The following is a 55,998-nucleotide window of genomic DNA, read 5'->3' as shown; positions in this document are numbered from 1 at the left end:
ATTCACCATCAAACTGAGCCGACATCAAGTCCGATGAAAAATCGAGGCTAGGATCCAGATGGTTTCCGCACGAACCTAGCGCACCGCCGTCAGCCTGCTTTTATCGGTGCCGACGACGCCAGGAGCGCGGCGCGGTGACGGCGCCGAAACAGTATTTCAGCAGGGTCCTTCTCGCACTTTTCCCGCTGGAATGCAGTTTCGGGACCGCTCAGGTCGGTCTGGCGGCTCGCCGCCGTGGGTCGAGCACGTCGACGCCGTCCTGCTGCCACGCCTCGCGCATGGCGTCGGCGCCCTTGAGCCGCACCCAGGCCGCCTCGGTCGCGGTGATCGGCGTCGCCGACAACACCGTCACCGGCGGCAGCGGCGGCGTCAACGCGACGTCGTCGATGTCGCTGGTGTGCAGCAGGAACGCGGTGAACGGGGCGCCCTCCCACAGCGGTGACTCGAGATCGATGAGCGCGCCGGGCTCGAGCACCAGCCCTTCGACGGCCGGGGCGGCCGCGACGATCGCGATGGAGCGCACCAGCCCGCGCGGTGTGGCTCCGCGCAGCGCGACGCAGATCTCGGCTCGCGGACCGTGCAGCGCGTCGGTGACCATCTCGGTGGGGTCGAACATCGGATGGCGCGAACAGCCAAGAGAGACATAGTGCACGACGTCCTCGAACCCCGGGCGGCTGTCCGGTCCGAAGCGCAGCACGTCGATCTTCTCGGTGCCCAGAAACGTGACGCCGGCCGCGTCGGGTGCCGCGGTGATGCCGGCCCTGGCGAAATGCTCGCGGACGTGTCCGCGCACCCGCTCCAGGACGTCGATCACTCGGCCGGCGGCTCTGCGGCGGGTGCGGGGGGCGGCGACGGTGCCGCAGGCGCAGCGCCGGCGTCCTCGTCGGGCAGGGTGAGATTCCTGCCCGACTCCGGATCGAAGATCACCAACTTCGACGTGTCGACCGCCAACTGGATCGTGTCGCCCTGTCTGGCGGCGGACTCGGTGGAAACCCGTGCGACGAACTCGTTTTCACCCGTGCCGGACTCGGCGGCCAACTCCGCGAGCAGCGCGGACTGCGCTCCGGCGCCCTCGGTCTTGAAGTGCAGGTACTTGTCGGCGCCCAGCGACTCGACCAAGTCGACCTTCACGTCGAACGTCAGCGCGCTGATCCGCGCGTACACGTCGAGCACCGCGGCGTCCTCGAGATGTTCGGGCCGGATGCCGACGATGACGTTGGTGGGGGCGTGTCGCCGGGCCAGCAGATCGTGAACCTCCGGGGTCAGCGTCACTTCGCCGAACGGCAGCCGCACGCCGACGTCGGTGATGGTGGCCGGCATGAAGTTCATCGCCGGGGAACCGATGAAGCCCGCGACGAACAGGTTGACGGGATACTTGTAGAGCTCATCGGGGGTGCCGACCTGCTGGGCCACGCCGGCCAGCATCACCACCACCCGGTCGCCCAACGTCATGGCCTCGGTCTGGTCGTGGGTGACATAGACAGTCGTGGTGCCCAACCGGTCCTGAAGACGCGCGATCTCCGACCGCATCTGCACGCGCAGTTTGGCGTCCAGGTTCGACAGCGGCTCGTCCATCAGAAAAGCCTTGGGGTTGCGCACGATTGCCCGACCCATGGCCACCCGCTGCCGCTGCCCGCCGGACAGCTGCGCGGGTTTGCGGTCCAGCAGTTCGGTCAGGTCGAGGATCTTCGCGGCTTCGTCGACCTTGCGCGCGATCTCGTCCTTCTTCATCTTCGCCAGGGTCAGCGGGAAGGCGATGTTCTGCCGCACGGTCATGTGCGGGTAGAGCGCATAGGACTGGAACACCATTGCGATGTCGCGGTCCTTGGGCGCCTTCTCGTTGACCCGCTCACCGTCGATGCGCAACTCCCCGGAGGTGATGTCCTCCAGACCGGCGATCATGTTCAGCGTCGTGGACTTTCCGCAACCGGAGGGCCCCACCAGGATGATGAACTCACCGTCGGCGATGGTCAGCGACAGGTCTTTAACGGCCGTTGCGCCGTTGGGGTAACTCTTGGTCACCCGGTCCAACACGATTTCGGCCATCGATCTACCCCTTCACCGCACCGGACGTCAGGCCGGCGACGATCCGTCGTTGGAAGATGAGAACAAAGATAATGATCGGGATGGTGATGACCATCGCCCCCGCCGCGATCGACCCCGTCGGCTCCTCGAATTGCGAACTGCCGGTGAAGTTGGCGATCGCGACCGGCGCGGTGATCGCGCGCTCTGTCGCGGTGAGCGACAACGCGAGCAGCAGGTCGTTCCACGCGAAGATGAACACCAGGATCGCCGCGGTGACAATGCCGGGTGCGGCCAACGGCGCGATGACCTTGCGGAACGCCTGCCACGGCGTGGCCCCGTCCATCTTGGCTGCCTTCTCCAGATCCCATGGGATCTCCCGGAAGAACGCCGACAGCGTGTAGATCGCCAGCGGCAGCGCGAACGTGATGTACGGGATGATCAGGCCCGGCCAGGTGTCGAACAGCCCGGTGTTCCGCCAGATGTTGAAAAGTGGTGTCACCAGCGAGATCTGGGGAAACATCGCGATCAACAGCGCCACGCCGATGAGAAGACGCTTGCCGGGGAAGTCCAGCCGGGCCACCGCGTAGGCCGCCATGCCGCCGATGGTGACCGCGATCAACGTGGTGATCAGGCCGATGCCGATCGAGTTGACCAGCGCCGAGGTGAACACGTTGCCCTGGAAGATGCCCTTGTAGTTGTCGAAGGTGATCCCGTCGGGAATCAGCTTGCCGTCCTTGACGGTTGACGTGGGTTTCAACGACAGGCTCAGGATCCACAGCACCGGAAGCAGCGCGTAGACGATCACCAGGAGATTGACGACAGTCCAGCCCGTCACACGCCGGGCATCCACCCGCTCAGCCATCTCAGCGTCGCTCCTCGTCGGATCCGGGTGCGGAGGCACCGAAGATCTTGATGTAGATGAACGCGATGACCGCCACCGACAGGAAGATCAGCACCGAGATGGCCGACCCCAGGCCGAGGTTGAAGGCCTTGAACAGGTTGTCGTAGCCCAGGATCGAGACAGACCCGGTGTCGTTGGCGCCGCCGGTCAGAATGTAGATGTTGTCGAAGATGCGGAATGCGTCGAGGGTGCGGAACAGCAGCGCCACCAGGATCGCCGGTTTGATCAGCGGGATGATCACCTTGACCAGTCGCTTCCATGCACCTGCGCCGTCGACCTGGGCGGCGTTGAGGAGGTCCTGCGGCACCAGCGCCAGACCGGCCAACAGCAGCAGCGCCATGAACGGTGTCGTCTTCCACACCTCGGCCAGCACGACGATGGCCAGGGACGGAATCTGTTGCGTCAGCGGCGCGCTGCCCTCGGGCAGCAGGTTGGCCAGATAACCGGTGCCCGGCGTCCATGCGTAGTACCAGCTGTACGACGCGGCGACGGTGACGATGCCGTAGGGCACCAGGATCGCGGTGCGCACCACGCCCTTTCCGAAGATCGTCCGGTGCATCACCAGCGCGAGCGCCATGCCGAGGACGAACTCGATCGCCACGGACACCACCGTGATCGCCAACGTGACCGCGAACGCCGTCCACCAGTAGCGGTCGGTCAGCACGGTGACGTAGTTCTCCAGCCCCACGAACGCCGTGTCGTCGGGGGTGGCGAGGTTGTAGCGCAACAGGCTCAGCCACACCGAGTAGCCGATCGGGTAGGCGGTGACCGCCAGCATGAGCAACACCGCCGGCGAGATGAGCCAGAACGCCAGGCGCCGCTCGGATTTGCGGTCGTCGGTGCCTGCGCGCGCGGTGGGGCGCTTCGCCGTCGGAGCCGCCGGAGCCGCCGGAGCCGTCGCGGTCATGGAATCAGCCCCTTACCGTCGATGGCCTTCTGCACCTGCTCGGTCAGTTCGTCGGCGGTGCGCTCGGGGTCGATCGCGGAGATCGGCGCCAGCGTCACCGAGATCCGCGTCGACACCGACTGATAGACCGGCGTCGTTGGCCGCACCGCGGCGTTGGTGAGCTGGTCGCGGATGATCTCGTACTGCGGGTACTTGGCCTGGAACGTCGGATCGTCGTACAGCGAGGCGCGCACCGCGGGCAGACCGCCCTCCACCGAGGTGTAGCGCTGGTTCTCGATGTTGCGCAGGCAGCGGATCGCCTCGAACGCCTCCTTGCGGTGCTGGGTCGTCTTGGCCACCGCCAGGTTCAGCCCGCCGAGCGTCACCTTGGCCGGCTGGCCGGGGAACACACCGGGATAGTGCGCGAAGCCGAACACGTCCTTGCTGGCCTCGTAAGCGGCCTCGAACTGCTCGTCGGTCGGCGAGAACGTGCCGACGTCGCTGATGCTGCCTTGAAGGTCGGGCCGCTCGTTGAGCGGCAGGAAGTTCACGCCGCCCTTGACGGCGTTCTCCAACAGCGACGGCAGGACGTAGGGCCAGTTCACCTCCAGCGCGGCTTTGCCCTGCTCCAAAGCCAGCCGTGCGGTCGTCTCATCGGTCTGGGTGATCGACGGATCGGCGCCGGGCGCGGTGGCAACGTCTTTCATGATCTGCAGCGCCTTGACGGTGGCGGCGCGATGCTCGGGGGTGTCGGTCAGCGTGACGGTCTTGCCGTCCTCGGAAAGCACCTGTCCGCCGGCGCTTTCCAGCAACGTGTTGAACCACACCACCAAACCCTCGTACTGCTTGCCCTGCACGGCGATCCAGCTCGGCTTGCCTGCGGCGTGCAGCCGCGTCGCCTCCGCGACCATACCGTCCCAGGTGGTCGGCGGCTCGTCCATCAAATCCGCGCGGTACCAGAGCAACTGGGTGTTCGTGGTGATCGGCGCCGCGTAGAGCTGGTCCTGCCATTTGGCCGTCTCCAGCGGTCCGGGCAGTGTGTTGGAGGTGGCGTCGGCCTCGGCCAGGCCCGACGGATCATCGGAAAGCGGTAGCGCCCAACCGGCCTCGGCGAACTCGGCCGTCCACACCACGTCCAGCGCCATCACGTCGAGCGTCTTGTCGTTGCCGGTCAACCGCCGGGCCAGTTGCAGCCGCTGATCGTCGGCGCCCTTGGGCAAGCTGACCTGTCGCACCGTGAACCGGCCGTCGAACTGTTCGTTGCAGCGGTTGGCGACCGCCGTGAAGGTCTGCGCTTCGTTAGCCGGGGTGTAGTAGTTGATGACGATTCCGCCGCTGTCCGAACCGCACGCCGCCACGGTTGACGCCGTCGTCACCGCCGCCAACACCGCAGCGCTCAGCCGCCGTGCGCGCACCACCCGCCTCCAGTCCGCGTTGATGTCGCCGCCGGAGCGGCGCCGCTCTCCAGTGTCGCCGCCGGGGCGGCTCCGGCGGGAATCTCCCGCGCGCAAACCGTATGGCGAGTTACGCGTGATTTGCAACACCAGGGACGCGCGCGTCGCAGACCGTTACGCAATCGCGAACGTGCGCAAACTCGCGGAATCAGACGGCGTGTCGTCCGCAAACGCGCACGCTCGCGAGTAGGGGGGAACTAGATGGTCAAGCGCGCCAGCAGATCCCGCCCGCGTTCGGCGTTCTGCGGGTCACACAACACGTCGTAGCGTCCCGCCACCAGCTGCATCGTGGAGCTGAAATCTCTTGTGCCGCGTGCCATCGCATACGGGATCGCCGACGTGATCAGCCCGAAGAACACACCCGCGATCAGGCCGGTGGCCAGTGCGCTCCACGGGTTCGGGCTGAAGAAGCCCAGAATCAACCCGATGAACAAACCCAGCCACGCACCGGTCAGGACTCCGCCGCCGAGCACCTTCGGCCATGTCAGCCGGCCGGTGACCCGTTCGACCTGCATGAGGTCGACACCGACGATCGTCACCTGCTGTACCGGAAACTCTTGATCCGACAGATAGTCGACGGCCCGCTGGGCTTCGGCGTAGGTGGGATACGACCCGATCGGCCATCCCTTCGGCGGCGTCGGCAGGGACGGAGGAGCACCGCGTCTCACACTCGGCGTTCCCGGCGCCGCGCCAGGGTTCGGTCCAGGTTGAAACGGGCTGGTCATCGGTACTCAATCTCCTTAATCAACCGCCTGATCAGGTGATTCTCCCACCAAGATCAACGCATGAGCGGCCGCGATCGTGCCCAGCACTTGCGCTAGGTTGAACAGCATGACAAATCCCGGCGAGGACTCAGGAGAAACGACACCATCCGAGCCGACACCGGTCGAGCAGGCACAGGACCAGTCGACCGAATCGCCGTCGGAAGCGCAAGAGCAGGCCACCGATCAACCCGGTTACACGCCGCCGCCGGCTTTCGGCGCGCCGGGCGAGCCCTATCAGGCACCGGGCTACCCCGCCGGCTATCCGCCACCGGGCGGCTATCCTCCGCCGCCGCCGTACCCCGCTCCATCAGGGTTGGGCGCGCCGGGTTATCCCCCGCCGCCACCGCCGCCGCCGTACGGCGCCCCTCCGCAGGGGTACGGGCCCCCACCGCCCGGATACGGCCCACCGCCACCCGGATACGGGCCTGCGGGCTATCCGGCGCCCGGATACGGCGGTGCGTACGGCGCCCCGGGCCAGAAGGTCAACTCGATGGCGATCGGTTCGCTGGTGGCCTCGGTCATCGGAGTGGTGCCGTTCTTGTGCGGCATCGGGTCGATCATCGGCATCGTGCTCGGCATCATCGCGCTCAACCAGATCAAGACCTCCGGTGAGGGCGGGCGCGGGTTGGCCATCGCCGGCATCGCGATCGGCGCCGTGACCTTCCTCATCAGCGTCGTCACGGGCATCGCGTTCCTGAGCACTTGACCGTCCCGGGTCAGGACGGCGGCTGAAACGGCGGTTCCTTGCGGACCATGCCCGCCGCGCGGCCCTTGCCCGCGATCACCAGCGCCATCTTCCTGCTGGCCTCGTCGATCATCTCGTCGCCGAGCATCGCCGCGCCCCTGGCGCCGCCGGCGCGCGAGGTGTGCCACTCGTAGGCCTCGAGGATCAGCTCGGCGTGGTCGTAATCCTTTTGCCGGGGGCTGAAAATCTCGTTGCCCGCGGCGATCTGGTCGGGGTGCAGCACCCACTTGCCGTCGTAACCCAGCGCGGCCGAGCGACCCGCCACCCGGCGGAACCCGTCGACGTCGCGGATCTTCAGGAACGGTCCGTCGATGGCGAGGATGCCGTGGGTACGCGCGGCGATCAGGATCCGCATCAACACGTGGTGATGCGCGTCGCCGACGTCGTAGCCCTCGGGCTGTTCGCCGACCTCGAGCGTGCGCATGTTCAGGCTGGCCGCCATGTCGGCCGGCCCCAGCACCAGCGCCTGCACCCGCGGCGCGGCGGCGATCGCATCAATGTTCGTCAGGCCCTGCGCGTTCTCGATCTGGGCCTCGATCCCGATGCCGCCCACCGGCAGACCGTGTGTCGTCTCGAGCTGGGTCAGCAACAGGTCCATGGCCTGGATGTGCGAGACGTCGGTCACCTTGGGCAGCACGACGATGTCGAGCGACGCGTCGGGTGCCGACCCGACGGCCGACACCACCTCGATGACGTCCGCGTGGGTCCACGGCGTGGTCCAGTCGTTGACCCGCACCCCGCGCAGTTGGCCCGACCAGCCGGGCTCGGCCAACGCGGCGGCGACGGCGGTGCGGGCCTCGGCCTTGGCATCGGGTGCGACGGCGTCCTCCAGGTCGAGGAACACCTCGTCGGCGGGAAGCGACTTCGCCTTCTCGATCATCTTGGCGCTGCTGCCGGGAACGGAGAGCACCGTTCTGCGGGGTCGATACCGGTTTTCCACAACCACACTCTCTACCCTTTGACGTATGGCGGCGGTGAACAGGGTCTATGCGGCCCGACTCGCGGGGATGGTGGTACTGGGCCCCGACGGTGAGTCCATCGGCCGCGTCCGCGATGTGGTGGTCAGCATCAGCATCGTGCGTCAACAACCGCGGGTGCTTGGGCTTGTCCTCGAATTGCTCACCCGCCGAAGGATTTTCGTTCCGATTCTGCGCGTGACGTCGATCGAGCCGGGCGCGGTGACGTTGGCGACCGGCAGTGTCTCGCTGCGCCGGTTCGCTCAGCGCCCGGGCGAGGTGCTGGTGCTGGGCCAGATCATCGAAACCCGGGTCCGTGTCGACGATCCCGAGTTGGAACACCTGGCCGGAATCGACCTGATCGTCGTCGATTTGGGCATCGAACAGACCCGCACCCGGGACTGGGTGGTCACGAAGGTGGCCGTGCGCCAACACCGTCGGCTGGGCCGCCGCAGCAACGTGTATGTCGTCGACTGGCGGCGGGTGCACGGGCTGACGCCGTCGGGGCTGGCGATGCCCGACCAGGGCGTCGCGCAGCTGCTCGCACAGTTCGAGGGGCAACGCGCGGTCGAGGTCGCCGAGGCGATCCGCGAACTGCCCGTCAAGCGGCGCTATGAGCTGATCAACGCCCTCGACGACGAACGGCTGGCAGACGTGCTGCAGGAACTGCCCGAGGACGACCAGACCGACATGGTCAAGCGGTTGCCCGCCGAGCGGTCGGCCCGCGTGCTCGAGGCGATGGACCCCGACGACGCCGCCGACCTGTTGGGCGCGATGAACCCGTCGGAGGCCGAACACTATCTGCGCCGGATGGACCCGGAGGACTCCGAGGACGTGCGCCGGCTGCTGTCGCATTCGCCCAACACCGCGGGCGGGTTGATGACCTCCGAACCGGTCGTGCTCGCGCCCGACACCACGGTGGCCGAGGCGCTGGCGCGGGTCCGTGACCCGGATCTGACCCCGGCGTTGGCCTCGCTGGTGTTCGTGGTGCGCCCGCCGACGGCCACTCCGACCGGCCACTATCTCGGCTGTGTGCATCTGCAGCGGCTGCTCCGCGAGCCGCCGGCCGACCTGGTCAGCGGCATCGTCGACACCGATCTGCCCAACCTGGCGCCCGAGGACTCGCTGTCGGCGGTGACGCGGTATTTCGCGGCCTACAACCTGGTCTGCGGGGCGGTCGTGGACGACGAGAACCATCTGCTGGGCGCGGTCTCGGTCGACGACCTGCTCGACCACCTGCTGCCCGAAGACTGGCGCGAGACCGAAGAACCCGAGCTCTTCGGCGCCGAGGGGGCGCCATGACCGAGCCGTCGCCCAGGGGCCGGCTGGACACGCCGCTGACGTCGCGGCGCCGGTTCGGGCTCAACTACGACCCGGAGGCGGTCGGCCGGGTCAGCGAGGGGATCGCCCGGTTTCTGGGCACCGGCCGATATCTGGCCTGGCAGACGATCCTCGTCGTCGTCTGGATCACGCTGAATCTGTTTGCTGTCAGCCTGCGTTGGGACCCCTATCCGTTCATCCTGCTCAACCTGGCGTTCTCGACGCAGGCCGCCTACGCGGCGCCGTTGATCCTGTTGGCACAGAACCGGCAGGAGAACCGCGACCGGGTGGCGCTCGACGAGGACCGTCGCCGGGCGGCACAGACCAAGGCCGACACCGAATACCTGGCTCGTGAGCTGGCCGCTCTGCGGCTGGCGGTCGGCGAGGTCGCGACCCGCGACTATCTGCGCCGGGAACTCGACGAGCTGCGCGACATGCTGGCCCAATTACAGCAACCGGGGGCCGTCACCGACGACGACACCGGCCGCGCCGAGGGTGTGGAGCGGCGCGCCCGGAGATAACGCTTGCATCGTCTAACGCGATTGCTGTAACAACACCGTTATCGACTAGGTATGGTGACCTGGTTCACAAGCGATCGCAGACAAGGACGGTTGAGTGCACATAAGGGGAGTCGCCGCCCTCAAGGCTGTGCGGCGCCAAGCGGGGCGCGTGCTGAAAAAGCCGAATCCGCGTGTGCATGAAGTGCTGTCCCCGCCCCGGGTCCGGGCGGGCATGGCCGTGGCCATCATCACCCCCGTCATCTTGGCGGGCAGCGTCGGTGCGTCCGCACAGTCCACCCGGACGCAGGTGCGCGACGCGGCGGTGACGCCGTTGGCCGCCGTCGAACCCTCGCCGGGGAACCGCGCCGGCGCCTCCGTCGTCGCCGTCACCAAGTCGCCGTCACCCTTCCACATCGCCTCCACCTCGACGTCCTCGCCCCCGCCCGCTGCCGTGGTGAACTCGCCTGGCGCACTGGGTATTCCAGGGATGGCGTTGTCGGCGTACCGCAACGCCGAGCGGATCATGGCCGCGGCCCAACCGAACTGCGGTGTCAGCTGGAACCTGCTGGCGGGCATCGGCCGTATCGAGTCGATGCACGCCAACGGCGGCGCCACCGACGCCAGCGGCACCGCGGTCCGACCGATCTACGGCCCCACGCTGGACGGCACACTGCCCGGAAACGAGATCATCGTGCAGAGCCGCACCGCCGATCGCGTCACCTATGCCCGCGCGATGGGGCCGATGCAGTTCCTGCCGGGCACCTGGGCGCGTTACGCCTCCGACGGCGACGGCGACGGCAAGGCCGAGGTGCAGAACCTGTTCGACTCGACGCTGGCTGCGGCCCGTTACCTGTGCAGCGGCGGGATGAACCTGCGCAACCAGTCCGACGTGATGGCCGCGATCCTGCGCTACAACAACTCGGTGGCCTACGCCCGCAACGTGATGGGCTGGGCCGCCGCCTACGCCACCGGCGTGGTCCCGATGGACCTGCCGCCGATCACCGGTTCGGTTCCCTCGCTCGGCGTCGGCGACATGCACCTGGAGAACTACGAAGGGTTGGGCCCCGGGTTGCCCATCAACGCGCTGGCGCTGCCCGAAGGGGATCCGATGGCGCTGATGTCGCTGCTGCAGCGTGACAGCGTCGCCAACCAGATTGCCAGCGTGCCGGGCTTCGCCCCAGGTCAACAGCTCGGACCGCTGCCCGGACCGATGCCGCAGCTGCCGCCGAAACCGGAAGCGCCGGTGCCGCCGCCGTGGACGCCGCCGTGGATGCAGCAGCCGGAGCCGCAGCCGCAGTGCGCGGTGTTCTGCATCGAGGACACCGTTCCGCCGCCACCGTTGCAGCCCGCGCTCGGCGGGCCGCCCCAGGCGCAGCCGATGCTGCCGCCGGGACCGCCCCTGCTGGCCCCACCGGCACCGCCGGGGCCGCTGGCACCGCCCGCCCCGATGGGCCCGATGCCGCCCGCGCCCGGGCCCGCTCCAGGTCCGGCACCAGGTCCCGCACCAGGTCCGGTCGCCGCGCCCGCTGCCCCCGGGCCACTGCCGGGACCGGTGGCTTAATCACGCTTTTCGAGTCGGCCTAGACTCGGGGGCGTGTCCGGATCTGACCTTGAAACTGCGGTCCGTACCGCGCTGACCAAGGTGATCGACCCCGAGCTGCGGCGGCCGATCACCGAGCTCGGCATGGTGAAGAACGTCACCGCCGAACCCGACGGCGGCGTCCACGTGGAGGTGTACCTGACCACCGCCGCGTGTCCGAAGAAGACCGAGATCTCCGATCAGGTCAGCCGCGCCGTCGCCGATGTCCCCGGCACCGGTGCGGTCAAGGTCAGCCTCGACGTGATGAGCGACGAGCAACGTACCGAACTGCGCAAGCAACTGCGCGGCGACGCGCGCGAGCCGGTCATCCCGTTCGCGCAGCCGGGCTCGCTGACCCGGGTCTACGCCGTCGCCTCCGGTAAGGGCGGGGTCGGCAAGTCGAGTGTCACGGTGAACATCGCGGCCGCGATGGCCGCGCGCGGCCTCTCGGTCGGCGTGCTCGACGCCGACATCTACGGCCACTCCGTGCCGCGGATGATGGGCACCACCGACCGCCCGACCCAGGTCGAGTCGATGATCCTGCCGCCGGTCGCCCACGACGTCCGGGTGATCTCGATCGCGATGTTCACCAAGGGCAACACCCCGGTAGTGTGGCGCGGACCGATGCTGCACCGCGCGCTGCAGCAGTTCCTGGCCGACGTCTACTGGGGCGATCTGGACGTGCTGCTGCTCGACCTGCCGCCGGGCACCGGGGACGTGGCCATCTCGGTGGCCCAGCTGATCCCGGGCGCGGAGATCCTCGTGGTCACCACCCCGCAGGCGGCGGCGGCCGAGGTCGCCGAGCGCGCCGGCGCGATCGCGCTGCAGACCCGCCAGCGCATCGTCGGCGTGGTGGAGAACATGGCCGGGCTGCAGCTGCCCGACGGCACCACGATGCAGATCTTCGGTGAGGGCGGCGGCGCGCAGGTCGCCGAGCGGCTGTCGCGTGCCGTCGGCGCCGACGTGCCGTTGCTCGGCCAGGTGCCGCTGGATCCCGCCCTGGTGACGGCGGGCGACTCGGGGGTGCCGCTGGTGCTCTCGGCGCCGGACTCGGCGGCCGGCAAGGAGTTGCGCCGCATCGCCGACGCGCTGGCGAGCCGCAAGCGCGGCCTGGCCGGCATGTCCCTCGGTCTGGATCCGGCGGGCCGGCAATAACGGTCGCGTGTCCGATGCCGAACATCGCCACAGGGCGCATTTCACGGCGTTACAGTGCTGTCCGTGGGTAAAGACCGGTTAGCCAACGGCCGCGGCCGGTGGTTGGCGCTGGTCGCCTCGATCGTCTTGTCCGCGGGCCTGATCTACGCCCAGACCGCCGAGGGCCCCGTCCACACCCCCGCCGCGAACCCCGCGCCGAACGCCCCTGTGGCCAAACCCCCCGGCGAGCCCCCGATCTACACCCCCACCGAGGCCGAGCTGATGGCCGCGAGCGCGCCGGTGGCCAGCGCGGCGGTCCCCTTCGAGTTACCGCCCGGTGTCGCGCCCGAGAACGGCTTGCAGGTCAACACCATTCGAGTGGCCCGCGCCCTGTCCGTGCTGTTCCCGGAGGTCAGCACCATCGGCGGCTTCCGCCAGGATCCCCTGAAGTGGCATCCCAACGGCCTGGCCCTCGACGTGATGATTCCCAACCACGGCAGCGAGAAGGGCGTCGAGCTCGGCAACCAGATCGCCGGCTTCGCGTTGGCCAACGCCAAACGGTGGGGCGTCATCCACGTCATCTGGCGCCAGGGGTTCTATCCGGGTGTCGGCGCGCCGAGCTGGACCGCCGACTACGGCAACGAAACCGCCAACCACTTCGACCACGTCCACATCGCCACCAACGGCGGCGGATACCCGACCGGGGACGAGAAGTACTTCATCTGAGCCTCGACCCGCGCCTCAGGTGGCGTCGGTGTCGAACGGCGTCGTCGCGGGCGGTTGCGGCGGGGCGGCCGACGATGGCGGCACCTGCGGGGTCGGCGCCGGTGAGCTCACCGGCTTGTCCACCGAGGGCCGGTCGAATCGGCCCGTGAAGATCGAGTCGTCGCCGTCGAGCAGGTGTTTGGTGAGGGCGGCGCGCGGCGACATGCCGCGCAGTTTGTTCAGCTCCCCCAACGGCTCTCGCAGATCGTCGAACTCCGGGCCGAGGTCTTCGCGCAGCTGGTTGGTGGCACCGCTGATGTAGTCGCGGGCCTGCCGCAGCGCGCCCGCCGTCCAGCGGATCGCCCCGGGCAGCCGTTCGGGTCCGAGAATCACCAACCCGGCGATGACCAGGATGAGCATCTCGCCCCAGCCGACGTTGGCGAACATGTCAGACGGTGTTGTCGGGGATCGGCGTGATCGTCAGCGTGACGGGGCGCCCGTCGCGCAGCACCTCGATCGGGGCCGGCTGGTCGACCTTGAGCTGGCGGACCGCGACGACGAATTCGTCGGCGTCGGCGACCTTCCGGTCCCCCACCTTGACGACGACGTCGTTCTCCAGGATGCCGGCTCTCTCCGCGGGGCTGCCTGCCTTGACGTTGGCCACCTGCGCCCCGGACGCCAACTCGTTGCTCACCGAGCGGGCCGTCAGGCCCAGCGTCGGATGCGCGATCTTGCCGTCGCGGATCAACGTCTCGACAACGGATTTCACCTCGTTGACCGGGATCGCGAAGCCGAGGCCGCTGGCGCTCTCCGACAGCGACTTGCCCGCGGTGTTGATACCGATGACGTTGCCGTCCATGTCGATCAGCGGCCCACCGGAGTTGCCGTGGTTGATCGGCGCGTCGGTCTGCAGCCCGTCGATGACGGTGTCGGTGTCCGAACCGTCGCCCGACAGCGGCACCGGCCGGTTCAGCGCGCTGATGATGCCCGCGGTCACCGTGCTGCGTAGCCCCAGCGGAGCGCCGGCGGCGATCACCTCGTCACCGACCTTGAGGTTGTCGGAGTCGCCCATCTTGGCCACGGTGAGGTTGTCGACGTTGTCGACCTTCAACACGGCCAGGTCGGTCTTGGGATCGCGCCCGACGAGGTTGGCGGGCACTTCCTTGCCGTCGTTGAACACCACGGTCATCTTGTACTTGCTCGGGTTGTTGGCGGCCTCCGAGATGACGTGGTTGTTGGTGACGATGTAGCCGCGGGGGTCGACGACGACGCCGGAGCCCTGCGAACCCTCCTGGTCACTCTTGGCCTCGATCGTGACGACCGAATCAGCCACCGCCGCAGCCACTTTGGCGAACCGGCCCTCGGGTAGCTGGTCGGTGTCGCTGACGTCCAACGTCACTTTCGACGTGGTGAACGCCTCGACCACCTCGGCCGTCGTCCGGCCCACCCAACCGCCGGCGAACCCGATGACTATGGCGGCGATGCCCAGCACCGCCAGCGCGACGTAGGAGACCCGGCCGCCGAACAGCACGTCTCGTACGCCGAGCTTGCCCATGCTGACGTTGGCGTGCGCGTGCGGAGCCTCCCGAAGCGCCGGGGTGCCCAGGGCCACCGGGGCTGACGGATCGCGCCACGGATCGGCGCCCGGGTCGGCGCCCTGCCCGTCGCGTTCGGCCTCCAGTGCGCCGGCGTCGGCGGGATGACGCTGCAGCGACTCGGCGGCTGGATGCGGCTTGGCGAACGCCTCGGCCAACACGGGGTCGGGGGTGTGGTCCCTCGGGGTGAACTCCGCGTTGTCCCGGAACCGGTCCAGGCCCACGAACGATCCACTGACCCCATCGGGGCGGCCGAACACGCGTCGCGCCGCCGGATCCACCGGGGGACGCGAAACCGGACGCGGTTCGAGGCGCTCGCGGCCGGACTGGTCCAGGTTGGTCACGCGTCAATCATCCTCTGTGGAAGCTGTGGAAGCGCCCGCGATCGCCCACGCGAGCTGCTGCTTCTGTCCGCACTACCCTACCGGCGCTTACGCCAGGATCGCGTCACGCCCTCAGCAAACTGCGTCGACTCAGCCTCCGCGGATGGCTGGCACGGAGCTTGCCGCGGGATCTCCGATAACAGGCCCAACAGTTCCGCCGGCATGTCGACGGGGCGCGACTCCCGCAACGCCGCCCGCGCCTGACGCTGGGCGTCCACCTCTGCCGCGCACTGCGGACACAGCGACATGTGGCTGGCCGCACGCAGGTGCGCGGTCATCCGCAGCTCACCGTCGACGAACGCGGCGATGGCCTCGGTGGAGAGGTGCTCGGTGGAGCTGAACTGCCGCGGGCCGACCGGTGCGTCGCTCTGCGAGGCGAACTGAGAAGGCAGCCAGGAAAACGCCCGACGGAACACATGTCCCCGGTCGACCATCACCGAGCTCCTTTCGTTTCGCATTTTCGGTGCTTACTGCCGGTGCTTACCCTCGAATGTAGCGCGGCGCATGCGCCGAGGGCCCGCGAGTCAGGCTGTTGTTGCCGTCTCGTTGCTGTGCTTGGCCAGATATTCGCGCAGCGCCTGGCGTCCGCGGTGGATGCGGCTGCGCACGGTGCCCAGCTTGACGTCGAGCGTGGCGCCGATCTCCTCGTAGGACAGACCCTCGATGTCGCACAGCACGACCGCGGCGCGAAATTCCGGGGCCAGCGAGTCGAGCGCGGCCTGCAGGTCGGGGCCCAACCGCGAGTCGTGGTAGATCTGCTCGGGGTTCGGGCTGTCGGCGGGCACCCGCTCGTAGTCCTCCGGCAATGCTTCCATCCGGATGCGGGCCCGCCTGCGCACCATGTCGAGGAACAGGTTCGTCGTGATGCGGTGCAGCCAGCCCTCGAACGTGCCGGGCTGGTAGTTCTGCAGCGAGCGGAAGACGCGGATGAAGGTCTCCTGGGTCAGGTCCTCGGCGTCGTGCTGATTGCCGGAAAGCCGGTAGGCCAGGCGGTACACCCGATCGGCGTGCTGACGCACCAGCTCGTCCCACGACGGCATCGTCGACTTGTCACCGGTGGCGTCGAACACCGCGGTGCCAGTCAGCTCGTCGGCGGGCTCGACCCACGACCCGTCCGTGTATTGCGGCAGGTGGGCCATGGAAACCGGAGCGTTGAGAGCACGTGAGTTGATCGTCAAATCCTCCTGGTCACAGCCGTCATTGCGTATCGACGGCTCGATGTCCGCGAAAACGCGAAAGTCGGGGTGCTTATTCCCGTAGTGCCAGCGTGTGCCGTCGTCCATGGGCAATACGGTCTCCGACCCTGGTGTGGTTCGCATATGAGCAAACTGAACGTTTCCTGAGAATGCTTTCTACCCGTTTTTCACCTGCGAAAACCGCGCCGCTCCGGCCCGATTCCGCCCTGGCGGTCCGGGCGTGTCGGGCTGTCGGGCCGCGCGGGTTGGCTCTACGCTGCGGGCATGGCAAGCACCGACGACAGCAGCGGTCAGCAAAGCCGCGCTGAGTCGATCGTCGCGCACGCCGAGCAGTCGATCTCCGAGGACGCGATAGTGGCGGCGGCCCGGGAGCGCGCCGACGACATCGGGGCGGACGCGGTCACCCCGGCGGTCGGGGCGCTGCTGTGCGTGTTCGCGAAGCTGACCGCGGCCAAGGCCGTGGTCGAGGTGGGCACCGGAGCGGGGATCAGCGGGCTGTGGTTGTTGTCGGGCATGCGTGAGGACGGCGTGCTCACCACGATCGACGTCGAACCCGAGCACCAGCGCATCGCCAAGCAGGCGTTCACCGAGGCGGGCATCGGGCCCGGCCGGACGCGGCTGATCAGCGGCAGGGCGCAGGAAGTGCTCACCAGGCTGGCCGACGAGTCCTACGACTTGGTGTTCATCGACGCCGACCCGATCGATCAGCCGCAGTTCGTCGTCGAGGGCGTGCGGCTGCTGCGGCCCGGCGGCGCGATCGTGGTGCACCACGCCGCCTTGGACGGCCGCGCCGGGGATCCCCGCGCCAACGACGCCGAGGTGACTGCCGTGCGCGAGGCCGCGCGGTTGATCGCCGAGGACGAGCGACTCACACCGGTGCTGATTCCGCTTGGCGACGGCCTGCTCGCCGCCGCCCGCGACTGATTCCCTTTCCCTTTCCCGCGCGAGCAGACGCGAACACCCCCTCTTTCCGCGAATTTTGGGGGTGTACACGTCTGCTCGCGGCGGAGGCTTGACCATCAGCTGAACGCGCGTTTAGCATACTGAACATGCGTTCAGCGCCTGACGATCGCACGGCCAGCGCGCGGATCCGCGATGCCGCTATCGCCCAGTGGGGTGAGCACGGGTTCAACGTGGGCCTGCGGGCGGTCGCCGAGGCGGCCGGCGTCTCGGCCGCGCTGGTGATCCACCACTTCGGCTCCAAGGAGGGCCTTCGAAAAGCCTGCGACGACTACATCGCCGAAGAGGTACGCAGCGGAAAGCTGGAGTCGATGCGGGCCAACGATCCGGCGACGTGGTTCGCCCAGATGGCCGAGATCGAGTCCTACGCCCCGCTGATGGCGTACCTCGTGCGCAGTATGCAGTCCGGCAGTGAGCTGGCAAAGACGCTGTGGCGCAAGATGATCGCCGACGCCGAGGAGTACATGGACGAGGGCGTGCGCAACGGCGTCCTCAAACCCAGCCGCGACCCCGCAGCGCGAGCCAGGTACGTGGCGCTCAGCGGCGCCGGCAGCTTCCTGATGTTCCTGCAATTGCACGACACCCCAACCGATTTACGCGCCGTGCTGCGTGACTACAGCGAGGAGATGATGCTGCCGGCCCTCGAGGTGTTCACCGAGGGCCTGATGGTCGACTCCACCATGTACGACGCGTTCCGCGGCCAGGACCAAACCCAGGGAGAGGCACATGACTACGACGTCGCGACGAGCTGACATCCCCGCCGTCGAAATACATGGGCTGAAGAAGCGCTTCGGAAACACCAAGGCGCTCGACGGCCTGGACATGGTCGTCGAACCCGGAAGCATCGCGGGATTTCTCGGGCCGAACGGCTCAGGCAAGTCGACCACCATCCGCGTCCTGCTCGGCTTGCTGCGCGCGGACGGGGGCAGCGTGCGGCTGCTCGGCGGGGACCCGTGGCACGACGCGGTGGCGCTGCACCGGCGGATCGCCTACGTGCCCGGCGATGTGACGTTGTGGCCCAACCTGACCGGCGGACAGGCCATCGACTTCTTGGCAAGCCTTCGCGACGAGTTCGACATGAAACGCCGCGACGAGTTGATCGAACGCTTCGAACTGGACCCCGACAAGAAGGCCCGGACCTATTCCAAGGGCAACCGGCAGAAGGTCGCGCTGGTCGCAGCGTTCAGCACCAACGCCGAGCTCTACATCCTCGACGAGCCCACCTCTGGGCTGGACCCGTTGATGGACAGGGCGTTTCAGCAATGCATGCGCGAAGCAGCCGACAACGGCGCATCGGTGCTGCTGTCGAGTCACATCTTGGCCGAGGTGGAGCGACTGTGCGATTCGGTGACGATCATCCGCGCCGGACGCACCGTGCGATCCGGGCGACTCGCCGAGTTGCGGCACCTGATGCGCACCACGGTGAAGGTCCGCACCCGCTCACCTGTCGACGGGCTGCGCTCGGCTCACTTCGTGCACGACTTCACCGTCGACGACGGCATGAGCAAGTTCTCGGTCGACCGCGACGACCTGGACCGCGCGATGGGCCAGCTGACCACGCTGGGCATCGACGAACTCTCGGTCTCGCCTGCGTCACTCGAGGACATGTTCCTGCGGGAATATCAAGGGGCACAACCATGACGGCCACCACGACTCCGGTCGCCGCCCGCCATGCCCGCCGTTCGGATTCGTCGCTGACCGGCATCGGGCGGCTCACCGCATTGGCGCTTCGCCGCGACCGTATCCGGCTGCCGGTGTGGATCGCGGCGCTGACGCTGACCATGTGGTACACCCCCGCCGCGTTCGAACTGGCATATCCGGAGGAGGCCGATCGCATCGCGCGGGCCAATCTCATCAAGACCCCGGCGGGCATCATGTTCAGCGGTCCGATGTTCGGCCACAATGAAACCGACATCGGCGCGATGTTCGCCAACGAGGTGATGCTCAGCGTCATCATCGCCGCCTCGATCCTGGCCATCCTCACCGTCGTGCGCCACACCCGCGCCGAAGAGGAGAGCGGGGCGGCCGAACTGGTGCTGGCGGCGCCGGTCGGGCGGTACGCCCGCATCGGCGCCGCGATCCTGCTCGTCGCCGGGCTCAACGCGGTGCTTGCGGTGACGATGACCGCTGCGACGGCCGCGACCGGGCTGGACCTGATCGATTCCGCGGCCGTCAGTTTCGGGATCGCAGGCGTCGCAATGGTGTTCGGCGGCGTCGCGGCGGTGACGGCGCAGTTGTGGCGCACGGCGCGGATCGCGACCGGCGCGGCGATGGCGGTGCTGGCCGCCGCGGTGGTGATCCGCGGGGTCGGCGACGTGATCGAACATTCGGGCAGCGCACTGAGTTGGTGCTCGCCGATCGCCTGGGCACAACAGATGCGGGCATTCGTCGATCTGCGGTGGTGGCCGCTGGCGATGCTCGTCGCGCTGGCCGGTGTGCTGTTGGTGGCGGCCGCCGCGCTGCAGCGGTCCCGCGAGTACGACGTGGGCAGGCTGCCGTCCGGCGGCGAGAATCCCGACGCCCCACCGATCCGCGGCGTGCTCGGGCTGACCCTGGTGCAGCAGCGCGGCCAGATCATCGGCTGGTCGGTCGGACTGTTCCTCGCCGGCCTGTCATTCGGGTCGCTGACCCAGTCGCTGCTGGACATGGCCGAGGAGAACGAGCTGGTCGCGCGCATGCTCTCCGCGCAGGGATACGACGGCATCTACACCTCGATGACCCAGTTTCTGGCCGCGGCGGTCACCGCGTTCGTCGCGCTCGCCGTGTTGCGGCTCAATGCCGACGAACAATCCGGGATCACCGAGGCGGTGCTGGCCGGGTCGGTCTCGCGGTGGTACTGGCTGCTTTCGGCGGTCGCGGCATCGCTGGTCGGTGCATTCGTGCTGCTGCTCAGCGCCGGCCTGGGTAACGGGCTGGGCACCGGCATCGCGCTCGGCGAGCCCGAAACCGTCGCCCGCCTGACGGTCGCCGCCTTGGCGCACCTTCCGGCGATGGCGGCGATCGCGGGCATCGCAGCGATCGCGTTCGCGTTGCGGCAGACCTGGATCGCCTGGCTGGCAGTCACATTCGTGATTGTGTCGCTGTATTTCGGTGCGTTGCTGCGGCTTCCGCGGTGGCTACTCGGCCTGTCGCCCGTCGGCCAGACCACGGTGCCGATGGACATGCCGGTGACGGCGATGGTGGTGATGGTCGTCGTCGCCGCGGCGTTGACAGTTCTCAGCGGCCTCGCGTATCGCCGGCGCGACGCGATCTGACGAAAAAACGGAGCAAGCCATGAAGATCGCGCTTCAGACCCTGGCATCCATGATCTTCGGATTCGTGTTCTTCGGCTTGGCGTTGTTCTGGCCCGCCGGCACGTTCGACTACTGGCAGGCTTGGGTTTTCATCGCCGTGTTCCTCGTGGGAACGATGGGTCCGAGCATCTACCTGATGGTGAAGATGCCGGAGGCGTTGCGGCGGCGCATGCGCGCGGGCCCGATTGCCGAAACCCGGATGGTGCAGAAAGTCATCATCGCCGGCACCATACTTTCCGTCGTCGCCGTTCTGGTGATCAGCGCGTTCGACCATCGATTCGGATGGTCGACGGTCCCGACGCCGGTGGTCGTCGTCGGCAACGTGCTCGTGTGGACGGGGCTCACCGTCGCCCAGCTCGTGATCATCCAGAACAACTACGCCGGGGCCACCATCACCGTGGAGGACGACCAGAGGCTGGTCTCGACCGGGCTGTACGGCCTTGTGCGGCATCCCATGTACTTGGGGACGCTGATCATGATGGTCGGCACGCCGCTCGCCCTCGACTCGTACTGGGGACTCCTGCCGATCGTGCCGTCCCTGCTGATCCTCGCGGCCCGGATCGACGACGAGGAGAAGATGCTGAAACAGCAACTGGCCGGCTACGACCAGTACATGACCAAGGTGCGCTACCGGCTCGTGCCGTACGTCTGGTGAGTCCGCGCCGACCACCACACCGTCAGCAGCACGGCCACCGCCGCGAACCGCGCCACCGTCGCGACGACCATCGCGGCATTCACCTGCGTCAGCGCGAGATAGACCAGGATGAGGACACCGCTCGTCCCGTGCAGCACCACCAGCGTCGCGATGACGAGCCCCAACGCGGTTCGGTCGGTCAGACGCACCGCCCCGAACGACAGCACCACAACAGCGAATTCGGCTGCGGCGACAAGGTAGACGAGAAGATAGTCACCTCGCTCCACCGTGATGCCCACGAGCGCCGGGATAGCGGTCGGGAACACCGCAAGCACCACGCCTCCGGCCAGCGTGATCATGCCGTGCACGACAAGAATCACCCGAAGCGCCGTCATCTACCAACCTCCCGTCATGTCGGTGCGCCCTAATCCGTCATAGATATGACGGCCGGAAGGAGCGCAGTATGACGTGGGAGGCGCGGTGAGCACGGACGCAGTCGAACAGCACCGGGCGCACCTGCATGCGGTCGCCTACCGGATGCTGGGTTCGGTCAGCGAGGCCGACGACGCCGTGCAGGACGCGTGGTTGCGCTTGCACCGCACCGACGTCAGCGACGTGCGTAACCTGCGCGGCTGGTTGACCACCGTCGTCGCCAGGATCTGTCTGGACATGCTGCGCGCCCGCGGCACGCGTGCCGAAGACCCACTCGGCGACGGCGATGACATCCCCGCCGAGGTGACCGACCCGGAACAGGAAGCGCTGCTTGCCGATTCGATCGGGGTGGCGCTGCTGGTCATCCTGCAGACCCTCTCCCCAGCCGAGCGGCTGGCGTTCGTGCTGCACGACATGTTCGAGTTGCCCTACGCCGACATCGGGCCGATCGTGGGACGCTCCGAGAATGCCGCGGCCCAGCTGGCTGCGCGGGCCCGCCGCCGTGTGCGCGGCAGGACAGCGCAGACGACGGATTTCGTGCGTCAACGACAGCTCGTCGACGCGTTTCTGGCGGCGGCGCGCAACGGCGACTTCGAGGCACTGCTCACGGTGTTGAACGACGATGTGGTGCTGCGGGTCGATGCGGCCGCCGCCGGCAGGCCCGTCACGATCAGCGGCGCCGAAGCCGTCGCGACCAATGCGCACCGGTTCTCCGCCAACGCCCGATTCGCCGAGCCCGCGTTGGTCGACGGGCTGCCCGCCATCGTCGTCGCGCCCGGCGGTCGGTTGACGATGGTGTTGCGCTTCACGGTCAGCGGCGACGCGATCACCGAGATCACCATCGATGCCGACCCGAAGCGCCTCCATCGGTTCGAACTGGCCGTATTGGACTGACCGACGCGCATAATGCCGATGTGGAAGTGCTGACCGGCTTGGGGTTGGCCACCGCCGCGGGACTCAACGCCTACATCCCGTTGCTGGCCCTCGGCTTGTTGTCGCGTTTCACCGATCTGGTCACGCTGCCGCACGGCTGGGCCTGGCTGGAGAACGGCTGGGTGATGGCGATCGTCGCGGTGTTGTTGGTCGTCGAGATCATCGCCGACAAGGTGCCCGCGCTCGACACCGTCAACGACGCCGTTCAGACCTTCGTGCGGCCGACCTCGGGCGGCATCGTGTTCGGGTCGGGCACCGCGGCGCAGACGTCCGCGGTCACCGATCCCGGCGCGTTCGCCCAGTCCGGGCAGTGGATCCCGGTGTTGATCGGTGTCGTTGTGGCGCTGGGGGTTTCGCTGACCAAGTCGACGGTGCGCCCTGCCGCCAACGTCGCCACCGCCGGGGTGGCCGCCCCCGTGCTGAGCACCGTCGAGGACGCCACCAGCCTCGGCCTGGTGTTCCTGGCGATCCTGGTGCCGATCCTGGTGTTGGTGGCCGTGATCGCCTTGGTGTGGGCGATGTGGCGGCTACGACGCCGACGCCGAGCGCCGAGATAGCAGCCACGGCAGCCAACCCGGGTGATTCGCGACCCGGAATGCTATTTCGCGGGTACGGGGCTCAGATCCAGACGCCCTTGCCCACCGCGACCACACCGCCGGCGCTGATCGCGAAGCGCTCACGGTCCTTCTCGAGATCCACACCCACCATCTCGCCGGGGCCGACCACGACGTTCTTGTCGAGGATCGCGTGACGCACCACCGCGCCGCGGCCGACCCGCGTTCCGGGCATGATCACGCTGCCCTCCACGATGGCTCCGTCGTCGACGACGACATTGGACGACAGCACCGAATTGCGCACGGAGGCCGCCGAAATGATGCTGCCCGCACCGACCACCGACTCCTGCGCCGAGCCGCCGTTGACGAACTTCGCCGGTGCCAGCATCTCCATCTCGCCGCGGATCGGCCAGCGCTTGTTGTACAGGTTGAACACCGGGTGTACCGAGACTAGATCCATGTGCGCGTCGTAGAACGCATCGAGGGTGCCGACGTCACGCCAGTAGCCGTGGTCTCGTTCGGTGGCCCCGGGCACCTCGTTGTTGTTGAAGTCGTACACGGCGGCCATGCCGTCGGCGACCAGTCGCGGAATGATGTCGCCGCCCATGTCGTGGTCGGAGTGGTCGTCCTCGGCGTCGGCGCGGATGGCATCGATGAGCACCTTGGTGGTGAAGATGTAGTTGCCCATCGACACGAACGCCTCGTCGGGATTGTCCGGTACCGAGGGCGGATCCGCGGGCTTCTCCACGAAGGCGCGGATGCGGCCCGACTCGTCGGCGTCGATGACCCCGAACGCGGTGGCCTCGGCGCGGGGCACCCGAATGCCCGCGACCGTTGCGCCCGCGCCGCTCTCGATGTGGAACCGGACCATCTGCTCGGGGTCCATCCGGTAGACGTGGTCGGCGCCGAACACGACGATGTAGTCGGGGTCCTCGTCGTAGATGAGGTTCATCGACTGGTAGATGGCGTCCGCGGAACCGGTGTACCACCGCGGCCCCAGCCGCTGCTGGGCGGGCACCGGGGTGATGTACTCGCCGGCCAACCCGGACAGCCGCCAGTTCTGCGAGATGTGGCGGTCAAGCGAATGCGACTTGTACTGGGTGAGCACACAGATCCGCAGATACCGGGCGTTGACGAGGTTGGACAGCACGAAGTCGATCAGCCGGTACGCGCCGCCGAAGGGAACCGCCGGTTTGGCGCGATCAGCGGTCAACGGATACAACCGCTTGCCTTCGCCGCCGGCCAGGACAATGCCCAGCACGTGTGGCAATTCCCTCATCTTTCAAACCTATCGGCCGGTTCTGTTCGCTGCCAGCCATTGACACCATCGTTTCGCCGGCTGGTCCTCATCGGGGGCTGCGGTGACCGACCGTCCTCACTATCGTCGGTGGCATGCGGGTGGCGATGATGACCCGGGAGTACCCACCCGAGGTTTACGGCGGGGCTGGGGTGCACGTCACCGAACTCGTCGCGAAGCTGCGACAGCTGTGCCAGGTCGACGTGCACTGCATGGGCGCGCCCCGCTCGGATGCCGTCGTCGCGAAACCCGATCCGGCCCTGGTCGGCGCCAACCCCGCGCTGGCGATGCTGTCGGCCGATCTCAACATGGCCAACGCTGCCGGGCAGGCCACCGTCGTGCATTCGCACACCTGGTACACCGGGCTGGCGGGCCACCTTGCCGCGCTGTTCTACGGCGTCCCGCACGTGCTGACCGCGCACTCCCTGGAGCCGATGCGCCCGTGGAAGGCCGAGCAGCTCGGCGGCGGCTACCGGGTGTCGTCGTGGGTGGAGAAGACGGCGATAGAGGCCGCCGACGCGGTCATCGCGGTGAGCTCGGGAATGCGCGACGACGTGCTGCGCACCTATCCCGCGCTGGACCCCAACCGGGTGCACGTGGTGCGCAACGGCATCGACACCGACGTCTGGTATCCGTCGCCGCCCGAACCGGGTGACTCGGTGCTGGCCGAGTTGGGCGTGGATCTGTCACGCCCGATCGTGGCGTTCGTCGGGCGCATCACCCGGCAGAAGGGCGTCGCGCATCTTGTCGCCGCGGCCCACCGGTTCGCACCCGACGTCCAACTGGTGCTGTGCGCCGGCGCGCCCGACACCCCGGAGATCGCCGCCGAGGTGACCGAGGCGGTGCAGCAGCTGGCCGCCGCCCGCAGCGGGGTGTTCTGGGTCCGGGAGATGCTGCCGATCGGCAAGATCCGCGAAATACTTTCCGCCGCGACGGTTTTCGTGTGCCCGTCGGTGTATGAACCGCTGGGCATCGTCAACCTCGAAGCGATGGCATGTGCGACGGCGGTGGTGGCCTCCGACGTCGGGGGAATCCCGGAGGTGGTGGCCGACCGCCAGACCGGCCTGCTGGTGCGCTACGCCCGCGACGACCCGGCCGGGTTCGAGCAGCGGCTGGCGCAGGCGGTCAACGAGTTGGTGGCCGACCCCGACAGGGCGCGCCGTTACGGACAGGCGGGCAGACAGCGCTGCATCCAGGAATTCGCCTGGGCCCATATCGCCGAGCAGACCCTGGAGATCTATCGCAAGGTGTGCTCGTAGGCCGCGAGAACTAGCTGGTGACCTTCTTGAGCTCGTCGCCGAGCGCCGCGGCTTCTTCGGGAGTCAGTTCGACGACGAGTCGCCCACCGCCCTCCAGTGGTACTCGCATCACGATGCCGCGCCCCTCCTTGGTCGCTTCCAGAGGACCGTCGCCGGTCCGGGGCTTCATCGCCGCCATCGAGTGCTCCCTCCACAATGAGCCGCCCGCCGGGGCAACCAGCGGGCTCGGTCGGGCCGAGAGTGCCCACCCGTTTGGCAGCTCCCGGCACTGAACTGCTACTGAACGCCTCTATTCTTCCCTATCGCGGCCGGTTGGTGTGCAAAGACCCCGCTAAAGCCCGTGGCGAGGGCGCTGGAGAGGTCGCCGGAACCCAGCAGTCGGCGGTGTGATCGTCGACCATCCCGGTGGCCTGCATCAAGGCGTATGCGGTCGTCGGACCCACAAAGCGGAAGCCGCGGCGCTTCAGTTCCTTGGCCATCGCGGTCGATTCCGGGGTCACCGCCGGGACGTGCGAGATGTCGACCGGGCGGGCCCGCTCGGCGCGGTCGGCGGGCGCGAAAGACCACAAGAGCTCGGCGAGATCCACCCCGGAGTCGTCGAGTGCGGCGACCGCGCGCGCGTTGGCGATGGTGGCCTCGATCTTCGCGCGGTTGCGCACGATGCCGGTGTCGGACATCAACCTGTCGACGTCGCGGTCGGTGTAGCGGGCGACGCGCTCGGCGTCGAACCCGTGGAAGGCGCGCCGGAAGTTGTCCCGTTTACGCAGGATGACCAGCCACGACAGCCCGCTCTGGAACGCCTCGAGGCTGATGCGTTCGAACAGCGCCGCCGAGTCGCGCAGCGGCCGGCCCCACTCGGTGTCGTGGTAGTCGCGGTACAGCAGGTAGTCGGCGGGCGCCAGGCGGGACCGGTCGATCCAGGCGCAGCGGACCCGGCCGTCGTCGTCCACCGCGGCGGTCACGCGTCGTCCTGCGGTGACGGCGCGGCGTGCACGCCTTCGGCCGCCCCGACGTCGTCACCCTCGTCGTCGACCCCATAAGCCGCACGCACGGCCGCCAGCTGGGCGCGCAGCAGATCCAGCTCCTGACCCAGCCGGTCCAGTACCCAGTCGACCTCGCTGGTCTTGTAGCCGCGCAGGGTCTGGGTGAACTTGACCGCATCGACATCGGCACCGGTGACTCCGGAGGCGGGCAACGCGGTGGCCGTCGTGTCGCGCGGCAGCGGCGGCAGCGGCTCACCGCGCCCGAACAGGACGCTGCCCAGCGCGAACAGCACGATCGCGATGAGGACCAGCACGACCAGATAGACCAAAACGAGCGTCACGGTGTCGATACTGCCTCAACACCCCGACATTCAGCCGTGCGGGCGCAGCGTGGTCATCGGCGGCCTGTCGTCCAATGACACCACCGACGTGCGCGAGGTGTAGTCGTCGCCGTCGGCGAAGAACTGGGTCAGCCCCACCCCGGAGTCCAGAACCCCGCACCGGGACAGCAGCGTGGCGATGACCTGTCGGCTCATCGAGGCCAGCTCGGTGAGCGGGCGGTTGCGGTGGCTGCGCACCCCGAGGTTGACCTGGGCGATGGCGTCCAGCCCGAGGCGGTCGTAGGTGTCGATGAGCAGGCCGATCTCCACGCCGTAACCGGGCGCGAACGGCACCGACATCAGCAGCTCACGGGTGGCCGCGTACTCACCGCCCAGCGGCTGGCACAGGCAGCTGAGCTCCGGGCGCAACGCCGCCAGCAGCGGGCGGGCGACCAGCTCGGTGACGCGGCCGCCGCCGTTGGCGTCCTCGCTGCCGCTGACCTTCAGCGGCCGCCGGTAGAAGCCCTTCACCAGATGCACGCCGTCGGTGGTGAGCAGCGGGCCGAGCAGCCTGGGCACGAACATCGGGTCGGGATCGATCAGGTCGGAGTCGACGAACACCACGATGTCGCCGGTGGTGGCGGCCAGCGAGCGCCACAGCACCTCACCCTTGCCGGGCTGCGGCTCGATCTCGGGCAGCGCGGCTTCGCGGGTGATCACCCGGGCGCCCGCGGCCACGGCGCGGATCTCGGTGTCGTCGGTCGAACCGGAGTCCAGCACGATCAGTTCGTCGACCAGGCCGCCGAGCAGCGGCGCGATGGTCTCGATGACGGCGCCGACGGTCTCCTGTTCGTTGAGCGCAGGCAGCACCACAGACACCGTGCGGGTGCCCTTCGCGGCCTCGAGGTCGGCGATCGTCCACGACGGCCGGTTCCAGCTTCGTTCGGCCAGCCACCGCGCGGTGACGTCAGTGCCTGCCGTGTCCGGTGTCAGTTGCGAAAGCACTGTCATTGTTCGCCTCCTCGCGCTCGTCCTCGGGTCATGCCAGTCCCCTCACCGCGCGCGCCGGTCGACGCGCGCCCTGAATCGACGCGACCATCTCCAGCACGCGCCGTGTGGGCCCCACCTCATGCACCCGGAACATCGCTGCGCCTTCCGCGGCGGCAAGTGCCGTCGCAGCAAGCGTGCCCTCCAGGCGCTCGGTCAAACCCACACCCAGAGTCTCCCCGACGAAATCCTTGTTGCTCAGCGCCATCAGTACTGGCCATCCAGTGTTTACAAGGTCTTTTACGTGGCGCAACAAACTAAGCCCGTGGTAAGTGTTCTTGCCGAAATCGTGGGTCGGGTCGATCAACACGGCGTCCCGTGCCACGCCGAGTTTCACCGCGTGTTCGGCGGCGGCCGTCACCTCGGCGATGACGTCGTCGACGACGCCGCGCTCGGTCGTGCCGTAGTTGACCCGGAAGGGCCGGGTCCGCGGCGCCGCGCCGCCGGTGTGCGAGCAGACCAGCCCCGCCCCGAACTCGGCGGCCACCTCGGGCAGCGCGGGATCGTGCCCGGCCCAGGTGTCGTTGATCAGATCGGCGCCGGCCGCGCAGGCCTGCTTGGCCACCGTCGCGCGCCAGGTGTCGACGCTGATCAGCTGGTCGGGGTAGATGCCGCGCACCCACTCGATGAACGGCACGACCCGCGCGATCTCCTCGTCGACGTCGACGGGATCGCCCGGACCGGCCTTGACGCCGCCCACGTCGACGACGTCCGCGCCGTCCTCGATCGCCGCATGCACGGCCGCCTTGGCCTTCTCGTCGGCGAAGGTGGCGCCGCGGTCGTAGAACGAGTCCGGTGTGCGGTTGACGATCGCCATGATCAGCGCTCGATCGCCCGCCACCGGACGGCCCAGGAAAGTCGACTGCACGCTTCCAGGCTACGGTCGTGCGGTTTCGGCGCGTTTCGTCACGCCCACCGTGACGGGTTACGCCGAAACCACGGCTAGTGCTTGGGTCGCTTGCCGGCCTTCACGTGGTCGGGGTAGTCGTCGTAGAACTCCACGTAGCCCTCGTCGCGGCCGGCCAGCACGTAGATGGCGTCCTCGACGTCCGCCCCGTAGCCTTCCTTGCGCAGGTCGACCTTCTGGGTTTTGAACGTCGAGGTGTAGGCGAGTTCTTCGACCACCCGCACGAACAACGGCACCGCGTAGCTCGGCAGCTTGTCGTAGGCCGCTTTTGCCAGCGACATACCGTCGAACTCCTCGCCGTTCTTGAGCTGGATCGCGGCCATGCCCGCGCGCCCCCCGGTGCCGCGCACCTCGACGCCGAACACGGTGGCCTCCTCGACCTGCGGATCGGTGGAGATCGCCGCCTCCACCTCGGTGGTGGCCACGTTCTCGCCCTTCCACCGGAACGTGTCGCCGAGCCGGTCGATGAACGCAGCGTGGCCCAAACCCTGCGAACGCATCAGGTCGCCGGTGTTGAACCAGACATCGCCGTCCCGAAAAGCGTTGCGCACCAACTTCTTTTCGCTGGCCTTCGGATCGGTGTAGCCGTCAAACGGCTGGAAGCTGCTCACCTTCGACAGCAACAGGCCCGGCTCCCCCTTGCGCACCCTGCGCACCCGGCCGTCGGCGCCGCGCACGGGATCGCCGGTGTCGGGGTGGTATTCGACGAACGCCACCGGCGAGGGGCAGATCCCGGTGGTCTTGTCGATGTTGAACACGTTGACGAACGCGGTGTTGCCCTCGCTGGCCGCGTAGAACTCGCAGATCCGCTCGATGCCGAACCGCTCGGTGAACTGATCCCAGATCGCCGGGCGCAGCCCGTTGCCGCAGATCACCCGGACCTTGTGCTGGCGGTCGGCGGGCTTGGGCGGCTGGTTGAGCAGGTAGGTGCAGATCTCGCCGATGTAGACGAACGCGGTGGCGTCGTAGCGGATCACCTCGTCCCAGAACCTCGACGCGGAGAACGAGCGGCCCAGCGCCAGCGTCGCGCCCGAGTTGAGCACCGAGGACAACGCCACGGTCAACGCGTTGTTGTGGTACAGCGGCAGGCAGCAGTACAGGGTGTCGCGGCTCTTGAGCCGCATGCCCAGCGCACCGAACCCGGCCAGCGCCCGCAGCCAGCGGTAGTGCGTCATCACGCTGGCCTTGGGCATGCCGGTGGTGCCCGAGGTGAAGATGTAGAACGCCTTGTCCTTGGCGAGCACGGCCGCGGTGGCCGGCGGGTTGGTCGTCGGCGCGGTGGCGGCGAGTCGCTGGAGTTCGTCGTCGGTCATCAGCCCGTCGGTGTCCGCGCCGCTCTCGGTGATCGGGTCGACGAAGTCGGTGTCGGCGATGACGGCCTTGGCGCCCAGCACTCCGAAGCTGTGCTTGAGCACGTCGCCGCGCTGGTTGTAGTTCACCATCCCGGCGATGGCGCCGCACCTCACGACGGCCAGCATCAGCAGCACCGTCTCCGGCGAGTTGCGCAACATGATTGCGACGACGTCGCCGTGCCCGACCCCACGCGCGGCCAGCACCGCGGCGTAACGGTTGGCGGTCTCGTTGGCCTGGCGGTAGGTGATCTGCTCGTCGCCGAACCTGATGAACACCTTGTCGCCGTACTTTTCCGCGCGTTCCTGGAACACCTTGCCGATGGACGTCTTGGCCGACGGCCGGGCCCCGAACCCGGTGATCACGCCGCGAAGGATGATCGGCGCGTCCATCAGCAGGCCCGGCAACCCTCTGGCGATGTCGAGCAGCCCGACGCTGGTGCGGATTCCCGACGTGTCCTCACTCATTGCTCGGCTCCCCTCAGATGCCTCATGGCGCATCACCCTAGCTACCGACGCCAACTTTCACCCGCGGGGTGCGCAGACCTCCAACGCCACCTCGATGTCGTCGACGAGCACCAGGCGATCCATGGCCTGCTGGGGGACGTAACCCTTGTCGACCAGGCTGTACAGCCACGTGATCAAGCCGTCGTAGTGCCCGCCGGGATCCAGCATCACCACGGGTTTTTCATGCATACCCAAATACCCCGCTGTCCAGGCTTCGAAGAACTCCTCGAGGGTGCCGATGCCGCCGGGCAGCGCGAGAAACGCGTCGGCGCGAGCCTCCATGACCTGCTTTCGCTGTCGCATGGTGTCGGTGACGATGAGCTCGTCGGCGTCCACGTCGGCCATCTCGCGGTGCACCAGCGCCTTGGGGATGACGCCCACGGTGCACCCGCCCCGCGCCCTGGCCCCGTTGGCCAGCGCGCCCATCGCCGACACGTTTCCGCCGCCGGACACCAGGGTCCAGCCGCGCATGGCGATCGCCTCGCCGACGCGCGCGGCCAGGTCGAGCAGTTCTGGGTGCGTCGGCCCGGACGCGCAGTAGACACACACCGCCCATTCGCGGAAGGGTTCTGCGGACACGCAGACAAGCTGACCATATGATCCGGCCGTGCCAGTTGAGTGGGTCACCGCGCCGCCCGAACCGATACTGGACGCCATCTCCACCGGCGTTTCCGAACGCTCGGGGGCGGTGTTGATCGGCCCTGCGGGGGTGGGCAAGACGACGCTGGCCCGCGCCGCCGTCGACCGGTTCGGCTCGCGGTTCGGCCGGGTCGACTGGGTCACCGCGACGACGCCGATGGCCGCGGTGCCGTTCGCCGCGGTCAGCCACCTGGTCGACATACCCAGTGCCGGCAAGACCGCCGAGGTGCTGCGCACGGCCCGCGAGACCCTGGGCGACGGGCGGCTGCTGGTGGTCGACGACGCGCATCTGCTCGACCGGCTGTCCGCGGCGCTGGTCTACCAGCTTGCGGTCAGCGGTACGGCCACGCTGATCGTGACACTCGCGCCGAACGGTGTTGTCGCCGAGCAGATCTCGACGCTGTGGGAGGACGGGCTGCTTGAGCGTGTGGACATGCAGCCGCCCGGGCACGACGACAGCCGGCTGGCCGCCGTGATCGACGACTTCGTCGGCTCGCTTCCGGAATCGGGGCGCCGGGCCCTGCAGCTGTTGGCTGTCGACGATCCGCTGCCGCTGGCCTCGGTCGTCGACCTGCTCGGCCGGGACGCTGTGTCGGAGGCGCAATCGTGCGGCGCGGTCGTGGTTTCCGGACCGCTGGTGCGGCCGGCTCATCCGCTGTTCGTCGACGCGGTGCGCGACGCTTTGGGCGGGCCCGAGCTGCGCAGGTTGCGCACCGAGGTGGTCGGCCGGCTGGCCGCCGCGGCCGACGCCCATGTGGTCGACCGGCTGCGGCGCGCGGTGCTGGCGCTGGACAGCGACAGCCCACAGCCGCCTGCCGACATCGCCGACGCAGCCGAAGAGGCGCTGCGCCTCGGCGATCTGATGCTGGCCGAACGGCTCGGCCGCGTCGCGCTGCAGCGTGCGCCCGATCTGCGCACGCGCCTGACGCTGGGTTACGCGCTGGCCTGGCAGGGCAGGGGCCGCGACGCCGACGCGGTGCTCGGCGAGGTGGATCCGTCGACGTTGTCGGAGACCGACCTGATGGCGTGGGCGTTGCCGCGCGCGGCCAACCAGTTCTGGATGCTGTCCGAGCCCGAGCGGGCCACCGCGTTCTTGCAGGCGACGCGGAACCGGGTGACCTCGCCGACGGCAAGGACCACGCTGGATGCGCTGTCGGCGACGTTCGCGATGAACGCGGGCAGTCCCACCCGTGCCAAGCAGATCGCCGACGACGTGCTGTCCTCCCCCGCCGCCGACGACACCGCGGTCGGCTGGGCGGCGGCCGCCGCGGCGTTGAGTGCGGCGCGGATGGGACGTTTCGGCGAGGTCGACGCGCTGGCCGAACGCGCCATCGCCGCCGGGCATCCCGGGCTGCTGCGGTTCACCAGCGGCTTCGGGCAGATCACTGCGCTGGTGATGAGCGGAGCGCTCGATGAGGCGCAGGCGCTGGGTCAACAGCTCGCCGACTTCGCGCAGCTGCAGCAGCCGGGCCGCGCGATCGGCGAGGTGTTGGTCGCCGACGTGCTGATCACCAAGGGTGACCTTGAGGAAGCCGTGCGGCTGCTGCGACCGGCGGCCGCCGCGCTGGCACCGACCGGATACTCGTGGGGGCCGCTGGCGTGGATGCTGCTCGCCCAGGCGCTCGGCCAGCTGGGCGCGACGGTCGAGGCGGGAAAAGCGTTGGCGCGCGCGGAATCCCGGCACGGGTTGAAGTCCATGCTGTTCGCTCCCGAACTCGCGCTGGCGCGAGCGTGGACGATGTCGGCGCGCCACGACCAGCACGGCGCGGTGGCCGCCGCCCGCGATGCGGTGCGCAGCGCCGAGCGTGGCGGACAAGCGGCGGTGGCGCTGCGGGCGCTGCTCGACGCGGTGCGACTCGGCGACATCCGCGCGGTCGACGGGGTCGTTCGTGTCAGTGCCGAATGCGATTGCACGGCAGGCCAGTTGGTGCTGGCGCACGCGCGCGCCCTGGCGGGCCGTGACGCGGCGGCGCTGGCCGAGGTGGCGCAGCGTTACGCCGCGATCGGCATGACCCGCGCGGCGGCGGACGCAGCGGCGCAGAGCGGCGCCCAGCGCTGAATTGGTGTCGGGGACCGCGCTGCGGCGGCCCTAGACTTGCTAGGCGACGGAGGTATTCGATGAGCGACAACCTGTACATACACCCCGACGGTGTGCGGTCCCGTGCCCAGCTTCACGATCGGGTCGCCGCCGGGTTGTCGCAGTTGACGAGCGCCGGGGCGGCTGAGGCCGCCGATGTGCAGAGCACCCACGGCGCGATCGCCTCCGCGCTGAGCACCGCGCTGTCCGGCGTGCTCGACGCCCGGCACCACACCCTGCAGGCGACCGCGGCCGCGGGCAGTTCCATCGCCGAACTGCTCCGGCAGTCCGTGCAGAGGTACGAGCAGGGCGACCAGGCGAGCGCCGAACGCCTGACCGACTGAAGTTCCCGTGCTGGCGGTTACAACCGGCGCGCGGTGTCGTCGTCGCCGGGATCGGTAGTGCTCGGCGGTGCCACCGGAGCCGCGCCCGTGCCCGCTCGGCTCTGGTCGGACGCGGCTTCGTCGTCGGCGCGCTGCAGCGGTTGGCGTTCCCGCACCGACGCGTCGGCGGCACCCGTCGCCCCGGCGGCGCCCGTCGCCCCGCCGGCGCCCGCGCCGCCCGTCGTCTGCCCGCCTGACTCCCGGCCCGCCTGCGTAGCCTGCTGCATCAGCGAGCCGAACATGCCGGTCTGCCCGCCGAGCGCCTGGGCGGGCGCACCCGCCGACTGTCCCATCTGGCCGGTCTGCCGGCCGAGCTGGCCGAGCATCCCGACGACCTGACCCACCGACTGGGAACCGGCGTCATCGGAGTTCGTGTACGCCACCTGCGCCGCACCGACCTTGCCGGAGAACGTGTTCTCCTTGGCCGACAGCGCCGCCACGTTGGCGGCCAGCGAGGCGCTCAGCGTGGGCAGCACCGCTGAGATTGTCGAGCTCATCGCGTCCTGTCCCGCGGGAACCGTTGGTAGATGCGGCAATTCGACCGCGGCCGCGGTCCAGCTGATGCCTTCGGGCTTTCTCAGCGGACTAGACATCGCGTATCCCCCTGCCCTCACCAGTCGTCGTCGACGTCGTCGTCGCCGAGGTCGTGTTCGAGCGGCGCCGGCACCGCCAGCCCCGCCGTGCTGCCTCCGCTTGTTCCGCGCTGTCCCATCATCGGCGCCATGCCGCCCATGCCGCCCATGCCGCCCGCACCGGCGGCCATCGGGGCCATGCCGCCGATACCGCCCGCGACCGTGGGCCCGGCCGCCGCTCCTTCCGCCGGCGCCGCGCTCACCGGCTTGCTGCCGACCAGCTTCGCCATCTGCGGGGTCTGCAGCGGCACGCCGCCCGCGCCGGGCAATCCCGCTGCCCGCACCATCCCGGAGCCTCCGCCCGCGCCGGAGCCCCCCGCCAGCGGGTGGTTGGAGAACGACGAGAACGGCAGCCCCGCCGCGCCCAGTGCGTCGGCCTTGCCGCCCTGGCCGAACAACGACGTCAGTTGCTGCAACGGCTGCGCGAGCTGCTGGCCCATCTGCTGCGGCACCGCCATCAGCGCCTGACCGATCTGCATGGGCAGCTGGGCCGCCATCGAGCCCATCTGGCCGGCCATCTGCATCGCCTGCTCCGAACCTTGGCCGGCCTGCTCGGCGGCCTCTTCCCCGCTGTCCTGTGCTTCCTTGGCGCCGGGTACCGGCGGGGCGCCGGCGAACGGGATGCTCGGCGGCACCCCGAGCGTGTTGGCCAGCTCGGTGGTGTTCGTCGTCACGTTGGCGATGTTCTGCGACAGGCCCAGCTTGGTCCGGCTCTGCACCAACTGCTGGGCGTTGCCGAACGGCATCGCCGCGATCGCCTCGCACTCGTGCTGCACCTCTTGGGCGATCGTGTTGGCCAGCAACTTGGTCTTGATGACGGTGGCCTCCATCGCGCGGAGTTTGGCCGCGATCGCGGCGGCCTGCACGGCGTTGGCCTCGTGACCGACGATGATCGTGCTGGCCTCCCCCGCCGCGGCCATCGACCCGGCGCCCTCCCAGGCGTCGGACAGCTGCATCAGCTGGCGCTGCTGTCGGGGCACCACGGTGCCGGTCAGCTTTGCCGCCAGCGCTTCGAAGGCTGCGGCGGCCGACGCCAGCACCTCTTCGTCGACGTTCGGCCAGCTCGGGCCCGTCACCGTCTGCGAGCCGTAGGGGCTGACGTCGGGCATGATCCCCATGACGCTCAAACCTACCGCGCCCGCGGTTGCTGCCGCTTCGCTTGATTCCGCGCCGATCAGCACCGATTACACCGGTTGTAACCAGCCATCGGATAGCCGCAACCAGCGCTGTACGCCGATCTCGGCGAGAAATCGGTCGTCGTGGCTGACGACGACGAACGCGCCGCGGTAGGCGTTCAGCGCCGACGACAGTTGCCCGACGCTGACCAGATCGAGGTTGTTGGTGGGCTCGTCGAGCAGCAGCAGGTGCGGTGCGGGTTCGCTGTAGAGAACGCAGGCCAGCGTCGCGCGCAGGCGCTCGCCACCCGACAGCGCCCCAATCGGCAGGTGGATCCGGTCGCCGCGGAACAGGAACTGCGCCAGCACGTGCCTGCGCCGGGTCTGCGAGAGGCCCGGCGCACAGGTGGCGAGGCTGTCGCCGACCGAGCGGTGCGAATTGAGCAGGTCCAGCCGCTGGGACAGGTAGGCCACCCGGCCGTCGGCGCGCCGAACGGTGCCGGCGTCGGGGGCCGTGGTGCCGTCGATGATCCGCAGCAGGGTGGATTTGCCTGCGCCGTTGGACCCGGTGAGCGCGATCCGTTCGGGCCCGCGGATGCTCAGGTCGACCCCGGTGAACAGGGTGCGCCCACCGCGACGCGCGGTCACACCGTCGAGCGTCAGCAAGTCACGGCCGGCGGGCACGTCCGTCTGCGGCAGGTCGAGCACGAGGGCGTCGTCGTTGCGCAGCCTGCGCTCGGCGTCGTCGAGCCGTGCCTTGGCGTCGCCGACCCGGGCGGCGTGCACGTCGTCAGCCTTGCCCGCCGACTCCTGCGCCCGCCGCTTCATCGCGCCGGCGACGATTCTGGGCAGACCGGCATTGCTGACGTTGCGCGACGCGGTCGAGGCCTTGCGCGCGGCGCGCTCCCGGGCCAGCTGCATGTCGCGCTTCTCGCGCTTCAGCTGTTGTTCGGCGCTGCGCACGACGTTCTCGGCGACCCGCTGCGCCTCCTGCACGGCGTCGGTGTACATCGTGAAATTGCCGCCGTACAAAAGGATTTCACCGCGATGCAGCTCGGCGATGCGGTCCATCCGGTCCAGCAGCGTGCGGTCGTGGCTGACCAGCAGCAGGCATCCGGTGAAGTCGTCGAGGGCGTCGTAGAGTCGGCGGCGCGCGTCGACGTCGAGGTTGTTGGTGGGCTCGTCGAGCAGCAGCACGTCGGGGCGCTTGAGCAGCTGAGCGGCCAGCCCGAGGGAGACCACCTCGCCGCCGGACAACGAACCGAGCGCACGGTCCGGCTCGATGTGGTCCAGCCCCAGCCGGTCGAGTTGGGCCCGGGTGCGCTCCTCCACGTCCCAGTCGTCGCCGATCGCGGCGAACACCTCGTCGCCGGCGTCGCCGTCGGCCAGGGCGTTCAGCGCTGCGATGACCGGCGCGACGCCGAGCACGTCGGCCACGGTGCGCTCGGCGACGAACGGCAGCGTCTGCGGCAGGTAGCCGATGGTCCCGTCGACAGTGACCGATCCGGTGGTGGGCCCGTACTCGCCGGTGATGAGCTTGAGCAGCGTGCTCTTGCCCGCACCGTTGGGCGCGACGAGGCCCGTGCGGCCGGGGCCGACGGTCACCGAAAGGTGATGGAACAGCGGCGTGTCGTCGTCCGGCCAGGCGAACGACACGTCGGAGAAGACGATGGAAGACATGGGGGTGAGCTCTCATGACAGAACGACTGGGGACACCGGGGTCGTCGTCTCACCGCATGCCTTCAGCGTAGGGATGCGGTCAAGCGGTTAAATACCGCCGCAGCGTGTCGGTGGCGGCCGTGATGGCCGCGGTCTCCACCCGCTCGTCGGCGCGGTGCGCCAGGTTCGGGTCGCCGGGGCCGTAGTTGACCGCCGGGATGCCCAGCGCGGCGAACCGCGCGACGTCGGTCCACCCGTACTTGGCCCGCACCTGCCCGCCGGCGGCGGCCACCAGTGCCGCAGCGGCCGGTTTGGTCAGGCCGGGTAGCGCGCCCGGGGCGGAGTCGGTCAGCTCGATGTACACGTCGAGGCCGTCGAGCACCTCGTGCACGTGGCGCAGGGCCTGCCCGGGGGTGCGGTCGGGCGCGAAGCGGAAGTTGATCGTCACCGACGCGGCGTCGGGGATGACGTTGCCCGCGATGCCGCCGTCGATGCCGACCGCCGAGAGCCCTTCGCGGTAGACGCACCCGTCGATGTCGACGCTGCGGGGACGGTAGTCCCGCAGCCGCGCCAGCACGTCGCCGAGTTTGTGAATCGCGTTGTCGCCCAGCCAGGATCGCGCGGAATGGGCGCGGGTTCCCGAGGTGGTGACGACCACGCGCAGCGTGCCCTGGCAGCCGGCCTCGATGTATCCGCCCGACGGTTCGCCGAGGATCGCGACGTCGGCGGCCAGCCAGTCGGGCAGCTCGCGCTCGATGCGGCCCAAACCGTTTGCGCTCGCCTCGATTTCCTCGCAGTCATACATCACCAGCGTGATGTCGTGCCGCGGCTCGGCGATCGTCGCGGCCAGATGCAGGAAGACCGCGTCCCCGGATTTCATGTCGGAGGTGCCGCAACCGTGGAGGTAAGCGCCGTCGAGCCGGCTGGGCAGGTTGCCGGCGACGGGCACGGTGTCGGTGTGGCCGGCGAGCAGCACGCGCGACGGTCGGCCGTGGTGGGTGCGGGCCAGAACGGCGTTACCGCTGCGGATGATCTCGAAGCCGGTGGTCTGCTCGCACAACGCGGTCTCGATTTCGTCGGCGATGCGCTGCTCGTTGCGCGATTCGCTGGGGATGTCCACCAGCGCCGCGGTCAGCGCGATCGGATCAGCGTGCAAGTCCAGGCCCACACCGTTTGAGGTTAGTCGGTCACGTCGGCGACCCCCCGCGAGCAGACGCGTAGACCCCCACTTTGCGGCGTTTCGGGGGGTGTTCACGTCTGCTCGCCGGAGAACGTAGCCTCTACCAACGTGACTGCTGCTTCTGGCGTCGGCCTTGCGACCATCGCCGCCGACGGATCCGTCCTCGACACCTGGTTTCCGTCCCCCGAACTCAGCGGGGACGGCCCGTCCGGCACCACCCGGCTCTCGGCGGCCGAGGTGCCCGAGGAGCTGAGCGCGCTCACCGGCCGCGACGACGACCGCGGCGTCGAGACCGTGGCCGTGCGTACCGTCATCGCGTCGCTGGACGACGAGGCGACCGATGCCTACGACGTGTACCTGCGGCTGCACCTGCTGTCGCACCGGCTGGTGGCCCCGCACGGCCTCAACGCGGGCGGGTTCTTCGGCCTGTTGACCAACGTGGTGTGGACCAACCACGGCCCGTGCGCCGTCGAGGGGTTCGAGACGGTGCGTGCGCGGCTGCGCCGACGCGGCCCGGTCACCGTCTACGGCGTCGACAAGTTCCCGCGGATGGTGGACTACGTGTTGCCGCCGGGGGTGCGGGTGGCCGACGCCGACCGGGTGCGGCTGGGCGCGCATCTCGCGTCGGGCACCACCGTCATGCACGAGGGGTTCGTCAACTTCAACGCGGGCACGCTGGGCAACTCGATGGTGGAGGGCCGGATCTCGGCGGGCGTGGTGGTCGACGACGGCTCCGACGTCGGCGGTGGCGCGTCGATCATGGGCACGCTGTCCGGCGGCGGCACCGAGGTGATCTCGGTGGGCAAGCGCTGCCTGCTGGGCGCCAATGCGGGCCTTGGTATCTCGCTGGGCGACGACTGCGTGGTCGAGGCGGGGCTGTATGTCACCGCGGGCACCAAGGTGCAGACCAGCGACGGCCAGACGGTCAAGGCGCGCGAATTGTCAGGCGCCAACAACCTGTTGTTCCGGCGCAATTCGATCACCGGCGCGGTCGAGGTGGTCAAGCGTGACGGTAGCGGCATCACGCTCAACGAGGCACTGCACCAGAACTAAACGCGTTGGCCACCTTTTTGCGCGAGCGTGCGTGTCTGAGGCCGACACGCCGAACACAAGCGCGAGTTTGCGCACGCTCGCGGCGGTCTCAGCTCGCCGCGTTCGGCTTCAACGGCGGGCAGTGGCCGCCGACCGCAACGAGTTCGAAGTGCCATATCTCGTTGGCGAAAACCTGGCACAGCCCGAACCGAGAGCCGTTGCGGATCAACCACATGTCGGCCTGTACCGGCGCGATGTCGACGGCTTCACCGGTGACATGCTTCGACACATCGACGGGCGCGACAAACTCGCGGGCAGCCTCCACGCTGCCGTGCTGCTGCACACCCAGGTCGAACAGCCGCTGCTGGAAGCCCGTTGTCCGCCAACCCGAGCTGATCCGCATGTCGATCCCCTCCGCCGCGGCCGCGCGCGCCGCGTCCTGAACCGCTTCGAGCAACGACGGGTCCAGCCATCCCACAATCGGATTCGACACGTCGAACGGGGAAAGGGTCACGCCCGCAGGCAGCCAGCCGCCCACGGTGTCGGTCGCCGCGTCGCCGATGCGCAGAGGCTCGGTGACTATCGTGTGTTGGGGTGCGTGCGGCGGCGGCGCGGTTCCGCAAGCGCACAGTGACAGGGCCGCAACCGCCGCGGCCGTCAGGGCGACGAGCGTGCGTAAACTCCGCGTTTTGATCGGCGTGTCGCCCTCAGACACGCACGCTCGCGGAGGAAAGGCGGGGGTCAATCTTCGGCGGCCAGGATGCAGAACTCGTTGCCCTCCGGATCGGCCAACACGACCCAGCTGCTGTCGCCCTGGCCGATATCGACACGTCGGGCGCCCATGGCGATCACGCGCTGCACCTCGGCCTGCTGATCGTCGGGCCGGAAGTCGAAGTGGATGCGGTTCTTGACGACCTTGTCGTCGGGGGTCGCCAGGAACAACCAGTTCGGCCCGGCACCGGCGGGCGCGCGCAGCACCACGTCGCCGTCGTCGTCGACGTCGTGGGGCCAGCCGAGCACCTCTGACCACCACCGACCCAGCCCGGTGGCGTCGTGAGCGTCGATGCAGATCTCGTCAAACTTCAATGCCACTGTGCCAACTCCTTTTTGAGCACCTTGCCCATGGTGTTGCGCGGCAGCGCATCGACCAACCGCACCTCACGCGGCCGCTTGTGCGCCGAAAGCTGCTGCGCCACAAACTCGATAAGCGCTGAAGGGTCGGCGTCGCCGACGACGAACGCGACAATGCGCTGACCGAGGTCGTCGTCAGGAACCCCGACGACGGCGGCCTCGTGCACGCCGGGGTGCCCGAGCAGCGCGGTCTCGATCTCGCCGGCACCGACACGGAACCCTCCGGTCTTGATGAGGTCGACGGACTCGCGCCCGACGATGCGGTGCATACCGCCGGCGTCGATCACCGCGACGTCGCCGGTTCGGTACCAGCCGTCCGCGTCGAACGCCTCGGCGGTGGCGTCGGGCCGGTTGAGGTACCCGTCGAAAAGGGTGGGGCCCCGAACCTGCAGTCGCCCAATGGTTTCGCCGTCGTGCGGAACGTCCGCACCGTGTTCGTCGACCAGCCGGGTCTCGATTCCGGTCAGCGGCAGACCCACCCACCCGGGACGACGCTCGCCGTCCACGCGGCTGCTCACCGTGATCAGCGACTCCGTGGCGCCATACCGTTCGATCGCGCGGTGCCCGGTGACGGCGGCGAGCTTGTCGAACACCGGAACCGGCAGCGGCGCGCTGCCCGACACCAGTAGACGCGCGGGGGCCAGCGCCTCAGCCGCGGCACGGTCGCCGGCCACCCGCGACCACACCGTCGGTACACCGAAATACAGTGAGCCGCCCGCCGCGGCGTAGGCTTCCGGCGTCGGTTTTCCGGTGTGCACGAAGCGATTACCGATCCGCAGCGACCCCAGCAGCCCCAACACCAAGCCGTGCACGTGATACAGCGGCAGGCCGTGCACCAGCGTGTCATCGGCAGTCCACTGCCAGGCCTCGGCGAGCGCGTCGATGTCGGCGGCGACAGCGCGTCTGCTCACGATCACGCCCTTGGGCGGGCCGGTCGTGCCCGACGTGTAGATGATCAGCGCGGGCGCCTCGGCGGCGGGTTCGGCGTAGCGGTGCCACGACCGCGCGTGCACCCGTACCGGGACGTGCTGCAATCCCTCGTCCTCGGCCGGCTTCTCCCCCAGCCACGCCTGAGCGCCGGAGTCGGCCAGGATGTGCCTGCGTTCGGCGGCGCCGACGTCGGCGGGCACCGGGACGACGGGCACACCGGCGATCAGGCAGCCGGTGATCGCCAGCACGGTGGACACGGTGGGGGTGGCGAGCACCGCGACGCGGTTCGCGCCGGCGATCCGTTCGGCCACCGAGGTCGCCGCGCCCACCAGATCGCCGCGGCTCAACGTGGCTCCGTCGATGCGCACGGCATCGCCGATATCCGCGCCGGCGGCGACGGCAGCGGGGTTCAGCGAGGTGAGCAACACGTGCGTGAGGATACTGGGCGCGTGACTTCCATCCAGACGATCGCAACGCGTGAGGTGTACCGCAACAACTGGTTGACGATGCGCGAGGACGCGATCCTGCACCCGGACGGCAGCCGTGGCATCTACGCCGTCATCGACAAACCGTCGTATGCGCTGGTCATGGCATGCGACGGCGACCGTTTCCACCTCGTTGAACAGTTCCGGTATCCACTGGGCCTGCGGCGCTGGGAATTTCCGCAAGGTACGGCACCCGGCGGCGATGACCTCGAGCCCGCCGACCTCGCCGCGCTCGAACTCCGCCAGGAAACGGGGCTGCGAGCGTCCCACATGGAGGTGCTCGGCCGGCTCGACGTGGCCCCGGGTATGAGCAGTCAACGCGGCTGGGTGTTTCTGGCTACGGGGATCACCGAAGGCGAACACGAGCGCGAGCATGAAGAGCAGGACATGCACAGCGAGTGGTTCTCGCGCGCTGAGGTAGAGCGAATGATCCGTGACGGTGAGATCACCGACGCCCAGTCGGTTGCGGCATGGACGTTGTTGTTGCTCGCCGGACGCTAGCAGGCCCGGTGCGCGCCCGCCCGGCGGACTACCGGACTGCACCGTGCGACCATTCGCGGAGCCGGCCGATCGGATCCCGCGGCTACGCGGATGCGTGCGGCGAGGCGACACAGTTTCGGCTCCTCGTCGGTACCGCGGTAACCACGCAACCATGTCTGCACGGCTTGCGCCAGGTGGTCCGGCAGTTCCGCGCCGAAGCGGGCGTGGTGATCGAGCAGGGTGGTGATTGCGCTCTGGAGTTCTCCGGCACCGATCTTCACGCATACCAGGGCGAACCTGTCGGCGGTCACGAACGCGGCCGCCGAGTCCGCCAGAGCCCAGGCAAGGGACAATTCGTCGGCTCGATGCATGTCAATGCTCCTCATCACTTCGTTCAGCCCCGTCACAGCCCGGGCGGCACCAGCATCGACTGCCAGGTGCGATCCGTTGCCGGGGCGGCCAGGTTGGATTGCGTGTACACGCGGCCGTCCGGGCCCACGTACGCGCCAGTGTGGGGCTCGTACTCGGCGAAAGCCATTGGCGGCGGGTGTTCTCCGGACGCGCCAGCCTCTCCGGTCGGCGCGGTCTGGCCCGGAAGTAGTTGCGGAACGTCCTGCCCCGACAGTGTCGCGTTTGGGTCGCCTTTCCAGTTGTAGCCATCGTTGAGCGGCACGTATTCTTCGTCGCTCTTGCACATCGCGGCGGTGGGGGCCCGCTTACCCGGCTTGGTGACGCACGGCGTATTGCGGACGCCGCGGACGTTGAACGGAGAGTCCTGCGGCACACGGCAATACAGGTCGCCTTCGGGCCGGTCGGGGTAGTCCTCGAAGACCGGTGAACGCTGTTGGCTCGGCGGCAGGTAGCCGGTCAGGCACGGTGGCGGCACGTTGAGGTTCAGGTCGAAGGTGACGAATGGGCCCTTGTAAGCAGTGGTCAGCCCCATATCGGGAACCAGCGAGCTGCCCAGGACCGCTACCGCGTGGGGGTATAGCACAAGCAGCTGTTCGAGGCTGGCGTTATAGGTGACGGCGAGGTCGGCGACGCCAGTCAGGTTCGCGAGCATGATGGGCAACGACGGTTGCAGCCGGTCGAGGAGCTGTTTGACTTCACCCGCGGTCGAGGGCACGTCCTTGAAGATGCCCCGCACCGCGTGGTCCTGCTGTTCGACCTGACGGGTGATGTCGGCGATGTTGGCGGCCCAGGAAGCGATGGAATCCGATGTCTCACTTTGGGTGTCCAGTATGGGTTTGGCGTGGTCGATGAGGTTGGTGAGCCTGCCCAAGTTGTGCTTGGCGTCGATGGACAGCCTCGTCGAGCCCTTGACCAACCGGGACAGCTCAGGCCCGAGCCCACCTACGGCTGCCGCTCCTTCGTCGATGGCGACCTTCAGATTGTCGCCTGGGATCGCCTGCAGGCCACGGTTCGTGGCGTCGAGCAGTTCGTTGATGCTGGGCGGCACCGACGTCCGGTCGACGGGGATGACATCACCGTTGCTCAACGTGGCTGTGTCGGTGGCGCCGGGCCGCGGAATGAGGTCGACGTACTGCTCGCCGATCGCGGACCTACTGTGCACCTCCGCGGTCAGATCCGAGGGCACCGCGACCTTCGAGTCGAGCGACAGTAAGGCCTCGATTCCGCCGTCGGTCATTCGCACATCGACGACCCGCCCGATCTCCTGCCCGCGGTATGTCACGTTGCCGCTCTTGTAGAGGCCGCCGGTCGCCGGTAGCTGCACGACCACCTCATAGCGTCCGATGCCGAAAAGCAGGCTGGGCAGACCGATATAGCCGATGCTCATGACCGCGCCGGCGAGCACTGAGACCACACCGAACACCAGCAGTTGCAATCTGATCCGTCGCGTCAGCCTCATGTCAGCGGCCCTGGTCGAAGTGGTAGGGCGCCGTCAACGGGTTGCCGTTGGTATAGGGGCTAGGGTACTGGCCGATGGTCCGGCCCCACTGCAGCTCCCACTCGGTGAGGGTGCCCTCGAAGCGAGTGCCGGTGAAAAAGCCGGCGTCGATGCGGCTCAGCGTGAGATCGAAGATCCCGGTGAGGTTGGCGTAGTCGCCCCGGAAGAAATTGCCGATGTTCTCCTTGACGAACGGAAACGTCGTCAAGAAGCTCAGCGAGCGCACCATGGCCGGCCCGGCGTTGGCCAGCGATTCGAGAACGGGTCCGAGTTCATTGAGCTCGACGATCAGGTTTTCCTTGGTCTGGGTCACCGTATCTGTGGTCAGCGCGCTGAGCTCACCGACCTTGTCCAGCGCGGTGGCGAGGTTTTCGCGGTGCTCCGATAGCACCGCCAACGCCTGCGGAATCGTCTCGAACGCCCTGTCCACCACCGGCTTCTGCGCAGCGATCTGCCCGGCCAACCGGTTGACGCTCTCGGTGGCGCCGATGATGTCCTGCTTCTGTTCGTTGACTCGGGAAATGAAGACGCCGAGTTGCTCGATCAGGCTCCGTAGATCCTTCTCGCGCCCTGCAAAGGCGGTGCTCAATGCTGTTGTGATGTCCTGGATCTGACCGATACCGCCCCCGTTGAGCAACAGCGAGAGGCTGGCGAGGGTTTGTTCGGTAGAGGGATAAGCAGAACCCGAGGCCAACGGGATCAGCGATCCGTCGTGGAGTCTGCCTTGCGGCTCGACGATTTGCGGTGGCACCAGTTCTACGTGCAATGTGCCCAGCAGGCTGGTCTGGCCGATGCTCGCGGTCGTGTTGGCGGGCAGCACGACGTCGCCGTTGACCGTCATCGTCAGCAACGCGTTCCAGCCTTGGCGTTCGATGTCGGTGACGGTTCCGACGTTGATGTCGCCGACGCGGACCCGCGAGTTCCGCTGGATGTTGCCAACATCGGGCAGCTGCGCCTGAATGGTGTAGGAGCCGGGCCCTCCGCCTTCGGTGCCGGGCAGCGGCATCGAGTTGGCGCCCTTCCAGCCGCATCCCGAGGCAGCGAGGACGACGGCGACCACCGCGGCGGTGCCAGCCCGCAGTTGATGCGGGTTCACGGTGCCACCCCCGTCGGGAGCATCATGTCGCGAAGGTCAGACGGTCCTGGTAGGGGGTTCTCGGCGGAAAGCAGTGGCGGGTCGACGGCCAGCGGCACGTGCGGGGGTGCATAGGCGCCCGGGGTTTCGACCGACGCCTCGTGCGGCGGTGCGTGCTCTGGTGACGGCGGGATGTAATCGGGGCGCAGCCAATCCTCGCTGTAGGTGATCTCGTTGGCGCGGGCGTACGCGCCGACGACTGGGTTGACACCAAGCGGTGGAAAGTTGATCTGCCGGTTCTTCACGATCGGGGCCAGGTACTGCACGCACAGCTTCGCCGACTGCTCCGCATTGAGCCGGGAGGTTGCTTGAATTGCGCCGCAGAGGAATTGAATTGGGTTGGCGAAGTTGTTCAGGCTGAACGCGCCGGCGAAGCCACCGATAGCCGGCGGGTAGATGTTGACGAAGTTCGACAAACCGGTCGGCGCTACGTGTAGCGTTTGCTCGAGATCGTCGAGGCTCTGGCGCAGCGCGCCACTGATCGACGCGAGCTTATCCGCGGTCACGCCGACCGGCTCCCGATTCTCCGCGACGAAGTCGGACACTTTCTCGGCCACCGCGTCGATGTCGGCCAGGGCCTCACCGATCTCGTTCGGGTGGTTACTGATCAGCGCCGTGGTCGCGGCGAGGTTCTGGTTGAGCCGACGCATCAGATCCCTGCTGTCCTGCAGCGCCGACACCACCAGTGACAGGTCGTTGACGGTGCCGAAGATGTCGCCACTATGGTCGCCCAGCGCCGAGAACGCCTGCGAGAGCTTGAGGACGGTGTGGTGAATGTTGGCCCCCTCGCCGCGTAGGTTGTCCGCGGCGGTGTTGACGAAGGCGCCCAGTGTGCTGACGGCACCGGGTTCGGTGGGCTGTAATGCCGCGGCGAGCTTCGACAGCTGCTCGCGAAGGTCGTCCCACTCCACCGGCACCGCCGTTCGGTCCCTCGAGATCACCGACTGGTCGGCCAGCACCGGCCCCCCGGTGTACGCCGGCACCAGCTGAATCGCGCGCGCCGAGACCAGCGACGGTGACAGGATCACCGCCTTCGCGTCGGCGGGAACCCGGATTCCGTGGTCGATCTTGAAGGTGATCTTCACCTGCTGCGGCTGGGCCTCGATGGTGTCGATCTCCCCGACTCGCACCCCGAGTATGCGGACGTCGTCACCGATGTAGATGCCGTTGGCATTGGCGAAATAAGCGGTGACCCTGGTCTTCTGCGCCTCGTTTGCCAACGGAATCGCGACGACGAGCCCGGCGATGACGGTCAGCACCAACACGACCGCCAGGCCGATCGTAAACGTACGTCTGGTCATGGTTGCCCCTCGGATGCTGGTGTCTCGCCGGGCGCGGGCAGAAAGACCGGGCCGTGGGTCGGCGGGGGTTGCGGTCCGCCCGGAGCTGCGGGCGGACCCGGCGGCGGGCCACCTGGCGGCGGGGCGGGCAGCGGCTCACGGTGGGGATACCGCGGATCACCCGGCTTGCCGGTGATGGCGTCGGGCAGCGTCAAGTGCGGCTCGCCGCCCTGCCCGGTGCGCGAATACGGCACCGGCAGCGCCGGGGTCGCGCGTTGCCCCTCCGGCGGATCGGTCAGCTGCGACGGTGCCAGGACGTTCGGATCCAGACCCAGGTCGGAGAACGCTGCGTCGATGAACGGCTGGATGAATTGCCCGGGCGGCAGGTTGACGATGAACCCCTTGAAATACGGTCCGGAGGAGACGGATTCGCCCAGCGACATCGCATAGCCGTTGAGACGCTTGACCGCGTCCTGAAGCTTGACTTTGCGGTTGTCGACGACAGTGAGCACGTCGTTGAGCTTGTCTAAAGCCGGTTTGAACGAAGCGCGGTTCTCTTCGATGAAGTCGCGGAGTTCTCGACTGATCGCAGAGATGTTGCCCGAGATGCGGTCGAGTGCGCTGCTCTGCATTCTCAGTTGGGCCAGCATTACGTTCGTGTCGGCGATCAAGCCGGCGATCTGCTCGGTGCGTTCGGACAGCACACCGGTTACCGTGCTGAGGTTCGACAGCAGCGAACGCAGCTGCTGATCACGTTCGGCGAGCGTGTCGGCAAACCGTGAAACCCCCTGCACCGCAGCCCGTAGGTCCGGCGGGGTGTCTGAGAACGTCTCGGCCAGGGTGGCCAGGGACGCAGACAGCTCTTCGGTGTCGAGACCGCTGATCGTCGTCGACAAATCGCCGAGCGCATCAGCCAGCTGGTAGGGAGAAGTCGTGCGCTCGAGCGGGATCGGTCCGGATTGACGACCGCCACCTCGCGGCGTGACTTCAATGAACTTGGCACCGAGGACAGTCTTGGTTTTGATGGCGGCCTCCGTCCGCTCACCCACCTCTACGTCCTTGTCGACATCGAACCGGACGAAGACCCGGTCGCCGTCCAGCGCGATGCTGGACACTTGGCCCACCCGGAGTCCAGCCACCTCCACCGGCGAATCCGGACGCAGACCCGCCGCGTCGGCGAAATACGCGGAGTACTCACGGGTTCCGTCGATCAATGGCAACCGGTCGTAGTTGAGGGTACCTAATACGGCCGCGGCGGTGAGCACGGATCCGGTGATGCCGACAAGCAGGGGGTTACGTTCAGTCAGTGGCCTCATTTCGGGGTACACCTGCCTGAAGACTGACCAGCCGCCTTTATATAGACCGGTTGCCCGCCTTTGCCGTTGACCTTGATGATGGCCTCACACACGTAGAAGGCGAACCAGTCGCCGTAGAGTCCCTGACGGCCGAGGATGCGGTACGCGTCGGGAAGCGTGTTGAGCAGATCGTCGAAATAGTCACGTTCCTCGAGCACCAGACTGGCGGTCCGATCGGCTTCGGTGACGACTTTTCGCACCGGTGATCGTGAACGCGCCAGCAGATCGGCTACCGATCCGGCGGCGGCGTCGGCGTGAGCCACTGAGATGCCGATGTCGTTCTTGCGCGCCGCAAGGGACTTGGTGAGCGATGCGATCGAGTCGAGCGCCTGACCGAATTCCGTGCTGTGCCGGCTCAGTGCGCCCAGCACGACATCGAGGTTTTCGATGACCTCTCCGATCAACTCGTCGCGATCGGCCAGCGTGTTGGTCAACGCGGCCGTCTGAGTGAGCAGCGAGCCTATCGCCTGACCCTGGCCCTGGAAGGCCTGAATCAGTTGCGATGACAGCGCGTTGACCTGGTCGGGGTCCAGCGCCCGAAACAGTGGCCGGAATCCCCCGATCAGGGTGTCCAGGTCCAGCGCAGGTTCCGTGCGCGACGATGGGATAGTGGCGCCGGCCGCGAGCGGCGCACCGACACCTTCGCCTTGTTCCAGGGCCAGATAGCGGTCACCGTAGAGATTGTCGAACCGGATGACCGCCCGACTGGTGTCGGTGAGCGCCACGGTGTCGTCGATGTTGAACTCGACGGCCACGGTGGCGTCCGGGCGGATGGCGATGTGCCCGACCTTGCCGACCTCGACGCCGGCGATCCGCACGAAATCACCACCTTTGAGGCCGCCCACGTTGGTGAACTCCGCGATGTAGCTGCGTTTGGGTTCGAACCGCAACTGCGCGAACACCGCGATCAGCACGAAAAGTCCCATCAGGCAGACGGACACGAAGATCGCGAGACGCCAGATGACGGCGGTGAGACGGTCTTTCATCATGTCCCCTTTGACGGCTGGTTCAGGCGGTTGTTGTCCGGGTCAGGACGGCGGACTCAGCGAGGCCACCGATGGACCGGGTATCGGCGGCGGCGGCGCCGGCGGCAGGGGCGTCGGCCGGGTGTGCGCCGGAACCGGCGCGACGAACGGTTCAGACCCGGGTCTGACCCCCGGTTCGCGCGGCGCCCCCGGGGGCGGTGCAGGCGGCAGACCCGGATAGAGCGGCGTGCCGTCGGGTGCGTATTGCGGTGCACCGTACGGCGGGCCACCCGAGTACGGGAGCGGCGCCGGGGCGGGCCCGTCCAGGTTCCGGATGCTCGGCGGTTCCGGCGCGGCACGGGTGACTGGGAAGTAGTTGGCCCAGCCGGGGAACCCGATGCCCGGATTGACCCGGATGTCGTCGCCGACGCCCCAGCCGGTGTTGGTGACAAGTTGGCGCACCGGGAATTTCTTGCTGGGATCGGGCAGCGATCCGCAGCCCGGTTTGCCGCCGGGACCGCCCTTCGCGCCGACGACCGGCAGGTGGCGGGGATACCGGTAGTTGTCCTGGCCCCAGGTCAGCCCGGCATCGAGGATGATCGAATACCCGTTGCCGCCTTCGGCTTGCGCGCCGCCGTTGTCGATGAACCACTTCGCACCGACCAGCAGGCACGTCAACGACGGGTTGTACTTGAACAGCAGCGCGCTGGTCGGTGCGAGCGCGGTGACGGTGCGCACGAGGTCGTCCTTGCTGTACCCCAGGAGGCTGGTTCCGCTGTCGCTGAGTCCGATCACGTTGATCAGCAAGGTATCCAACGCTCGCGCTTGATCGCTCACCGTGACCGCGGTGGTGCTGAAAGAACTCACCGCGTTGAGGATGTCCACGGCCGCGGCGCCGAAGGCATCGCTGAACTTAGACAACGACCGAAAGTCTGCACGCACCGTCTCACTGCGCGGATTGAGGGCGAGCAGTACCTCGTTCGCGGCGCTGGTGGCCTCGCCGACGGCGTCGCCCTGACCCCTCACACCCTCGGCGAGCGCCGACAGCAGCGAGTTCAGCTTCGCCGGGTCCACCATGTCGAGAAGGTCGACGAGGTTCTGGAACACCGTGTTGATCTCGGCGGTGACATTGCGCGAGCGCAGCACCTGCCCCGCCCTGAGCCGCTGCGGGTCGGGATCGTCCGGATAGATCAGCTGGACGTATTTGGCCCCGAACGCCGTTGTCGCGGTGATCTCGGCACCGACGTTGGCCGGAATGTACTGGACGAACTTGGGATCGATCTCCAGTTGCAGTGTCGCGTCGCCGTCGGCGTCGACCCGCGCGACACGCCCCACCTGCATCCCGCGCAGTTTGACCTTGCCGCCCGGTTCCATGATCAAACCTGCGCGATCCGAGGTCAGGGTGACGGGGATCGAGCTGCGGAACCACCCACCGAAAAGTGCTGCGGTGGTGAAGCTTATCGCTACCACGGCGATCAGGAGGACGCCGGTGTACCACGCAGGACCGATACGCGAATCGTCGTCGAGTGTCACTGGGCTACCCGGAGAGGTTGAAGTTGCCCGACTGTCCATACACGGACAGTGAGATGACAAGGGTCACGAACACCACCACGATCAGCGAGGCGCGCACCGCCCGGCCGACGGCTTCTCCGACGCCGGCGGGCCCGCCCGCCGCGGTGAACCCGTAGTAGGTGTGGATCACCATGACGGTGATCGCCATCGCCACCGCCTGCACGAAGGACCAGATGAGATCCACCGGGTTGAGGAAGGTGGTGAAGTAGTGGTCGTAGACACCGGTCGACTGCCCGTAGATCGCGGTGGTGCCCACCCGCGCGGCGATGAAGGACATCAGCACGGCAACGCAGTACAGCGGGATCACCACGATCATTCCGGCCAGCAGCCGGGTGGACGCCAGGTAGGCGATTGCGCGAACACCCATCACCTCGAGGGCGTCGATCTCCTCGGCGATGCGCATGGCGCCGAGTTGGGCGGTGGCACCGGCGCCGATCGTTGCGGCCAGCCCGATTCCCGTTGTCAGCGGCCCGATGATGCGGACGTTGAGATAGGCGGACGTGAACCCGGTCAACGCCTCAACGCCGACTCCGGCCAGCGTGTTGTATCCCTGCACCGCGATCAGCGCACCGGCCGACAGGGTGAGAAACCCCACAATCACGATCGTCCCGCCGACGACCGCGAGCGCGCCCGCACCGAGACTCATTTGCGCGATCTGACAGGCGATCTCGGTCCGGTAGTGCACCACCGCGTCACCGATCGACCTGACCGTCTTCACATAGAACCGGGTCTGCACGCCGATGCGGTTCCATCCGGCGGCGAAGTCGTCGGTGGCACGTCGCATCCGAGGCATCAGGGTACTGGGCCGACTGCTGGTCATCACATCGTCGCCTTCACGCCGACGGCGGTCACGATCACGTTGATGACGAATAGCGCCATGAACGAGAAGACCACCGTCTCGTTGACCGCGGTACCCACTCCCGCCGGTCCGCCACCGACGGATATCCCCTTGTAACAACCGATCAGCGCGGCCACGAAGCCGAACAGCGCCGCCTTGGTCAGCGAGATCACGATTTCGGCGAGCCCGGTGAACAGGGTCATACTGCCGACGAAGGCCCCCGGCGTGACGTTCTGGACGAACACGGAGAAGAAGAACCCGCCGACGACACCGACAACGGCGACAACGGAGTTGAGCAGCAACGCCACGACCACGGTCGCCAACACCCGCGGCACCACCAAGGCCTGCAGCGGATTGATCCCCATCACGCGCATCGCGTCGAGTTCCTCGCGAATGGTGCGTGCGCCGAGGTCCGCGCACATCGCTGTGGCCGCCGCACCTGCGACCACGAGAACCGTTACCAGAGGGCCGATTTGGGTGACCGATCCGAACGCGGCGCCCGCACCCGAGTAATCCGCCGCACCGAACTCGACAAGAAGAATGTTGAAGATGAATACCGACAGCACGGTGAACGGGATCGACAACATGATCGTGGGCATGATGGAGACCCGGGCCACGAACCACATTTGAAAGATCCATTCCCGCCACGCGAATGGCGGCTTCGGGATCAGGGCCAGGGTGTCGACGGCGGTGGCGAAGAACCCGCCCACCGATCGCATCGGCCTGGTTATCACCTCGACGGTGGTCACCACCTGCTCCTCCCGGCTTCAGCAACCTTCATTCGCCGCAGGGGCGCAAGCCTCTTCATCGTGGAGCGAGTCCATCACCGCCGCTCCCGACGGACAATACCGGTAGTTTCATATGGTGAAGTCTCCCGATATTCGCAGTTCATTTGGACTTCTGGGCGGTCGGACGGGCGGTCGTTGCACCATCTGAAGATCTGCGGGCTTGATCAGAACGCGGAACATACCGGATGGTCGGGTTGAAGTATCAGCAAACTACGATGGCAGGCGTAACGGGATACCAGCGTGAGGCGACGATCGATGTATCGGGCGGGGCCGCTCGGCTCCGGGCCACACCCGCAGGCGCGCGCCCTTGCGTTCGGGCTTGGCCTCCTCGCTGCGTTGACTGCGCTGTTCTGCTGGTTCGGAGTTCAAGATTTCGAGATCGCTCGAGAACACAAGCAGCGGGACCGGTTCCTCGCGGCCGGGCGAGACGGCGTGCTACGACTGACCACGATCAGCGACACCGACGTGGAAGCGAAGGTCGAGCAGATCCTCGACACGTCAACAGGCGAGTTCCACGAGGACTTTCAGCAGCGGTCGGCGTCGTTCATCGACACGGTCAAGCGTTCCAAGTCGAAAACCGTTGGTACGGTTCTAGAGGTCGGCCTGGAAACCGTCGACACCGACCGTGCCGAGGTGCTGGTCGCGGTTTCGGTCAAGACATCGCTCACCGGCACGCAGGCGCCGGCGCGACTGTGGCGCATGCGAATCAGTCTTCAGGACGTGAACGGGGAAGCCAAGGTGTCCGATGTGGAATTCATTCCGTAAACGACATGCACCGGCGCGGCTCCTGGTCTTCGTCCTCATCCCCGGTGTGGCGCTCCTGCTGACCGTTGGCGTCGGTTACCTGAAGTGGCGAACCGTTGAGGCACGCGCGGCGCTCACCGCCAGTACGGAGTCGGTACAGGCGGCGAGCGAGACCACAGTCGCGTTGTTGTCCTACCGGCCGGACACGGTCGAGGAGACCCTCGTCGCGGTCCGCGACCGGCTCACGGGCGGGTTCCGGGATGTATTCACGTCGCTGACCGCCGACACGGTCATTCCCGGGGCGCGCCAGAAGCAGATCATCTCCTCGGCGACGGTGCCCGCGGCCGCGTCGATTGAAGCGACCGACGTGCACGCGGTGGTGCTCGTGTTCGTGGACCAGACCACCATCGTCGGCACCGACCCTCCGACGCAGACTACGTCCACGGTGAAGGTCACGTTGGACAAGATCGGCAAACAGTGGCTGGTCTCCGATTTCACCCCGCTGTGACGAGGACGACATCGATGAACTTCGCATCCCGCACCGCAATTCGAGGGCTGTCCGCCGTCACCGTGGTGACAGTCGCGCTGGCAGCGACCGTGCCCGCGCATGCACACGCCGACAACAGCCGGCTGAACAAGAGCGTTCGGCAGATGGTCAGCATCGTGCAGTACAAGGCGGGATGTCCTGGCCACGTCAAAGCCAATCCACAGTTGGAGTCGGCCGCGCAACGACACAGCCGGGATGTGCTTAATTCGCGCTGGCTGGACGGTGACCTCGGATCAGACGGATCGACGCCTCAGGACAGAGCGGCCGCCGCCGGCTACCGCGGGAACGTCGAGGAGACCGTGGCCATCAACCCGGCGCTGGCGATCAGCAGCCTTGAACTGATCAAGCAGTGGTATGCCGATCCGCGCAAGTTGGCCACCATGCAGAACTGCGCCAACACCGAAATCGGGGTGTGGTCGGAGAACAGCCTCGATCGGACCGTGGTGGTTGCCGTGTATGGACAACCCGAAGCCAAGTGAATCAGATTGCACGGCAATGTTTTCAGATACTGCTAGCCGAGCCATCATTCACTTGACATGAGCCATACAGGATCTCGATGCTCGACACCGGTCGGCTGACCGCATCGACGCGGAGCGCCGACGTTTCCGGCTGCTCCGATGTGAAAGGCTCGACGTGCCGAACGAGGTCTTCATTTACGATGCGATCCGCACGCCACGCGGGAAGAACCGCAGAGGCGCGCTGACCGGAGTCAAACCGATCAGCCTGGTTATCGGGCTCCTCGAGGCGCTTCGGCGTCGCAACGCGAGTCTCGACCCACGGCTGATCGATGACATCGTGCTCGGCTGCGTGACACCGCTGGGTGACCAGGGTGCCGACATCGCGCGCATCGCGGCGCTGGCGGCGGGGTTCCCGGACACTGTCGCCGGTGTGCAGTTGAACCGGTTCTGTGCATCCGGACTGGAGGCGGTCAACGTTGCAGCGCAGAAGATCGCCTCCGGGTGGGAGTCCCTGGTGCTCGCCGGTGGGGTGGAAAGCATGTCGCGGGTGCCGATGGGCTCCGACGGCGGCGCGTGGGCCCACGATCCGGAGACCAACCTCGCCACCGGCTTCATCCCACAGGGCATCGGCGCCGACCTCATCGCCACGTTGGATGGATTCAGCCGTCACGACGTGGACACCTATGCCGCCGAATCACAGGCCAGAGCCGCCAAGGCCTGGGCGAACGGGGCGTTCGAGAAGTCTGTCATTCCCGTTCTGGACCGCAACGGCCTGACCGTTCTCGACCACGACGAGCACCTGCGGCCCGGAACGACCGTGGAATCGCTGTCATCGCTGAAGCCGGCGTTCGCGACGCTGGGCCGGGAGGCCGGTTTCGATGCGGTGGCACTGCAGAAGTACCACTGGGTCGAGAGCATCGACCATGTCCACACCGGTGGCAACAGTTCGGGCATCGTGGACGGGGCGGCACTGGTGCTGCTGGGAAGTCAGAGCGTCGGCGCGAGACTGGGTTTGACACCGCGGGCCCGTATCGTCGCCACCGCAGTCAGCGGAGCCGACCCCACCATCATGTTGACGGGACCTGCCCCGGCGAGCCGCAAGGCCCTCTCCGTCGCCGGATTGACCATCGACGACATCGACCTCGTCGAGATCAACGAAGCATTCGCGTCGGTGGTCCTGCGATTCATGAAAGACCTTGGTGTGCCCCACGACATCGTCAACGTCAACGGCGGTGCCATCGCGCTCGGTCATCCCCTCGGCGCCACCGGGGCGATGCTGATCTCGACCATCGTCGACGAACTCGAACGCCGCGATCAACGCCGCGGTCTGATCACGTTGTGCGTAGGTGGCGGAATGGGGATCGCCACGATCGTCGAACTGGCTTGACCCCCCTCACTTACCCCTTGCCCGAGAGGAAACACGTGCCCGATAACATAATCGGCTGGTCCCAAGACAACGGCATCGTCACGTTGACGTTCGACGATCCCACACAGGCGGTCAACACGATGAACGCCGCCTACCTCGCCTCTTTCGACCGTGTCCTGTCGAAACTGTCCGAGATGGGCGATTCGCTCACCGGTGTCATCGTCACCTCCGGCAAGCCGACGTTTTTCGCCGGCGGCGACCTGCATGACCTGCTGGCGGCCATGCCCGATGACGCCGCTCGATTCAGCGCATCGACCGCCAGAATCAAAGGCCAGCTCCGCGAACTGGAACGGATCGGCGTCCCAGTAGTCGCTGCCCTCAACGGCACCGCGCTCGGCGGCGGCCTCGAACTTGCGCTGGCCTGTCACTACCGCATCGCCCTGAACGACCCGGCGGTCCGCCTCGGTCTGCCGGAGGTCACGCTGGGCCTGCTGCCCGGCGCGGGCGGAGTGGTGCGCACGGTCCGAATGTTGGGCCTCGACGTCGCGCTGGACAAGGTGCTGCTGCCCGGGAGCCAGTTCGGTCCGGCAGAAGCGCTGGCGCTTGGGATCATCGACGAACTCGCCTCCGATACGGAGGACCTGGCAGATCGGGCCCGTGCCTGGATCCTGGCTCATCCC

The 55,998-nt window shown here is 67.8% G+C and carries 59 protein-coding genes (1 of these 59 cut by a window edge); 23 read left to right on the top strand and 36 right to left on the bottom strand.

Translation table 11 applies throughout. The annotated features are described in order from the left end of the window. Positions 1–208: 208 nt before the first annotated feature. From MELE44368_RS13695 to MELE44368_RS13670, 6 genes are all read right to left on the bottom strand, one after another. A complete protein-coding gene (locus tag MELE44368_RS13695) occupies positions 209–814 on the bottom strand; it encodes a suppressor of fused domain protein (protein ID WP_128108991.1) in 606 nt (201 codons plus the stop codon). Then, positions 811–2,046, bottom strand: a complete 1,236-nt coding sequence (locus tag MELE44368_RS13690; RefSeq protein WP_128108990.1) for an ABC transporter ATP-binding protein — start codon at positions 2,044–2,046, stop codon at positions 811–813. The genes MELE44368_RS13695 and MELE44368_RS13690 overlap by 4 nt, the downstream gene beginning before the upstream one ends. 4 nt (positions 2,047–2,050) lie before the next feature. Next, positions 2,051–2,875, bottom strand: coding sequence for a carbohydrate ABC transporter permease (locus MELE44368_RS13685; RefSeq protein ID WP_206613765.1), 825 nt, complete (start codon positions 2,873–2,875; stop codon positions 2,051–2,053). Between the two features lie 13 nt (positions 2,876–2,888). After that, positions 2,889–3,833: a carbohydrate ABC transporter permease gene (locus MELE44368_RS13680; protein ID WP_128108988.1), complete on the bottom strand. Its 945-nt coding sequence runs from the start codon at positions 3,831–3,833 to the stop codon at positions 2,889–2,891. Beyond that, on the bottom strand, positions 3,830–5,227 hold the full coding sequence (locus tag MELE44368_RS13675) for an ABC transporter substrate-binding protein (RefSeq protein ID WP_128108987.1): 1,398 nt from the start codon (positions 5,225–5,227) through the stop codon (positions 3,830–3,832). Before MELE44368_RS13675 ends, MELE44368_RS13680 begins: the two co-directional genes overlap by 4 nt. Positions 5,228–5,463: 236 nt before the next feature. Then, positions 5,464–5,991: a general stress protein gene (locus MELE44368_RS13670; RefSeq protein WP_128108986.1), complete on the bottom strand. Its 528-nt coding sequence runs from the start codon at positions 5,989–5,991 to the stop codon at positions 5,464–5,466. 106 nt (positions 5,992–6,097) lie between these two features. On the opposite strand from MELE44368_RS13670, the gene MELE44368_RS13665 reads away from it, so the two are divergent. Next, a complete protein-coding gene (locus MELE44368_RS13665; protein WP_128108985.1) occupies positions 6,098–6,736 on the top strand; it encodes a DUF4190 domain-containing protein in 639 nt (212 codons plus the stop codon). A gap of 10 nt (positions 6,737–6,746) precedes the next feature. On the opposite strand, the gene MELE44368_RS13660 is transcribed toward MELE44368_RS13665, so the two are convergent. Continuing rightward, positions 6,747–7,715, bottom strand: a complete 969-nt coding sequence (locus MELE44368_RS13660; RefSeq protein WP_128108998.1) for an HpcH/HpaI aldolase/citrate lyase family protein — start codon at positions 7,713–7,715, stop codon at positions 6,747–6,749. 25 nt (positions 7,716–7,740) lie between these two features. Here MELE44368_RS13660 and MELE44368_RS13655 point away from each other — a divergent pair, with 25 nt between their 5' ends. The 5 genes from MELE44368_RS13655 to MELE44368_RS13635 all read left to right on the top strand — a co-directional run bounded on the left by MELE44368_RS13655 (position 7,741) and on the right by MELE44368_RS13635 (position 12,990). After that, positions 7,741–9,033, top strand: coding sequence for a magnesium transporter MgtE N-terminal domain-containing protein (locus MELE44368_RS13655; RefSeq protein WP_128108984.1), 1,293 nt, complete (start codon positions 7,741–7,743; stop codon positions 9,031–9,033). Next, positions 9,030–9,572: a DUF1003 domain-containing protein gene (locus MELE44368_RS13650; protein ID WP_128108983.1), complete on the top strand. Its 543-nt coding sequence runs from the start codon at positions 9,030–9,032 to the stop codon at positions 9,570–9,572. The genes MELE44368_RS13655 and MELE44368_RS13650 overlap by 4 nt, the downstream gene beginning before the upstream one ends. Before the next feature lie 94 nt (positions 9,573–9,666). After that, the gene (locus tag MELE44368_RS13645) at positions 9,667–11,112 is read left to right on the top strand and encodes a lytic transglycosylase domain-containing protein (RefSeq protein ID WP_164890104.1); all 1,446 of its coding nucleotides are present in this window, start codon (positions 9,667–9,669) and stop codon (positions 11,110–11,112) included. Positions 11,113–11,145: 33 nt separating this feature from the next. Beyond that, the gene (locus MELE44368_RS13640; protein WP_128108982.1) at positions 11,146–12,285 is read left to right on the top strand and encodes an Mrp/NBP35 family ATP-binding protein; all 1,140 of its coding nucleotides are present in this window, start codon (positions 11,146–11,148) and stop codon (positions 12,283–12,285) included. Positions 12,286–12,348: 63 nt separating this feature from the next. Further along, complete coding sequence (locus tag MELE44368_RS13635) at positions 12,349–12,990, top strand: VldE C-terminal domain-containing protein (RefSeq protein ID WP_206613764.1); 642 nt, start codon at positions 12,349–12,351, stop codon at positions 12,988–12,990. A gap of 15 nt (positions 12,991–13,005) precedes the next feature. Here MELE44368_RS13635 and tatB read toward each other — a convergent pair whose 3' ends face one another. The 4 genes from tatB to sigE all read right to left on the bottom strand — a co-directional run bounded on the left by tatB (position 13,006) and on the right by sigE (position 16,230). Further along, the gene (tatB, locus tag MELE44368_RS13630; RefSeq protein ID WP_128108980.1) at positions 13,006–13,416 is read right to left on the bottom strand and encodes a Sec-independent protein translocase protein TatB; all 411 of its coding nucleotides are present in this window, start codon (positions 13,414–13,416) and stop codon (positions 13,006–13,008) included. A 1-nt stretch (position 13,417) separates the two neighbouring features. Continuing rightward, positions 13,418–14,908 carry a serine protease HtrA gene (htrA, locus tag MELE44368_RS13625; RefSeq protein ID WP_128108979.1) on the bottom strand — a complete coding sequence of 497 codons (1,491 nt, stop codon included), beginning with the start codon at positions 14,906–14,908 and terminating at the stop codon, positions 13,418–13,420. Between the two features lie 77 nt (positions 14,909–14,985). Continuing rightward, positions 14,986–15,381, bottom strand: coding sequence for an anti-sigma E factor RseA (rseA, locus tag MELE44368_RS13620; RefSeq protein ID WP_128108978.1), 396 nt, complete (start codon positions 15,379–15,381; stop codon positions 14,986–14,988). A 90-nt stretch (positions 15,382–15,471) separates the two neighbouring features. Continuing rightward, entirely contained in the window at positions 15,472–16,230 is a 759-nt protein-coding gene (gene sigE / locus MELE44368_RS13615; protein ID WP_128108977.1) for an RNA polymerase sigma factor SigE, read from the bottom strand. A 177-nt stretch (positions 16,231–16,407) separates the two neighbouring features. Here sigE and MELE44368_RS13610 point away from each other — a divergent pair, with 177 nt between their 5' ends. The 5 genes from MELE44368_RS13610 to MELE44368_RS13590 all read left to right on the top strand — a co-directional run bounded on the left by MELE44368_RS13610 (position 16,408) and on the right by MELE44368_RS13590 (position 21,051). Next, on the top strand, positions 16,408–17,067 hold the full coding sequence (locus tag MELE44368_RS13610) for an O-methyltransferase (protein WP_128108976.1): 660 nt from the start codon (positions 16,408–16,410) through the stop codon (positions 17,065–17,067). Between the two features lie 125 nt (positions 17,068–17,192). Then, a complete protein-coding gene (locus tag MELE44368_RS13605) occupies positions 17,193–17,855 on the top strand; it encodes a TetR/AcrR family transcriptional regulator (protein ID WP_128108975.1) in 663 nt (220 codons plus the stop codon). Next, on the top strand, positions 17,830–18,744 hold the full coding sequence (locus tag MELE44368_RS13600) for an ABC transporter ATP-binding protein (RefSeq protein WP_128108974.1): 915 nt from the start codon (positions 17,830–17,832) through the stop codon (positions 18,742–18,744). The genes MELE44368_RS13605 and MELE44368_RS13600 overlap by 26 nt, the downstream gene beginning before the upstream one ends. Next, positions 18,741–20,357 (top strand): ABC transporter permease, encoded by a 1,617-nt coding sequence (locus MELE44368_RS13595; protein WP_128108973.1) that lies wholly within the window; start codon positions 18,741–18,743, stop codon positions 20,355–20,357. Before MELE44368_RS13600 ends, MELE44368_RS13595 begins: the two co-directional genes overlap by 4 nt. Positions 20,358–20,376: 19 nt before the next feature. Further along, positions 20,377–21,051, top strand: a complete 675-nt coding sequence (locus MELE44368_RS13590) for a methyltransferase family protein (RefSeq protein ID WP_128108972.1) — start codon at positions 20,377–20,379, stop codon at positions 21,049–21,051. On the opposite strand, the gene MELE44368_RS13585 is transcribed toward MELE44368_RS13590, so the two are convergent. Then, positions 21,024–21,425, bottom strand: a complete 402-nt coding sequence (locus MELE44368_RS13585; RefSeq protein WP_128108971.1) for a hypothetical protein — start codon at positions 21,423–21,425, stop codon at positions 21,024–21,026. The two genes, MELE44368_RS13590 and MELE44368_RS13585, sit on opposite strands and share 28 nt — an antisense overlap. Positions 21,426–21,510: 85 nt before the next feature. Between MELE44368_RS13585 and MELE44368_RS13580 the strand changes: the two genes are divergently transcribed. Together MELE44368_RS13580 and MELE44368_RS13575 are read left to right on the top strand one after the other, a co-directional pair. Continuing rightward, positions 21,511–22,356 (top strand): sigma-70 family RNA polymerase sigma factor, encoded by an 846-nt coding sequence (locus tag MELE44368_RS13580; protein WP_264032615.1) that lies wholly within the window; start codon positions 21,511–21,513, stop codon positions 22,354–22,356. A 20-nt stretch (positions 22,357–22,376) separates the two neighbouring features. After that, entirely contained in the window at positions 22,377–22,952 is a 576-nt protein-coding gene (locus MELE44368_RS13575; RefSeq protein WP_128108970.1) for a DUF4126 domain-containing protein, read from the top strand. A 61-nt stretch (positions 22,953–23,013) separates the two neighbouring features. On the opposite strand, the gene glgC is transcribed toward MELE44368_RS13575, so the two are convergent. Then, entirely contained in the window at positions 23,014–24,228 is a 1,215-nt protein-coding gene (glgC, locus tag MELE44368_RS13570) for a glucose-1-phosphate adenylyltransferase (protein ID WP_128108969.1), read from the bottom strand. Positions 24,229–24,341: 113 nt separating this feature from the next. Here glgC and glgA point away from each other — a divergent pair, with 113 nt between their 5' ends. Further along, a complete protein-coding gene (glgA, locus tag MELE44368_RS13565; protein WP_128108968.1) occupies positions 24,342–25,505 on the top strand; it encodes a glycogen synthase in 1,164 nt (387 codons plus the stop codon). A gap of 10 nt (positions 25,506–25,515) precedes the next feature. Here glgA and MELE44368_RS13560 read toward each other — a convergent pair whose 3' ends face one another. The 7 genes from MELE44368_RS13560 to MELE44368_RS13530 all read right to left on the bottom strand — a co-directional run bounded on the left by MELE44368_RS13560 (position 25,516) and on the right by MELE44368_RS13530 (position 31,197). Then, positions 25,516–25,683, bottom strand: coding sequence for a DUF3117 domain-containing protein (locus MELE44368_RS13560; RefSeq protein ID WP_064891434.1), 168 nt, complete (start codon positions 25,681–25,683; stop codon positions 25,516–25,518). Positions 25,684–25,804: 121 nt separating this feature from the next. Continuing rightward, positions 25,805–26,467: a DNA-3-methyladenine glycosylase I gene (locus tag MELE44368_RS13555; RefSeq protein ID WP_264032616.1), complete on the bottom strand. Its 663-nt coding sequence runs from the start codon at positions 26,465–26,467 to the stop codon at positions 25,805–25,807. Beyond that, a complete protein-coding gene (locus MELE44368_RS13550; RefSeq protein WP_128108967.1) occupies positions 26,464–26,829 on the bottom strand; it encodes a DivIVA domain-containing protein in 366 nt (121 codons plus the stop codon). The genes MELE44368_RS13555 and MELE44368_RS13550 overlap by 4 nt, the downstream gene beginning before the upstream one ends. Positions 26,830–26,859: 30 nt before the next feature. After that, the gene (locus tag MELE44368_RS13545; protein WP_128108966.1) at positions 26,860–27,819 is read right to left on the bottom strand and encodes a glucosyl-3-phosphoglycerate synthase; all 960 of its coding nucleotides are present in this window, start codon (positions 27,817–27,819) and stop codon (positions 26,860–26,862) included. 28 nt (positions 27,820–27,847) lie between these two features. Continuing rightward, positions 27,848–28,723, bottom strand: coding sequence for a dihydropteroate synthase (gene folP, locus MELE44368_RS13540; protein WP_128108965.1), 876 nt, complete (start codon positions 28,721–28,723; stop codon positions 27,848–27,850). Between the two features lie 74 nt (positions 28,724–28,797). After that, on the bottom strand, positions 28,798–30,579 hold the full coding sequence (gene fadD6, locus MELE44368_RS13535; RefSeq protein ID WP_128108964.1) for a long-chain-acyl-CoA synthetase FadD6: 1,782 nt from the start codon (positions 30,577–30,579) through the stop codon (positions 28,798–28,800). 57 nt (positions 30,580–30,636) lie between these two features. Then, entirely contained in the window at positions 30,637–31,197 is a 561-nt protein-coding gene (locus MELE44368_RS13530; RefSeq protein WP_241566610.1) for a cytokinin riboside 5'-monophosphate phosphoribohydrolase, read from the bottom strand. A gap of 28 nt (positions 31,198–31,225) precedes the next feature. Here MELE44368_RS13530 and MELE44368_RS13525 point away from each other — a divergent pair, with 28 nt between their 5' ends. Both MELE44368_RS13525 and MELE44368_RS13520 read left to right on the top strand, forming a co-directional pair. Next, entirely contained in the window at positions 31,226–33,316 is a 2,091-nt protein-coding gene (locus tag MELE44368_RS13525) for an ATP-binding protein (protein ID WP_128108962.1), read from the top strand. Positions 33,317–33,375: 59 nt separating this feature from the next. Continuing rightward, positions 33,376–33,678 carry an ESX-1 secretion-associated protein gene (locus tag MELE44368_RS13520; RefSeq protein ID WP_128108961.1) on the top strand — a complete coding sequence of 101 codons (303 nt, stop codon included), beginning with the start codon at positions 33,376–33,378 and terminating at the stop codon, positions 33,676–33,678. A gap of 17 nt (positions 33,679–33,695) precedes the next feature. On the opposite strand, the gene MELE44368_RS13515 is transcribed toward MELE44368_RS13520, so the two are convergent. The 4 genes from MELE44368_RS13515 to dapE form a co-directional block, all read right to left on the bottom strand. Continuing rightward, on the bottom strand, positions 33,696–34,310 hold the full coding sequence (locus MELE44368_RS13515; RefSeq protein ID WP_128108960.1) for a hypothetical protein: 615 nt from the start codon (positions 34,308–34,310) through the stop codon (positions 33,696–33,698). 17 nt (positions 34,311–34,327) lie between these two features. After that, positions 34,328–35,467: a hypothetical protein gene (locus tag MELE44368_RS13510; protein ID WP_128108959.1), complete on the bottom strand. Its 1,140-nt coding sequence runs from the start codon at positions 35,465–35,467 to the stop codon at positions 34,328–34,330. A gap of 66 nt (positions 35,468–35,533) precedes the next feature. After that, complete coding sequence (locus MELE44368_RS13505) at positions 35,534–37,144, bottom strand: ABC-F family ATP-binding cassette domain-containing protein (protein ID WP_128108958.1); 1,611 nt, start codon at positions 37,142–37,144, stop codon at positions 35,534–35,536. 79 nt (positions 37,145–37,223) lie between these two features. Next, the gene (gene dapE, locus MELE44368_RS13500; RefSeq protein ID WP_128108957.1) at positions 37,224–38,291 is read right to left on the bottom strand and encodes a succinyl-diaminopimelate desuccinylase; all 1,068 of its coding nucleotides are present in this window, start codon (positions 38,289–38,291) and stop codon (positions 37,224–37,226) included. 120 nt (positions 38,292–38,411) lie between these two features. Between dapE and dapD the strand changes: the two genes are divergently transcribed. Further along, positions 38,412–39,356 (top strand): 2,3,4,5-tetrahydropyridine-2,6-dicarboxylate N-succinyltransferase, encoded by a 945-nt coding sequence (gene dapD, locus MELE44368_RS13495; protein ID WP_128108956.1) that lies wholly within the window; start codon positions 38,412–38,414, stop codon positions 39,354–39,356. An 88-nt stretch (positions 39,357–39,444) separates the two neighbouring features. Here dapD and MELE44368_RS13490 read toward each other — a convergent pair whose 3' ends face one another. From MELE44368_RS13490 to MELE44368_RS13480, 3 genes are read right to left on the bottom strand one after another with little or no spacing between them, the layout of a single operon-like run. Further along, complete coding sequence (locus tag MELE44368_RS13490; RefSeq protein WP_409366123.1) at positions 39,445–40,050, bottom strand: M15 family metallopeptidase; 606 nt, start codon at positions 40,048–40,050, stop codon at positions 39,445–39,447. A 26-nt stretch (positions 40,051–40,076) separates the two neighbouring features. Beyond that, entirely contained in the window at positions 40,077–40,427 is a 351-nt protein-coding gene (locus tag MELE44368_RS13485) for a VOC family protein (protein ID WP_046752537.1), read from the bottom strand. Beyond that, complete coding sequence (locus MELE44368_RS13480) at positions 40,418–41,824, bottom strand: acyl-CoA synthetase (protein WP_128108955.1); 1,407 nt, start codon at positions 41,822–41,824, stop codon at positions 40,418–40,420. Before MELE44368_RS13480 ends, MELE44368_RS13485 begins: the two co-directional genes overlap by 10 nt. A gap of 78 nt (positions 41,825–41,902) precedes the next feature. On the opposite strand from MELE44368_RS13480, the gene MELE44368_RS13475 reads away from it, so the two are divergent. Continuing rightward, complete coding sequence (locus MELE44368_RS13475) at positions 41,903–42,382, top strand: NUDIX domain-containing protein (RefSeq protein ID WP_276051069.1); 480 nt, start codon at positions 41,903–41,905, stop codon at positions 42,380–42,382. Here the strand turns inward: MELE44368_RS13475 and MELE44368_RS13470 are convergent. From MELE44368_RS13470 to MELE44368_RS13430, 9 genes are read right to left on the bottom strand one after another with little or no spacing between them, the layout of a single operon-like run. Then, positions 42,379–42,732, bottom strand: coding sequence for a hypothetical protein (locus tag MELE44368_RS13470; RefSeq protein WP_128108953.1), 354 nt, complete (start codon positions 42,730–42,732; stop codon positions 42,379–42,381). The two genes, MELE44368_RS13475 and MELE44368_RS13470, sit on opposite strands and share 4 nt — an antisense overlap. Before the next feature lie 32 nt (positions 42,733–42,764). Beyond that, a complete protein-coding gene (locus MELE44368_RS13465) occupies positions 42,765–44,231 on the bottom strand; it encodes an MCE family protein (RefSeq protein ID WP_128108952.1) in 1,467 nt (488 codons plus the stop codon). 1 nt (position 44,232) lies between these two features. Next, positions 44,233–45,366 carry a virulence factor Mce family protein gene (locus MELE44368_RS13460; RefSeq protein ID WP_128108951.1) on the bottom strand — a complete coding sequence of 378 codons (1,134 nt, stop codon included), beginning with the start codon at positions 45,364–45,366 and terminating at the stop codon, positions 44,233–44,235. After that, complete coding sequence (locus MELE44368_RS13455) at positions 45,363–46,706, bottom strand: MCE family protein (protein ID WP_128108950.1); 1,344 nt, start codon at positions 46,704–46,706, stop codon at positions 45,363–45,365. The genes MELE44368_RS13460 and MELE44368_RS13455 overlap by 4 nt, the downstream gene beginning before the upstream one ends. Then, the gene (locus MELE44368_RS13450) at positions 46,703–48,001 is read right to left on the bottom strand and encodes an MCE family protein (protein ID WP_128108949.1); all 1,299 of its coding nucleotides are present in this window, start codon (positions 47,999–48,001) and stop codon (positions 46,703–46,705) included. Before MELE44368_RS13450 ends, MELE44368_RS13455 begins: the two co-directional genes overlap by 4 nt. Further along, positions 47,998–49,026, bottom strand: coding sequence for a virulence factor Mce family protein (locus MELE44368_RS13445; RefSeq protein WP_128108948.1), 1,029 nt, complete (start codon positions 49,024–49,026; stop codon positions 47,998–48,000). The genes MELE44368_RS13450 and MELE44368_RS13445 overlap by 4 nt, the downstream gene beginning before the upstream one ends. A 42-nt stretch (positions 49,027–49,068) precedes the next feature. Beyond that, positions 49,069–50,538 (bottom strand): MCE family protein, encoded by a 1,470-nt coding sequence (locus MELE44368_RS13440; protein ID WP_241566609.1) that lies wholly within the window; start codon positions 50,536–50,538, stop codon positions 49,069–49,071. A 4-nt stretch (positions 50,539–50,542) separates the two neighbouring features. Next, positions 50,543–51,397, bottom strand: a complete 855-nt coding sequence (locus tag MELE44368_RS13435; protein WP_128108946.1) for an ABC transporter permease — start codon at positions 51,395–51,397, stop codon at positions 50,543–50,545. Then, complete coding sequence (locus MELE44368_RS13430; RefSeq protein WP_128108993.1) at positions 51,397–52,134, bottom strand: MlaE family ABC transporter permease; 738 nt, start codon at positions 52,132–52,134, stop codon at positions 51,397–51,399. The genes MELE44368_RS13435 and MELE44368_RS13430 overlap by 1 nt, the downstream gene beginning before the upstream one ends. Before the next feature lie 309 nt (positions 52,135–52,443). Here MELE44368_RS13430 and MELE44368_RS13425 point away from each other — a divergent pair, with 309 nt between their 5' ends. The 5 genes from MELE44368_RS13425 to MELE44368_RS13405 form a co-directional block, all read left to right on the top strand. After that, positions 52,444–52,968 carry an Rv1363c family protein gene (locus MELE44368_RS13425; RefSeq protein ID WP_128108945.1) on the top strand — a complete coding sequence of 175 codons (525 nt, stop codon included), beginning with the start codon at positions 52,444–52,446 and terminating at the stop codon, positions 52,966–52,968. Beyond that, the gene (locus MELE44368_RS13420) at positions 52,949–53,455 is read left to right on the top strand and encodes a hypothetical protein (protein ID WP_128108944.1); all 507 of its coding nucleotides are present in this window, start codon (positions 52,949–52,951) and stop codon (positions 53,453–53,455) included. The genes MELE44368_RS13425 and MELE44368_RS13420 overlap by 20 nt, the downstream gene beginning before the upstream one ends. A 14-nt stretch (positions 53,456–53,469) precedes the next feature. Further along, positions 53,470–53,973 carry a CAP domain-containing protein gene (locus MELE44368_RS13415; protein ID WP_128108943.1) on the top strand — a complete coding sequence of 168 codons (504 nt, stop codon included), beginning with the start codon at positions 53,470–53,472 and terminating at the stop codon, positions 53,971–53,973. A 154-nt stretch (positions 53,974–54,127) separates the two neighbouring features. Beyond that, positions 54,128–55,339 (top strand): acetyl-CoA C-acetyltransferase, encoded by a 1,212-nt coding sequence (locus MELE44368_RS13410; RefSeq protein WP_128108942.1) that lies wholly within the window; start codon positions 54,128–54,130, stop codon positions 55,337–55,339. Positions 55,340–55,374: 35 nt separating this feature from the next. Further along, positions 55,375–55,998: the beginning of a 3-hydroxyacyl-CoA dehydrogenase NAD-binding domain-containing protein gene (locus tag MELE44368_RS13405; RefSeq protein ID WP_128108941.1), read on the top strand. 1,524 nt of this gene lie beyond the right edge of the window; the window shows 624 of its 2,148 coding nt (coding positions 1–624); it begins with the start codon at positions 55,375–55,377; its stop codon lies off the right edge, out of view.

It is taken from the genome of Mycolicibacterium elephantis DSM 44368 (genome assembly GCF_004014805.1).
GTDB lineage: Bacteria > Actinomycetota > Actinomycetes > Mycobacteriales > Mycobacteriaceae > Mycobacterium > Mycobacterium elephantis.
This window is presented reverse-complemented; position numbering and strand designations above follow the sequence as displayed.

Bases quoted from the DNA above. Each gene is read 5' to 3' on its own strand.
- MELE44368_RS13680 (WP_128108988.1), bottom strand. From the start codon at position 3,833: ATGACCGCGACGGCTCCGGCGGCTCCGGCGGCTCCGACGGCGAAGCGC.
- MELE44368_RS13600 (WP_128108974.1), top strand. From the start codon at position 17,830: ATGACTACGACGTCGCGACGAGCTGACATCCCCGCCGTCGAAATACAT.
- MELE44368_RS13670 (WP_128108986.1), bottom strand. From the start codon at position 5,991: ATGACCAGCCCGTTTCAACCTGGACCGAACCCTGGCGCGGCGCCGGGA.
- MELE44368_RS13450 (WP_128108949.1), bottom strand. From the start codon at position 48,001: ATGAGGCCACTGACTGAACGTAACCCCCTGCTTGTCGGCATCACCGGA.
- MELE44368_RS13690 (WP_128108990.1), bottom strand. From the start codon at position 2,046: ATGGCCGAAATCGTGTTGGACCGGGTGACCAAGAGTTACCCCAACGGC.
- MELE44368_RS13665 (WP_128108985.1), top strand. From the start codon at position 6,098: ATGACAAATCCCGGCGAGGACTCAGGAGAAACGACACCATCCGAGCCG.
- MELE44368_RS13605 (WP_128108975.1), top strand. From the start codon at position 17,193: ATGCGTTCAGCGCCTGACGATCGCACGGCCAGCGCGCGGATCCGCGAT.
- MELE44368_RS13655 (WP_128108984.1), top strand. From the start codon at position 7,741: ATGGCGGCGGTGAACAGGGTCTATGCGGCCCGACTCGCGGGGATGGTG.
- MELE44368_RS13445 (WP_128108948.1), bottom strand. From the start codon at position 49,026: ATGAAAGACCGTCTCACCGCCGTCATCTGGCGTCTCGCGATCTTCGTG.
- tatB (WP_128108980.1), bottom strand. From the start codon at position 13,416: ATGTTCGCCAACGTCGGCTGGGGCGAGATGCTCATCCTGGTCATCGCC.
- MELE44368_RS13470 (WP_128108953.1), bottom strand. From the start codon at position 42,732: ATGCATCGAGCCGACGAATTGTCCCTTGCCTGGGCTCTGGCGGACTCG.
- MELE44368_RS13515 (WP_128108960.1), bottom strand. From the start codon at position 34,310: ATGTCTAGTCCGCTGAGAAAGCCCGAAGGCATCAGCTGGACCGCGGCC.
- rseA (WP_128108978.1), bottom strand. From the start codon at position 15,381: ATGGTCGACCGGGGACATGTGTTCCGTCGGGCGTTTTCCTGGCTGCCT.
- MELE44368_RS13465 (WP_128108952.1), bottom strand. From the start codon at position 44,231: ATGAGGCTGACGCGACGGATCAGATTGCAACTGCTGGTGTTCGGTGTG.
- MELE44368_RS13520 (WP_128108961.1), top strand. From the start codon at position 33,376: ATGAGCGACAACCTGTACATACACCCCGACGGTGTGCGGTCCCGTGCC.
- MELE44368_RS13505 (WP_128108958.1), bottom strand. From the start codon at position 37,144: ATGTCTTCCATCGTCTTCTCCGACGTGTCGTTCGCCTGGCCGGACGAC.
- MELE44368_RS13430 (WP_128108993.1), bottom strand. From the start codon at position 52,134: ATGCGATCGGTGGGCGGGTTCTTCGCCACCGCCGTCGACACCCTGGCC.
- MELE44368_RS13475 (WP_276051069.1), top strand. From the start codon at position 41,903: ATGCGCGAGGACGCGATCCTGCACCCGGACGGCAGCCGTGGCATCTAC.
- MELE44368_RS13650 (WP_128108983.1), top strand. From the start codon at position 9,030: ATGACCGAGCCGTCGCCCAGGGGCCGGCTGGACACGCCGCTGACGTCG.
- MELE44368_RS13590 (WP_128108972.1), top strand. From the start codon at position 20,377: ATGAAGATCGCGCTTCAGACCCTGGCATCCATGATCTTCGGATTCGTG.
- MELE44368_RS13585 (WP_128108971.1), bottom strand. From the start codon at position 21,425: ATGACGGCGCTTCGGGTGATTCTTGTCGTGCACGGCATGATCACGCTG.
- MELE44368_RS13610 (WP_128108976.1), top strand. From the start codon at position 16,408: ATGGCAAGCACCGACGACAGCAGCGGTCAGCAAAGCCGCGCTGAGTCG.
- MELE44368_RS13545 (WP_128108966.1), bottom strand. From the start codon at position 27,819: ATGACAGTGCTTTCGCAACTGACACCGGACACGGCAGGCACTGACGTC.
- sigE (WP_128108977.1), bottom strand. From the start codon at position 16,230: ATGGACGACGGCACACGCTGGCACTACGGGAATAAGCACCCCGACTTT.
- MELE44368_RS13435 (WP_128108946.1), bottom strand. From the start codon at position 51,397: ATGACCAGCAGTCGGCCCAGTACCCTGATGCCTCGGATGCGACGTGCC.
- MELE44368_RS13415 (WP_128108943.1), top strand. From the start codon at position 53,470: ATGAACTTCGCATCCCGCACCGCAATTCGAGGGCTGTCCGCCGTCACC.
- MELE44368_RS13510 (WP_128108959.1), bottom strand. From the start codon at position 35,467: ATGGGGATCATGCCCGACGTCAGCCCCTACGGCTCGCAGACGGTGACG.
- fadD6 (WP_128108964.1), bottom strand. From the start codon at position 30,579: ATGAGTGAGGACACGTCGGGAATCCGCACCAGCGTCGGGCTGCTCGAC.
- glgA (WP_128108968.1), top strand. From the start codon at position 24,342: ATGCGGGTGGCGATGATGACCCGGGAGTACCCACCCGAGGTTTACGGC.
- MELE44368_RS13420 (WP_128108944.1), top strand. From the start codon at position 52,949: ATGTGGAATTCATTCCGTAAACGACATGCACCGGCGCGGCTCCTGGTC.
- MELE44368_RS13595 (WP_128108973.1), top strand. From the start codon at position 18,741: ATGACGGCCACCACGACTCCGGTCGCCGCCCGCCATGCCCGCCGTTCG.
- MELE44368_RS13455 (WP_128108950.1), bottom strand. From the start codon at position 46,706: ATGACCAGACGTACGTTTACGATCGGCCTGGCGGTCGTGTTGGTGCTG.
- glgC (WP_128108969.1), bottom strand. From the start codon at position 24,228: ATGAGGGAATTGCCACACGTGCTGGGCATTGTCCTGGCCGGCGGCGAA.
- MELE44368_RS13560 (WP_064891434.1), bottom strand. From the start codon at position 25,683: ATGGCGGCGATGAAGCCCCGGACCGGCGACGGTCCTCTGGAAGCGACC.